This window comes from uncultured Aquabacterium sp. (genome assembly GCF_913773725.1).
GTDB lineage: Bacteria > Pseudomonadota > Gammaproteobacteria > Burkholderiales > Burkholderiaceae_C > Aquabacterium.
In genome coordinates this window covers 1-48,351 of record NZ_CAJYGK010000157.1, presented here as the reverse complement: position 1 = coordinate 48,351, position 48,351 = coordinate 1, and the positions used below count along the sequence as shown (strand labels likewise).

42 protein-coding genes and 2 tRNA genes are annotated in these 48,351 nt (G+C 65.3%); 36 read left to right on the top strand and 8 right to left on the bottom strand.

Annotated elements, in window-relative coordinates:
- Positions 1-128: 128 nt before the first annotated feature.
- The 4 genes from hslV to QZ709_RS19300 form a co-directional block, all read right to left on the bottom strand.
- Positions 129-677: an ATP-dependent protease subunit HslV gene (hslV, locus tag QZ709_RS19315; protein WP_294639173.1), complete on the bottom strand. Its 549-nt coding sequence runs from the start codon at positions 675-677 to the stop codon at positions 129-131.
- Positions 678-788: 111 nt separating this feature from the next.
- Positions 789-2,597, bottom strand: coding sequence for an STAS domain-containing protein (locus tag QZ709_RS19310; protein ID WP_294639172.1), 1,809 nt, complete (start codon positions 2,595-2,597; stop codon positions 789-791).
- Between the two features lie 41 nt (positions 2,598-2,638).
- Entirely contained in the window at positions 2,639-3,232 is a 594-nt protein-coding gene (dksA, locus tag QZ709_RS19305; RefSeq protein ID WP_294639177.1) for an RNA polymerase-binding protein DksA, read from the bottom strand.
- 146 nt (positions 3,233-3,378) lie between these two features.
- Entirely contained in the window at positions 3,379-4,416 is a 1,038-nt protein-coding gene (locus tag QZ709_RS19300) for a GTP-binding protein (protein WP_294639171.1), read from the bottom strand.
- Positions 4,417-4,597: 181 nt separating this feature from the next.
- Between QZ709_RS19300 and QZ709_RS19295 the strand changes: the two genes are divergently transcribed.
- From QZ709_RS19295 to QZ709_RS19270, 6 genes are all read left to right on the top strand, one after another.
- Positions 4,598-5,416 carry a transporter associated domain-containing protein gene (locus tag QZ709_RS19295; RefSeq protein WP_294639176.1) on the top strand — a complete coding sequence of 273 codons (819 nt, stop codon included), beginning with the start codon at positions 4,598-4,600 and terminating at the stop codon, positions 5,414-5,416.
- Positions 5,416-6,990, top strand: a complete 1,575-nt coding sequence (gene lnt, locus QZ709_RS19290; RefSeq protein WP_294639170.1) for an apolipoprotein N-acyltransferase — start codon at positions 5,416-5,418, stop codon at positions 6,988-6,990. Before QZ709_RS19295 ends, lnt begins: the two co-directional genes overlap by 1 nt.
- 111 nt (positions 6,991-7,101) lie before the next feature.
- Positions 7,102-8,022: a glycine--tRNA ligase subunit alpha gene (gene glyQ, locus QZ709_RS19285; RefSeq protein ID WP_294639169.1), complete on the top strand. Its 921-nt coding sequence runs from the start codon at positions 7,102-7,104 to the stop codon at positions 8,020-8,022.
- A gap of 2 nt (positions 8,023-8,024) precedes the next feature.
- Entirely contained in the window at positions 8,025-10,196 is a 2,172-nt protein-coding gene (glyS, locus tag QZ709_RS19280) for a glycine--tRNA ligase subunit beta (RefSeq protein ID WP_294639168.1), read from the top strand.
- A 33-nt stretch (positions 10,197-10,229) separates the two neighbouring features.
- The gene (gene gmhB, locus QZ709_RS19275) at positions 10,230-10,838 is read left to right on the top strand and encodes a D-glycero-beta-D-manno-heptose 1,7-bisphosphate 7-phosphatase (protein WP_294639167.1); all 609 of its coding nucleotides are present in this window, start codon (positions 10,230-10,232) and stop codon (positions 10,836-10,838) included.
- Between the two features lie 14 nt (positions 10,839-10,852).
- Positions 10,853-11,815 (top strand): SprT family zinc-dependent metalloprotease, encoded by a 963-nt coding sequence (locus tag QZ709_RS19270; RefSeq protein WP_294639166.1) that lies wholly within the window; start codon positions 10,853-10,855, stop codon positions 11,813-11,815.
- Positions 11,816-11,844: 29 nt separating this feature from the next.
- On the opposite strand, the gene QZ709_RS19265 is transcribed toward QZ709_RS19270, so the two are convergent.
- Positions 11,845-12,852: an MBL fold metallo-hydrolase gene (locus tag QZ709_RS19265; protein WP_294639165.1), complete on the bottom strand. Its 1,008-nt coding sequence runs from the start codon at positions 12,850-12,852 to the stop codon at positions 11,845-11,847.
- Between the two features lie 238 nt (positions 12,853-13,090).
- Between QZ709_RS19265 and aceK the strand changes: the two genes are divergently transcribed.
- A complete protein-coding gene (aceK, locus tag QZ709_RS19260) occupies positions 13,091-14,977 on the top strand; it encodes a bifunctional isocitrate dehydrogenase kinase/phosphatase (RefSeq protein WP_294639164.1) in 1,887 nt (628 codons plus the stop codon).
- A 92-nt stretch (positions 14,978-15,069) separates the two neighbouring features.
- On the opposite strand, the gene QZ709_RS19255 is transcribed toward aceK, so the two are convergent.
- The gene (locus QZ709_RS19255) at positions 15,070-15,849 is read right to left on the bottom strand and encodes an outer membrane protein assembly factor BamD (protein WP_294639175.1); all 780 of its coding nucleotides are present in this window, start codon (positions 15,847-15,849) and stop codon (positions 15,070-15,072) included.
- A gap of 171 nt (positions 15,850-16,020) precedes the next feature.
- Here QZ709_RS19255 and QZ709_RS19250 point away from each other — a divergent pair, with 171 nt between their 5' ends.
- The 20 genes from QZ709_RS19250 (at position 16,021) to QZ709_RS19155 (ending at position 37,132) form a co-directional block, all read left to right on the top strand.
- Positions 16,021-17,127 carry an RluA family pseudouridine synthase gene (locus QZ709_RS19250; RefSeq protein ID WP_294639163.1) on the top strand — a complete coding sequence of 369 codons (1,107 nt, stop codon included), beginning with the start codon at positions 16,021-16,023 and terminating at the stop codon, positions 17,125-17,127.
- A 355-nt stretch (positions 17,128-17,482) separates the two neighbouring features.
- Positions 17,483-18,232 (top strand): SMC-Scp complex subunit ScpB, encoded by a 750-nt coding sequence (scpB, locus tag QZ709_RS19245; RefSeq protein ID WP_294639162.1) that lies wholly within the window; start codon positions 17,483-17,485, stop codon positions 18,230-18,232.
- Positions 18,233-18,249: 17 nt separating this feature from the next.
- The gene (rluB, locus tag QZ709_RS19240; RefSeq protein WP_294639161.1) at positions 18,250-20,202 is read left to right on the top strand and encodes a 23S rRNA pseudouridine(2605) synthase RluB; all 1,953 of its coding nucleotides are present in this window, start codon (positions 18,250-18,252) and stop codon (positions 20,200-20,202) included.
- 132 nt (positions 20,203-20,334) lie between these two features.
- Complete coding sequence (gene ndk, locus QZ709_RS19235) at positions 20,335-20,760, top strand: nucleoside-diphosphate kinase (protein ID WP_294639160.1); 426 nt, start codon at positions 20,335-20,337, stop codon at positions 20,758-20,760.
- A 30-nt stretch (positions 20,761-20,790) separates the two neighbouring features.
- On the top strand, positions 20,791-21,933 hold the full coding sequence (gene rlmN / locus QZ709_RS19230; protein WP_294639159.1) for a 23S rRNA (adenine(2503)-C(2))-methyltransferase RlmN: 1,143 nt from the start codon (positions 20,791-20,793) through the stop codon (positions 21,931-21,933).
- A gap of 57 nt (positions 21,934-21,990) precedes the next feature.
- Positions 21,991-22,842 (top strand): type IV pilus biogenesis/stability protein PilW, encoded by an 852-nt coding sequence (gene pilW / locus QZ709_RS19225; RefSeq protein WP_294639158.1) that lies wholly within the window; start codon positions 21,991-21,993, stop codon positions 22,840-22,842.
- Complete coding sequence (locus tag QZ709_RS19220) at positions 22,835-23,818, top strand: helix-turn-helix domain-containing protein (RefSeq protein ID WP_294639157.1); 984 nt, start codon at positions 22,835-22,837, stop codon at positions 23,816-23,818. The genes pilW and QZ709_RS19220 overlap by 8 nt, the downstream gene beginning before the upstream one ends.
- On the top strand, positions 23,815-25,089 hold the full coding sequence (gene ispG / locus QZ709_RS19215) for a flavodoxin-dependent (E)-4-hydroxy-3-methylbut-2-enyl-diphosphate synthase (RefSeq protein WP_294639156.1): 1,275 nt from the start codon (positions 23,815-23,817) through the stop codon (positions 25,087-25,089). The genes QZ709_RS19220 and ispG overlap by 4 nt, the downstream gene beginning before the upstream one ends.
- A 33-nt stretch (positions 25,090-25,122) precedes the next feature.
- On the top strand, positions 25,123-26,424 hold the full coding sequence (gene hisS, locus QZ709_RS19210; protein WP_294639155.1) for a histidine--tRNA ligase: 1,302 nt from the start codon (positions 25,123-25,125) through the stop codon (positions 26,422-26,424).
- A 27-nt stretch (positions 26,425-26,451) separates the two neighbouring features.
- Entirely contained in the window at positions 26,452-27,120 is a 669-nt protein-coding gene (locus tag QZ709_RS19205; RefSeq protein WP_294639154.1) for a tetratricopeptide repeat protein, read from the top strand.
- 59 nt (positions 27,121-27,179) lie between these two features.
- The gene (gene bamB / locus QZ709_RS19200; protein WP_294639153.1) at positions 27,180-28,340 is read left to right on the top strand and encodes an outer membrane protein assembly factor BamB; all 1,161 of its coding nucleotides are present in this window, start codon (positions 27,180-27,182) and stop codon (positions 28,338-28,340) included.
- A gap of 16 nt (positions 28,341-28,356) precedes the next feature.
- Positions 28,357-29,694: a ribosome biogenesis GTPase Der gene (gene der / locus QZ709_RS19195; RefSeq protein WP_294639152.1), complete on the top strand. Its 1,338-nt coding sequence runs from the start codon at positions 28,357-28,359 to the stop codon at positions 29,692-29,694.
- Positions 29,695-29,819: 125 nt separating this feature from the next.
- Positions 29,820-30,059 (top strand): RNA chaperone Hfq, encoded by a 240-nt coding sequence (gene hfq, locus QZ709_RS19190; protein WP_294639151.1) that lies wholly within the window; start codon positions 29,820-29,822, stop codon positions 30,057-30,059.
- A 102-nt stretch (positions 30,060-30,161) separates the two neighbouring features.
- Entirely contained in the window at positions 30,162-31,364 is a 1,203-nt protein-coding gene (hflX, locus tag QZ709_RS19185) for a GTPase HflX (protein ID WP_294639150.1), read from the top strand.
- Positions 31,361-32,725, top strand: coding sequence for an FtsH protease activity modulator HflK (gene hflK / locus QZ709_RS19180; RefSeq protein WP_366937193.1), 1,365 nt, complete (start codon positions 31,361-31,363; stop codon positions 32,723-32,725). The genes hflX and hflK overlap by 4 nt, the downstream gene beginning before the upstream one ends.
- Positions 32,726-32,743: 18 nt before the next feature.
- The gene (hflC, locus tag QZ709_RS19175; RefSeq protein WP_294639149.1) at positions 32,744-33,637 is read left to right on the top strand and encodes a protease modulator HflC; all 894 of its coding nucleotides are present in this window, start codon (positions 32,744-32,746) and stop codon (positions 33,635-33,637) included.
- 59 nt (positions 33,638-33,696) lie between these two features.
- Entirely contained in the window at positions 33,697-33,891 is a 195-nt protein-coding gene (locus QZ709_RS19170; RefSeq protein ID WP_294639148.1) for a DUF2065 family protein, read from the top strand.
- Positions 33,892-33,980: 89 nt separating this feature from the next.
- Positions 33,981-35,174 (top strand): ATP phosphoribosyltransferase regulatory subunit, encoded by a 1,194-nt coding sequence (locus QZ709_RS19165; RefSeq protein ID WP_294639147.1) that lies wholly within the window; start codon positions 33,981-33,983, stop codon positions 35,172-35,174.
- 38 nt (positions 35,175-35,212) lie between these two features.
- Positions 35,213-36,568: an adenylosuccinate synthase gene (locus QZ709_RS19160; protein ID WP_294639146.1), complete on the top strand. Its 1,356-nt coding sequence runs from the start codon at positions 35,213-35,215 to the stop codon at positions 36,566-36,568.
- A 42-nt stretch (positions 36,569-36,610) separates the two neighbouring features.
- A complete protein-coding gene (locus tag QZ709_RS19155; protein WP_294639145.1) occupies positions 36,611-37,132 on the top strand; it encodes a phosphoribosyltransferase in 522 nt (173 codons plus the stop codon).
- A 246-nt stretch (positions 37,133-37,378) separates the two neighbouring features.
- Here QZ709_RS19155 and QZ709_RS19150 read toward each other — a convergent pair.
- Together QZ709_RS19150 and QZ709_RS19145 are read right to left on the bottom strand one after the other, a co-directional pair.
- Positions 37,379-37,463: transfer RNA gene (locus tag QZ709_RS19150), tRNA-Leu, on the bottom strand.
- Between the two features lie 398 nt (positions 37,464-37,861).
- A tRNA-Leu gene (locus QZ709_RS19145) sits at positions 37,862-37,946 on the bottom strand.
- An 86-nt stretch (positions 37,947-38,032) separates the two neighbouring features.
- Here QZ709_RS19145 and rnr point away from each other — a divergent pair.
- The 9 genes from rnr (at position 38,033) to rseP (ending at position 48,324) form a co-directional block, all read left to right on the top strand.
- A complete protein-coding gene (rnr, locus tag QZ709_RS19140; RefSeq protein WP_294639144.1) occupies positions 38,033-40,384 on the top strand; it encodes a ribonuclease R in 2,352 nt (783 codons plus the stop codon).
- A 199-nt stretch (positions 40,385-40,583) separates the two neighbouring features.
- On the top strand, positions 40,584-41,327 hold the full coding sequence (gene rpsB, locus QZ709_RS19135; protein ID WP_294639143.1) for a 30S ribosomal protein S2: 744 nt from the start codon (positions 40,584-40,586) through the stop codon (positions 41,325-41,327).
- 105 nt (positions 41,328-41,432) lie between these two features.
- On the top strand, positions 41,433-42,329 hold the full coding sequence (gene tsf / locus QZ709_RS19130; protein WP_294639142.1) for a translation elongation factor Ts: 897 nt from the start codon (positions 41,433-41,435) through the stop codon (positions 42,327-42,329).
- Positions 42,330-42,520: 191 nt separating this feature from the next.
- Positions 42,521-43,231, top strand: a complete 711-nt coding sequence (pyrH, locus tag QZ709_RS19125) for a UMP kinase (protein WP_294639141.1) — start codon at positions 42,521-42,523, stop codon at positions 43,229-43,231.
- A gap of 76 nt (positions 43,232-43,307) precedes the next feature.
- Positions 43,308-43,868 (top strand): ribosome recycling factor, encoded by a 561-nt coding sequence (frr, locus tag QZ709_RS19120; protein WP_294639140.1) that lies wholly within the window; start codon positions 43,308-43,310, stop codon positions 43,866-43,868.
- 106 nt (positions 43,869-43,974) lie between these two features.
- Positions 43,975-44,766 carry a polyprenyl diphosphate synthase gene (gene uppS / locus QZ709_RS19115; protein ID WP_294639139.1) on the top strand — a complete coding sequence of 264 codons (792 nt, stop codon included), beginning with the start codon at positions 43,975-43,977 and terminating at the stop codon, positions 44,764-44,766.
- 2 nt (positions 44,767-44,768) lie between these two features.
- The gene (locus QZ709_RS19110; protein WP_294639138.1) at positions 44,769-45,689 is read left to right on the top strand and encodes a phosphatidate cytidylyltransferase; all 921 of its coding nucleotides are present in this window, start codon (positions 44,769-44,771) and stop codon (positions 45,687-45,689) included.
- Positions 45,682-46,887 carry a 1-deoxy-D-xylulose-5-phosphate reductoisomerase gene (ispC, locus tag QZ709_RS19105; RefSeq protein ID WP_294639137.1) on the top strand — a complete coding sequence of 402 codons (1,206 nt, stop codon included), beginning with the start codon at positions 45,682-45,684 and terminating at the stop codon, positions 46,885-46,887. Before QZ709_RS19110 ends, ispC begins: the two co-directional genes overlap by 8 nt.
- A 42-nt stretch (positions 46,888-46,929) precedes the next feature.
- Complete coding sequence (gene rseP, locus QZ709_RS19100) at positions 46,930-48,324, top strand: RIP metalloprotease RseP (protein WP_294639136.1); 1,395 nt, start codon at positions 46,930-46,932, stop codon at positions 48,322-48,324.
- Positions 48,325-48,351: the final 27 nt, after the last annotated feature.

The following is a 48,351-nucleotide window of genomic DNA, read 5'->3' as shown; positions in this document are numbered from 1 at the left end:
CTCATCGACCTGCTGGCGTCGCCAGCGGTTGCGCAGGGCAATGGCCACGGCCCGTTTGGCCTCGCGTTGGCCGACGATGTGCCGATCGAGCTCGCTGACGATTTCCTGTGGGGTCATGCTCATGGTGTTCAGTCCAGCGTCTCGATGGTGTGGTTCTGGTTGGTGTAGATGCACAGGTCGCCCGCGATCACGAGCGACTGCTTGACCATGTCGGCGGCACTCAGGTCGGCGTGGGCCACCAGCGCGCGCGCCGCGGCCTGCGCGTAAGCGCCACCCGACCCGATGGCGATGATGCCGTGCTCGGGCTCCAGCACGTCCCCATTCCCGGTGATGATGAGGGAGGTGTTCCGGTCTGCCACGGCGAGCATGGCCTCAAGCTTGCGCAACACCCGGTCGGTGCGCCAGTCGCGCGTCAGTTCGACGGCGGCCCGGGCCAGGTGGCCCTGGTGCTTCTCCAGCTTGGCCTCGAAGCGCTCGAACAGGGTGAAGGCATCGGCCGTGGCGCCGGCAAAGCCAGCCAGCACCTGGTCTCGGTACAGTTTGCGCACCTTGCGTGCCGTGGCCTTGACCACGATGTGTCCGAGGGTGACCTGACCATCGCCGCCCATGGCGACCTGCCAGCCCTGCGGGGTCTGGCGGCGAACGCTGACGATGGTGGTGCCGTGATAGGAGTCCATGCTGCTCGACGAAAAACGACGGACCTGTAGAGGTGGGGGCGAGCCGACTGCTTTCAAGAGGTCAGCAGGGGATGTACCCGCCGGAGGGGCTCCAGGACGTCGCGGTGAGCGTCAGGCGCTCAGCAGCTTCACGCGGGCGTGCTCGTTGATGCCCATGGCGCCAAAGAACATGGCGACCAGGCGGTGGGGGTTGAGGAAACTGACCTCTCGCCCCTCGGCCCGCCGGGCCAGGACCCAGTTGAGCAGGTCCCCGGCTGCGATGAAATCCACCCGCAGCAGGTGTTCGCAATCGATGTCAAGGGCGACGCTGGCGCCCAGTTGCTCGTCCAGTCTCTGCAGGGTGGCGCCGATGTCCCCGGCGAGCTGACCTGACAACGTCAACATGGCCACCTGCACGTAATCCGCATCACGGTGCATCACCGATTCGACAAAGCTGGTCGACACCCCGCTCACGCGCGAGAGCGTGCGGGAATGCGGGCTGATCGCGTCGTTGCCTTCCCGGACGGTGCACAGGGCAGGTTCCCACGACGGTGGCGACCGCTCGTAGGTGATGCAGTAGTCGATCGCCGCTTCATCGAATTCGACCGGCCGATTCGACAGACGCAGCAGGGTCAGCCGCAGCATCCAGTAGGCCGGGTCGGCGTCGCGCTGCCCGGTGGCTGCATGGCGGTTCAACACCCCCATCAGGTTGGGCAGGCCGCTCCACACCAGCGCCTGACGCTGTTCACCCCACTGCCGCGCCATCTGCTCCAGCTGGACGGCGCCTTCGGGCGTCACCCGCTGAACCGCCCCCCAGTCCATGGTCAGCGGCTGCGGCATCTGCAGCAACTCCACGCGCAACTGCGCGATGGCGTCCGCGTCAAGCACCGGTGGGGCAACCCAGCCCTCCAGGATGTCGGCGCCGGGCTCGGTGTCCGGGCCATGGTCCACGGCGGGCGGCTGGCGTGTGGGGCGGAAGGCGCTGTCCCCAGAGGTGGTTGCCAGGAACGCGGCCACCTTCTTGGGATATGAAAACCACTGGGGTGCCGAGACGCCGAACTTCTGGGCATAGGACACCGCCAGCTGGTCGAACTTCTGTTGCAGGTCCACCGCGCGGTAGAAGTCAAACAGGACAAGCCAGCACTCCTGGCTGTCATGGCGAGACGCGCCGGGATGCAGCAGGGCCAGCAGGCTTTGCTCGCAGTGATCGAAATCCGCGTTGGCGAAGGCGATGACCGCTTCGTCGAGCTCGGGGTCGTGGACGACCTCGGTCACGTGCACCGCCATGCCGTGCTGGAAGCCGCTGGGCGCCATGGGTGCGGTCAGCGGTGCTGCGAAGGGCGACGTGGCAGGTGGCGCGTCGAACGAAGGCGAGAGCGTGCCCATGATGGGCATCGGGTCGTCGAACGCCACCTTCTGCATCGAGGCCCTGGCAGCGTCCAGGACCGCCTGCGACACCTGGGGCACGTCCTCTTCCAGCGACAAGGGCTGCGTCACCGCCATGGTGAGCCCCGTCGGCGTGGTCACCGTGTCGCCCATGGGCAGCGTGGGCAGGTTGGCCGGCCGGCTGGGAAGGGTGGTGGGCCGCTGCGAGCCGCCGACCATCTGTTGCTCGATCTCGTCGATCTTGGCCTTGACGCCCAGATCGGAGCGCGTGCCCGTGTAGGGGCGCGAGTCGGAATCGATGTTGGAGTTGCCGCTCAGCGCCAGCGCGTTGTCGGGGCTGAGCCCCTCGCGGCGGATCTTGCGCAGCATGTCGAGTTCGCGCTTCCGCACGAAATCGTTTCGGCGCTTGCGCTCGATCATCGCCTTGATTTCACTCTTGGCGTACTGGCTCTCCGCTGCCTCCGCGCTGGGTGTGTCCAGCTCTGTCCAGTCGGTCGTGGGGTTGGCGACGAAGCGCACGACCTTGCGCAGGAAACCGCCAGATTCCTTGCTCATGTTGGTGCGCCTCGCTGTGTTCCGACTGGATTGAGAGTCGATCAGTCCCCGAACATCTTCTGCTTGAGCTCGCGGCGCTGCTGGGCCTCGAGGGACAGCGTGGCGGTGGGGCGAGCCAGCAGGCGGCCGAGGCCGATGGGCTCGCCGGTCTCGTCGCAGAAGCCGTACTCACCCGAGTCGAGGCGGGCCAGTGCCTGAGAGATCTTCTTGAGCAGCTTGCGTTCCCGGTCGCGGGTGCGCAGTTCCAGTGCGTGCTCTTCCTCGATGGTGGCGCGGTCGGCCGGGTCGGGCACGATGGACGTGTCCTCGCGCAGGTGTTCCGTGGTCTCGCCGGCGTTGGACAGCAGGTCCTCCTTCTGGGCTTCCAGTCGGGCGCGGAAGAAGTCCAGCTGCTTGTCGTTCATGTACTCGGCGTCCGGCATGGCCAGCAGTTCGGCTTCCGTCAGATCGCGCCCGGCTTTGGTTTTCCAGGCGTTCGCGAGTTTGGTGTCAACCTTGGTGGCAGTGCTTGTCATGGTCTCGGAGGTGCGGATGGGAGGCGACGAGCGCCCTGGCGCCACGGAAGCGGCTGATGGATGGGCTTCGGCCTTCTGCGCCGAAGCTTGAGCGACACGTTGGCACGTGCCGGGCAGCAGCGGGTCATGCGGCGGTGTGGGTTGATCGTATTGTGCGCCCGTCCGTCCCCTCGCGGGGGAAAGATGGAAGCGCGCGGATTGTAGCCACGCCGGCACGCTGTTTTCTGCGTGTCATCCCCAGTTTGTATCGCCCCGTTGGGGGAGTGTCACGCCAGACACTGGTCCAGCCCGGCCTTGAAGAGGTCCTGGGGCAGGTCGATGCCGATGAAGACCAGCTTGCTGATCTTCTGCTCGCCAGCCGCCCATTTGGGGCCCATGTCGCTGCCCATCAACTGGTGCACGCCCTGGAAGACGACCTTGCGCTCCATGCCCTTGACGTGCAGCACACCCTTGTAGCGCAGCATTTTGGGGCCATAGATCTGCACCATGGAGCCGAGGAAGTCCTCCAGCTTGGTGGCATCAAACGGCTTGGTATTCTTGTAGACGAAGGACTTGACGTCGTCGTCGTGCGCGTGGTGATGGGGGTGATCGCAGTGCTCCCCGTGCTCATGGTCGTGGTGATGATGGTGACCATGACCATGGCCCTCTTCCTTCAGGAAGTCGGGATCGATGTCGAGCTTGGCGTTCAGGTTGAAGCCCTTGAGATCAAAGACCTCGGCAATCGGCACCTCGCCGAAGTGCACGCGTTTCTGCGGTGCACGGGGGTTCATGTGCTTCAGGCGGTGGGCGAGGGCGTCGGCCTCTTCTGCACTCACAAGGTCCGTCTTGCTCATGAAGATCTGATCAGCGAAACCGACCTGGCGGCGCGCCTCCTGCCGCTGGTCCAGTTGCTGGTTGCCGTGCTTGGCATCGACCAGGGTGAGGATCGAGTCGAGCAGGTAGAGCTCGGCGATCTCGTCGTCCATGAAGAATGTCTGCGCCACGGGGCCCGGGTCGGCCACGCCGGTGGTCTCGATCACGACGCGGTCGAAAGCCAGCGTGCCGGCCTTTCTTTGCTTGGCCAGATCGGCAAGGGTTTCGCGCAGGTCTTCCCGAATCGTGCAACAGACGCATCCGTTGCTCATCTGGATGATCTGTTCCTCGGTGTCGGCCACCAGGATGTCGTTGTCGATGTTTTCCTCGCCGAACTCGTTCTCGATGACGGCGATGCGCTGGCCGTGTGATTCGGTCAGAACGCGCTTGAGCAGCGTTGTCTTGCCGCTGCCGAGGAAACCGGTGAGGATGGTGACAGGAATCAGGCTCATGGCACAAGTGTAGCCCTGCCTGCGGAGTCGGCTCCCCGCCCGGCCATGGTGTCCGACGGGGCATGGGGTATTCTTGCGGCATTGCAACCACGACACCAACGCCGTGTCCGACTCTCCCCCCAGTCGACTCTCTCGAGCCGACAAGAGCGCGCAGCCCCCTCGCTCGCGCGACCCTCGCAGCCTGTTTGTCCGTCTGGTCGAGTTTCTGTCTCCGGGCCCGGACTCCACCGCGGAGCTGATCGAGACCCTGGCCGACGCCGAGCAGCGCGAGTTGATCGAGCCCGAATCCCGGGTGATGCTCGAAGGCGTGATCCGGATGGCCACAATGACGGCCGGCGATGTCATGGTGGCCGTGCGCCGCATGGACTTGCTGGACATCGAATCGCCGTACGATGCGCTGCTGGCTCAGGTCATCGACACCGGACACTCGCGTTTTCCGGTCTTCGAGGGGTCCCGTGACAACATCATCGGGATCCTGATGGCGAAGGACCTGCTGAAGCTGCAGCGCGCGCCCGAGTTGAACCTTCGCACCCTGTTGCGCCCGCCAGTGTTCGTGCCTGAATCCAAGGGGCTCAATGAGTTGTTGCGCGATTTCCGCTCTACCCGCAGCCACCTTGCCATCGTCATCGATGAGTTTGGCAAGACCGCGGGTCTGATCACGATCGAAGACGTGCTTGAGGAAATCGTGGGCGAGATCGAGGACGAATTCGACGAGGAAGATGGGCAGGCCAGCATCTTCACGCTGGCCGATGGCAGCCAGCGGGTGGCTGGTGACGCCCCGATCGACTCGGTCAACGAGACGTTTGACGCCGATCTGCCCGTGGACGAATTCGACACCATCGGCGGCCTGGTGGCCCATGAGCTCGGGCGGGTACCGCGGCGCGGTGAGTACGTCGATCTGGGCGGGCTGCGGTTCAGGGTGATGCTGGCCCGCGGTGGTGCGGTTCGCTGGTTCAAGGTCACCCGGGCGCCTGATCAGGCCGAAGCGGCGGCTTCCTGATGGGCGTGCCGGTGTTGCGTGCGCGGGGCGGCGCGGGCTCGACGCCCTGGTTGCCCCTGGGGCGGACCTGGTTGGGCGCACTGGCCGCGGGCGGCTTGCACGCCGTCGCGCTGTCTCCCTGGGTGCATGCCCTTGCAGGTTGGATGCCCGCTGTCTTGCAAACCCTGGCACTTGCTTGTCTGGCGTGGCTGCTGGCGCCCAGGCGTCCCGCCCGACAAGTCGCGTTGCTGACCTGGCTGTATGGCACGGTGTGGCTCGTTGGCGCGACCGGGTGGATGTTCGTGAGCCTGCACCGGTATGGCGGTCTGCCGGCCTGGTTGTCGGCGCTTGCCGTCGGGCTGCTTTGCGCGGCACTCTCGTTGTATCTGGGGGCCGCGGGCTGGCTTTGGGCGCGTGGCCGAACCGGACACAGCCTGGTTGACGCGGCTGCATGGGGCGGTGCCTGGCTGCTGGCTGAATGGGCGCGTGCGGTGGTGTTCACCGGCTTTCCCTGGGGCGCAAGCGGTTATGGCCTGGTCGATACCCCGTTGGCGGGGCTGGCGCCCTGGGTGGGCGTTTACGGTCTGGGCGCCGTCTGGGCGGGGGGCGTGACGGCTGTCGTCTGGTCTTTCGGGCCGGGCGGACGAGGCGGGCTTCGTCTGGCCGGTGTCGCGGTCGCGGCAGGGGGGCTGCTCGTGGCCTGGGCGATGGGCCGGGTGTCGTTCACCGAGCCGGTGGGCGAGCCGCTGTCGGTGACCCTGCTGCAGAGCAATGTGCCGCAGGACGAGAAGTTTGCCGTGGAGCGCCAGGGGGCCATGCTGCACTGGCATGCCCAGCAGCTCGTGTCGGCTCGTACGGCGCTGGTCGTTGCACCCGAGACGGCCATTCCACTGCTGCCGTCGCAGCTGCCCGAGGGCTACTGGCCGTCGCTGGTGGCCAGCTTTCCGAGGGCGGGCACGCGCCAGGCGCTGGTCGGGGTGCCGCTGGGTGATTTCGAGCAGGGCTACACCAATTCGGTGGTCGGCCTGGGGGGCGTGGAGTCGCCCTATCGCTACGACAAGCACCACCTCGTGCCTTTCGGCGAGTTCATCCCTTGGGGCTTTCGCTGGTTCGTGCGCATGATGAACATGCCGCTGGGCGACTTCACCCGCGGCCCTCTGGTGGCACCTTCGTTCGCCGTGAGAGACCAGCGGGTGGCGCCCACCGTGTGTTACGAGGATCTGTTCGGAGAAGAGCTGGCGGCGCGTTTCGGCGTGCCCGCGGAGGCGCCCACCCTGCTGGCCAACGTCAGCAACTTGGCCTGGTTTGGTGAATCGGTGGCCATTCACCAGCACCTTCAAATCGCGCGCATGCGCTCGTTGGAGTTCCAGTTGCCGACGCTGCGGGCCACCAACACCGGCGCCACTGTCGTGATCGACCACCGTGGGCAGGTCACGGCAAGGCTGCCAGCGAACACCCGTGGCGTGCTGGAAGCGCACGTGCAGGGCATGCAGGGGGTGACCCCATTTGCATGGTGGGCCGCCCGGGCTGGCCTGTGGCCCGCGTTTGCGCTGGCCCTGCTGCTCGTACTGAGGCGCGGCCGGCCGCGCCACTAGAATCGGGGCTTTCCGTCTGCCGCAGCCTTCTGCTGCGGGCAGGGCAAGCTCCTCAAACCAAGAACCCGATGCCGTCCGTCTGTCGGTTCAGGCATCCACCAAGGCTAGACCATGCTGACCTTCCAGCAAATGATTCTGCGACTGCAAAGCTACTGGGATGCCCAGGGCTGTGCGCTGCTGCAACCGTATGACATGGAGGTGGGGGCCGGTACCAGCCACACCGCGACCTTTCTGCGCGCGCTGGGCCCGGAACCCTGGAAGGCGGCCTATGTCCAGCCCAGCCGGCGACCGAAAGACGGCCGCTATGGCGACAACCCCAATCGCCTGCAGCACTACTACCAGTACCAGGTGGTGCTCAAGCCGGCCCCTGCCAACATCCTGGAGCTCTATCTCGGCTCGCTGGAAGCCCTCGGCCTGGATCTGAAGAAGAACGACATCCGCTTTGTCGAAGACGACTGGGAGAACCCCACGCTGGGTGCCTGGGGCCTGGGCTGGGAGGTGTGGCTCAACGGCATGGAAGTGACCCAGTTCACCTATTTCCAGCAGGTGGGCGGCATCGACTGCAAGCCGGCGACGGGAGAGATCACCTACGGCCTCGAGCGCCTGGCCATGTACCTGCAGGGCGTCGAAAACGTGTATGACCTGGTGTACGCGCCGGGCCTGAAGTACGGCGATGTGTTCCACCAGAACGAGGTCGAGCAGTCCACGTACAACTTCGAGCACAGCAATGTGGACTTTCTTCTGGGTGCTTTCTCGAACTACGAGACGCAGGCCAAGTACCTGGTCGAGCAGCAACTGGCGCTGCCGGCGTATGAACAGGTCCTGAAAGCCGCCCACACCTTCAACCTGCTGGACGCCCGCGGCGCCATCTCCGTGACTGAGCGGGCGGCCTACATCGGCCGCATTCGCAACCTGGCCCGGAGCGTGGCCGCGTCCTATCTGGACAGCCGAGCCCGACTGGGCTTCCCGATGGCCCCCAAGGCCTGGGCGGACGAAGTGATCGAACAACTGAACAACAAGAAGGCTGCCTGAGCATGAGCACCGCGAATCTTCTGGTCGAACTGTTTGTCGAAGAACTGCCGCCCAAGGCGCTCAAGAAGCTCGGTGAGTCGTTTGCAACCGTGCTGGCAGACAGCCTGAAGGCGCAGGGTCTTGCGCCGACCACGGCTGTGGCCACCCCGTTTGCCTCGCCCCGCCGTCTGGCGGTGCACGTCACCGGTGTGACGGCCAAGGCGGCGGACCAAGCCGTCCAGCTCAAGCTGATGCCGGTGAGCGTGGCGCTGGACACCAGCGGCCAGCCGACGCCCGCTCTGCTGAAGAAGCTGGCGTCGGTGGGGGTGGGCGCCGAAGTGCTGCCGCAGCTCAAGCGCCAGCCGGATGGCAAGGCCGAGGCCCTGTTCCTCGACAGCGTCAAGCCCGGCGTCGACCTGAGCCAGGGCTTGCAGAAGGCGCTGGACGAGTCCCTGGCCAGGCTGCCGATTCCGAAGGTCATGACCTACCAGCTCGAGCAGGGCGAAGGCGAAGGGTTTCTGCCCGGCTGGACCAGCGTGAACTTCGTGCGGCCGGCCCACGGGCTGGTGGCCTTGCATGGCGACCAGGTGGTGCCCGTGGCCGCGCTGGGCCTCAAAGCAGGGCGCGAGACGCAGGGGCATCGCTTCGAGGCCAAGGTGTCACCGGTCGTGCTGCGTGATGCCGACAGCTACGCGGCCCAGCTGGCAGAAGAGGGCGCCGTGATCGCCAGCTTCGCCGAGCGCCGTGCCGACATCGTGGCCCAACTGGCCGCGGCGGCCGGGCGGGCCGGGCACGACCTGAGGCCGATCGAGGATGAGGCCCTGCTGGACGAGGTGACGGCGCTGGTCGAGCGTCCCAACGTGCTGATCGGCCGATTCGAAGAGGCCTTTCTGGCGGTGCCTCAGGAGTGCCTGATTCTCACGATGAAGGCCAACCAGAAATACTTCCCGCTGCTGGATGCCTCTGGCAAGCTCACTCACCAGTTCCTGGTGGTGAGCAACATCCATCCGTCCGATCCCAGCGCCATCATCGAAGGCAACGAGCGCGTGGTGCGCCCCCGCTTGGCCGACGCAAAGTTCTTCTTCGATCAGGATCGCAAGAAGACGCTGGCCTCCCGTGTGCCGGGCCTGGGCAAGGTGGTGTATCACAACAAGCTGGGGACGCAGGGCGACCGGGCTGAGCGCGTGCGCGCCATCGCCCATGCCATCGTCAATCAGCTGCGCCTGGGTACGCTGCCTTTCACGGTGGACGACAAGGACCACTTCGACGTGCTGGACAGCAAGGCCCAGGAGGCCGCGCGGCTGGCCAAGGCCGACCTGTTGACCGACATGGTTGGCGAGTTTCCAGAACTACAAGGCATCATGGGCGGGTACTACGCCCGCCACGAGGGCTTGCGCGACGGCGTGGCCATCGCGATCGAGGACCACTACAAGCCCCGTTTCGCTGGCGACAGCCTTCCCCGTAACCATACCGGCACGGTGGTGGCGCTGGCCGACAAGCTCGAGACGCTGGTGGGCCTGTTCGGCATCGGCCAGCTGCCCACGGGTGACAAGGACCCGTTCGCGCTGCGCCGTCACGCGCTGGGCGTGATCCGCATTCTGGTCGAAAAGAACCTGCCGCTGGACCTGCCCGCGTTGCTGGAGGCCGTGGTGCCGGTGTTCGGCGACCTGGTCACCAACCCCTGTGAGGCGCTGCTCGCCTTCATGGCAGACCGTCTGGCCGTGTCGCTGCGCGAGCAAGGCTACAGCGCGCAGGAAGTCGACGCGGTGCTGGCCCTGCAACCGGTGCGCCTGTCCGAGGTGCCTCGCCGCCTGGCAGCGGTACGCGCCTTCGCGGCGCTGCCAGAGGCAGCCTCCCTGGCCGCAGCCAACAAGCGCGTCGGCAACATCCTGAAGAAGGCCGAGTCGGTCGTGGCGCCGCGCGTCGAGGCGGCCCTGTTGAAGGAGGCGGCAGAGGCAGCGCTGTACGAGGCGCTGCAGGCTGCCGCGCCGAAGGCCGGTGCGGCTTTCGAGCAAGGTGATTACACTGCGTCCTTGCAGGCGCTCGCAGCGCTCAAGGCGCCGGTGGATGCCTTCTTCGATGGTGTGATGGTCAATGCCGACGATCCTGCCTTGAAGGCCAACCGCCTGGGCCTGCTGGCCACGCTGCATGCCGCCATGAACCGGGTCGCCGACCTGTCCAGACTGGCGGCCTGATTGGGCGGGCGCACCGTACACCCGGGAGCGGGCATGAAGCTGGTCATCATCGATCGCGATGGCACGATCAACCACGAGCGGGAAGACTATGTGAAGTCGCCCGAGGAGTGGGTGCCGCTGCCTGGATCGCTGGAGGCCATTGCCCGCCTCAATCATGCAGGGTGGCACGTCGTGGTGGCCACCAACCAGTCTGGCATCGGGCGAGGCCTGTTCGACATGGTGGCACTCAACGCCATGCACGCCAAGATGAACCAGATGCTGGCGCGTGTGGGCGGGCGGGTCGAGGCGGTGTTCTTCTGCCCCCACACGCCGGAAGACCAGTGCACCTGCCGCAAGCCCATGCCGGGGCTGTTCCAGATGATCGGCCAGCGTTTTGGGCGCGACCTGGTTGGCGTGCCCATGGTGGGAGATCTGCCGCGCGATGTGCTGGCGGCCCAGTCCGTGGGATGTGAGCCGCACCTTGTTCGTACCGGGCAGGCTGCCACCATGCCGGAGGGGGAGTTGCACGAGTTGCGGCGTCGGGTGCCTGACCTCACCATTCACCCGGATTTGTCCGCGTTTGCCGATTTCCTGATCCTCCGGGATCGGCAGGCAAACGGCGAGGACAGCCCGGTCGCCACGCACATGGGGGAGATCCATTGAAGCAGGACGCGCCGATGCAGTTGGGACTGTGGGGTGAGGGTGCCGAAGAGGTGTCGTCGGCATCCCCGTCTTCCTCCGCGTCGGAGAGTGTCGTGCAGGGCGCGGCGGGCACGCTGCAGCACGGCGTGGAAGTGTCCCGGGGCGGGATGCCTCCTCATGCACAAGGCCTGGACGCCACGTCAGTCGGCGATGCCGCAGGTGTGCACGCGAGCGGGCTGCCGTTGTACCGGCATCCCCGCGCCGAACGCGAAATCCGCCTGGGTAAAGCCGTGGTGGCCTACGAGGTGAAGCGAGTGCGGCGGCGCAGCATCGGCATGGTGGTCGGTGTCGACGGGCTCAGCGTGCGTGCGCCAAGGTGGGTGTCCTGGGGGGACATCGAATCGGCACTGCGTGCCAAGGAGCGCTGGATCTGTACCAAGCTCGTGGAGCAGCGTGAGCGGGCACGACGCCAGATGTCGGCCCGCATCGACTGGCAGGAGGGCGCAGAGGTGCCCTTTCTCGGGGAGTCGGTCGTCATCGTGCTGGATCCGGGGCGCACCGGTGCTCATCTGATGCCGGCCCCGCGCGACGCCACGCTGCCCGGTGTCACGCGGCGGGCCCTGCACCTTGGGCTGCCGCAGGACGCGGCGCCCGAGCAGATCCGTGATGCGACCGAAGCCTGGTTGCAACGGGAGGCGAGGGCGATCTTCTCCGGACGGGTGGCTCACTACGCCGACCGTCTTGGGGTCGCGGTCACCAAGATCAGCCTGTCATCGGCCCGGACCCGGTGGGGGAGCGCCAGTGCCGACGGCTCCATCCGCCTGCATTGGCGGCTCGTCCATTTCGGACTGTCGATCATCGACTATGTTGTGGCGCATGAACTGGCGCATCTGCGCGAGATGAACCACAGCCCGCGCTTCTGGGCCGTGGTGCGCTCCATCATGCCGGACTACGATGGCCCCCGGGACCAGCTCCGGCACGTAGCGATCCCGGACTGACGCGGTTCAGGCAGGACCGCTGGGATGCGTCAGTGTGTGCCGTAGCGCCACACGCCCGAGGCATCCTGCTCACGTCGCAATACACCCTGGTGCCAGAGGTGGTTCAGGTGGGCCACGGCCTCGCCCATGGCGAAGGTGGTCTGGTGCAGGTCCAGCTGGCGATGAAAGAGCACGGGCAGCATCTCCGCTGCCGTCGAGGGTTTTGCGCGGCAGGCGGCTTCCACTTCGGCCAGCCGCTCGGCATGGTGAGCGTGCAGCTGGTCGATGCGCGCGTGAATGCCGCGGAAAGGCAGCCCGTGTGACGGCAGGGCCAGCGTGTCCGCAGGCAGGTCGCGCATGCGCTCGATGGAGGCCAGGAACAGCCCCAGCGCATCGCCCTCTGGTTCAAGGTCGGTCACGCTGACGTTGGTGGAGATCGTGGGCAGCAGCATGTCGCCGGAAATCAGCAGGCCGTCCTGCTCGCAGAACAGCGCGATGTGCTCGGGGCTGTGGCCATACCCGGCGATACAGCGCCAGTCGCGCGTCCCGATCCGCAAGGTCATGCCGTCCATCAGCCGACGATAGGCCAGAGGCATCTCGGGCACCAGCGACGAAAAGTAGTCACCCCTTGCACGCACCTTGGCCAGGTCTTCCGGACTGCTCAACCCATGCGCCTGGAAATGAGCGGCAGCGCGCTCACCGCCAAAGCCGGTGGTCGATTGCAGGGCCAGTCGGGCGCCCTGGTAGTCGGACTGACTCATCCACAGGCGGGCCGGCGCGCCCTGAGCGCTGTCGCGCTCGATGAGCCACTGCGCGTTGCCGACATGGTCTGGGTGCATGTGGGTCACCAGCATGCGGCCCAGTGGCCGGGCTGCCAGGGGAGCGCGCCACAGCGTCTGCCAGGCGCTGCGGATGGTCTCGGTCGCGACCCCCGCATCGACCACCATCCAGGTGGGGGTGCTGTCCAGTTCGTCCTCCAGCACCCACAGATTGATGTGGTTCAGCGCAAAAGGCATCGGCATGCGCACCCAATGCAGTCCGGCGAAGAGGGACAGCATGTCGCCCGTTGCGGGTGTCTGTCGGTCCCAGGGGTAGGTGAGGGGGCTCGAGGCGGGGGCGTTCATGGGGCAGGTGGCAGCGTCCACAGGGATGGTTGCTGCATTGTGCCCGTTGCCGCCTCGGGGCGCGTTGGCGGGTGGGATCGGCGTGCTGACCCTTGCATAATGCCGTGGTGTCCGGTTGACCGTCGGTGTCGGCCGGGCTTGGCCCACCTCATCACACTCAGCCTGGCCCACGATGTTTCCGCAACAACTCACCGACTCCCGGGTTTTCGAGATCGCCAAAGCCTTGCTCGACGGCTTTGATCGCCACTACAAGATCTTCAGCGAGACCAGCGCCCAGTCCAAGCGTCGCTTCGAGCAGGCCGACTGGCATGGGCAGCAACTGGCCCAGCGCGCCCGGATCGAGTTCTACGACATGCGGGTGGACGAGGCCATCGAGCGGCTGGAGCGTGACTTCAGCGCCAGCAAGCTGCCGATGGAGGTGTGGCACCAGGTCAAGCTGTTCTACATCGGCCTGTTGACCGGGCACCACCAGCCCGAGCTGGCAGAGACCTTCTTCAACTCGGTCACCATCCAGATCCTGCATCGCAAGTACTACCGCAACGACTTCATCTTCGTGCGGCCTGCGGTGTCGACGGAGTACATCGACGACGAGGAAGGCAAGCCCACTTTCCGGGCCTTCTACCCGACGAAGGACAGCCTGCGGGAGACCCTGAAGGCCGTGGTCGAGAGCTATGAGCTCGCCGTGCCGTTCGACGACCTCGACCGTGACGTCGGCCTGGTGTATGAGGCCCTCATGGAGCAGGTCGGCAACGTGCGTCTGCGCACGAACTTCCAGATCCAGGTCCTGTCGTCGCTGTTCTTCCGCAACAAGGGGGCCTACATCGTCGGCAAGGTGGTCAATGGTTTCCGTAGCCTGCCGTTTGCCATTCCCATCCTGCACAACTCCAAGAAGCGGCTCTACATCGACGCGGCCCTGTTCGGCGAGGACGATCTGCTGGCCCTGTTCAGTTTCGCGCGGGCCTACTTCATGGTCGACATGAGGGTGCCCTCGGCCTACGTGCAGTTTCTCCGTTCGCTGATGCCCCGCAAGCCGCGTGGTGAGATCTACAGTGCCATCGGCCTGCAGAAGCACGGCAAGAACCTGTTCTACCGCGATTTCCTGTTCCACCTGCGGCATTCGACCGACAAATTCCGCATCGCCCCCGGTATCAAGGGCATGGTGATGTTGGTGTTCGATCTGCCGTCCTATCCCTTCGTCTTCAAGGTCATCAAGGACTATTTCCCGCCACAGAAAGAGACCACGCGCGAGGGCATCATGGGCAAGTACCAGCTCGTGAAGCAGCACGATCGCGTGGGCCGCATGGCGGACTCGCTCGAGTTCACCAAAGTGGCTTTCCCGCGCAACCGCTTCGAGGACGAGCTCATCGAGGAACTGCGCAAGTTCGCGCCCAGCGTGATCGAGGAAGAGGGCGACTCGCTGGTGATCAAGCACCTCTACATCGAGCGTCGCATGGTGCCGCTCAACATCTACCTGCAGGATGCATCGCCCTCGTCGATGGAGCACGCGGTCATCGAGTACGGCAATGCGATCAAGGATCTGGTGGCCGCCAACATCTTCCCCGGAGACATGCTGTGGAAGAACTTCGGTGTGACGCGCAACGGCAAGGTCGTTTTCTACGACTACGACGAGATCGAATACATCACCGACTGCAACTTCCGCAAGGTGCCGGCACCCCGTACCGAGGAAGACGAAATGTCTGGCGAGATCTGGTACTCGGTGGGGCCCCACGACGTGTTTCCGGAAACATTCGGCCCCTTCCTGCTGGGTGATCCGCGCGTGCGCCAGATCTTCATGCAGCATCACGCTGATCTGTTGGATCCGGCGTACTGGCAGGAGCGCAAGGAGCGCATCCAGGCGGGGTACGTGCACGACGTCTTCCCGTATGACCGGTCACGCCGGTTCATCCACAAGATCCAGGGCGCCGCCGCTGCGCAGCGTCCTGAAGACGACATGATCCCTGCCGAAGAAGCCGTGGACGTGCGACCCGAAGGGCCGGAAGTGCACGACCAGGGGGTGTTGAGCGGCTTTGCCACTGGCGGCGTGCACGCGGGGGACTGACTGGCCGCCGGCCCTCGCGCTCTCGGGCGCAGAGGGCTCAATGAGAACGGGCCCCGAAGGGCCCGTTCTGCTGGATCAGCGTGGGGAAGTGCTCACCACAGTTGCCACCACGGCTTCTTGGGGGCCTTGGTCGCCTCTTCGGTCTTGAGGTACGCGCTCTCGGGGAAGTTCTGCCGCAGCACGCGCACGGCATCATCACGCAGCGGAGCCAGGCCAAGGGCGTCATAGCTACGGGCCATGATGGACAGCGCCTCTTCCACCGCGGGAGACTGGCGGTACTCGCGTACGGTGACCTGGGCGCGGTTGGCTGCCGCCAGGTATGCGCCTCGACGGAAGTAATAGCGCGCAATGTGCACTTCGCCGGCCGCCATCGAATTCACGATGTGGTTCATCCGCAGGCGGGCATCCGGTGCGTACTTCGAAGTGGGAAAGCGATCGATCAGTGTGCGGAACGACTCGTATGCGTCGCGCGATGCCTGTTGATCCCGCTCGGAGATGTCCTGGTTCGCCAGGCGACCGAACAGCCCCAGGTTGTCGTTGAAATTGACGAGACCTTGCAGGTAGTAGGCATAGTCCAGCGCCGGGCTGGTGGGGTGCAGCCGGATGAAGCGTTCGAGCTTGGCGAGGGCCTGGGCACGCTCGCCGGTGCGGTAGTACGAATAAGCCAGGTCGATCTGGGCCTGCTGGGCGAGCAGGGTGCCTGACGCACGCGCTTCGACCTTCTCCAGCTTCTTGATGGCCGTTTCGAAGTTGCCGTCGGAGGTGTCTTCCTTGGCGTCTGCGTACAATTTGTCCGGACTGATGTTGGCGAACTCGTCCTTCGGGGTCGACTCACAGGCCGTCAGTGCGGCCGCCATGGCCAGCACCACGATGCCCGCGCGGCGGGTGGTGAGGGATCGCCAGGTGGGGAAGGTCAGCAATGTCACGTTCTCGGTGTGCGGCCTGGCCGCGGTCAGTCTCGCCTTGCAGCGCCAGAGGCCGCAGTATAGAAGCCCTCGCCCGCATTTCCGTCTCGCTCCTGTTTCTCATCGCAACTTTGATTCATGGCCCGTACTCGCGCTTCCACCTCCGGCACGGCCGCGTCCCGGCTCGTCAGCCCGGCTTCCCAGGCGGGTGGAGCCGCTCTGTCGCTCGCGCATTCCGTCCCCGACTCCCTGGATGAAGTCGAACTCGACGAGGTGGAGGACGTTGCAGCCGAGGGAGCCACGGTTGAAGGCGAGGCACGCAGTTGGGTGGTGCCCGCCGGGGCGCACGGACAACGGCTGGATGCCTTTCTCGCCAGCGAGGTGACCGCCTATTCGCGCAGTCACCTGAAGTCACTGGTGGAGGCAGGGTGTGTGCAGGTTGCGGGCCAGGCGGTCACGACGGCCTCCCGCAAGGTTCTGGCGGGTCAGCGGGTGGAAGCCCTCCTGCGCCCGACGGCACAGAGTCAGGCCTTCCGGCCGGAGGCCATGGACTTGCCCATCGTCTTCGAGGACGCCCACCTGCTGGTGGTCGACAAGCCGGCCGGTCTCGTGGTGCACCCAGCTGCGGGGAACTGGTCCGGCACGCTGATGAACGGTCTGCTGGCTCACCACGCGGGGGCCAGCGAGTTGCCGCGCGCCGGTATCGTGCATCGCCTTGACAAGGACACCAGCGGCTTGATGGTGGTGGGAAAGACACTGCAGGCGGTGACGGCGCTGAGCCGGGCGATCGCGGCACGCGAGGTCAGTCGGCAGTATCTCGCCCTCGTCCATGGTGAAGTCGATTCGAGTTTCTCGGTGAACTCATCCATCGGCCGCGATCCGGTGACCCGTGTGCGTATGGCCGTGGTGCCATCAGGCAAGCCGGCGCGGACCGACGTACAGCGCTTGCTGGTCGGTGTCTGGCAGGGCCCTCAGGGATTGCCTCGAACGTACAGTGCGGTGCGCTGCACGTTGCACACCGGCCGCACTCACCAGATCCGGGTTCACCTCAGCAGCCGTCGACATCCCCTGGTGGCAGATGCCCTGTATGGCGGCGCGCCGGCGCTCGGCATGACGCGTCAGGCCTTGCATGCAACCCGGCTGGCTTTCGACCACCCTGTGACCGGCGAGCCGATGGTGTTCGAGGCCCCTCTGCCCGAGGACATGGCGGACGCGTGGGCCCTTCTGGCGGCGTCCGCCGCATGAGCGTGTGCCCGCTGCTTGACAGTGCTGCGGGAATACGGCATGTGCGCCAAAGCCAACTAGTGCATAATGCGACGATAGAAGAGCGGGTGAATGCCTTGTGGTGCACGGTCTCGGTGTGATCCGTGGATGCCTTGGCTCCGCTTTTCGGATTCCGTCTGGCATGCCTCGCGGAAGAGATGCGCCCCGCCGACGGCACCACGGATGCCAGCCCGGCCGGGCCCTGTCACCGAGCGGTTTCAATACCCCTTCGCGCCTGCCGGAGCGCATCCGGTTACGGCTTGGCTGTTCGCCGGCCCTGTCAAGGTCTGCATGAGCATCGCGGCGCTGCGGCCCGCGAAACAGATTGACTGACGAGATGGAAGTCCTCAATCCGCAGGAGTCCCTGCGTATCCTGGAAGCGGCATTGCTGTGCGCGCACCAGCCCATGTCACTGCGCGAGATGCGCCAGCTGTTCGATGACACCGTGTCCGCCGACACGGTGCGGTCGATGCTGGCCGAGATCTCGGCGCAGTGGGAGGGGCGTGGCGTGATGCTGTGCGAGGTTGCTTCGGGGTGGCGCTTCCAGACGCGCTCCGACGTCCAGGCCTACCTGGATCGGCTCAACCCTGAAAAGCCGCCTCGTTACTCGCGCGCCACGCTGGAAACGCTGGCCATCATTGCCTACAAGCAGCCCGTGACCCGGGGTGACATCGAGGACATCCGAGGTGTCACCGTCAGCTCGCAGATCGTGCGCCAGCTCGAGGAGCGCGGCTGGGTCGAGGTGATCGGTCACCGTGACGCGCCCGGGCGTCCGGGCCTGTACGCCACCACCCGGCAGTTTCTGGATGACATGGGCTTGTCGTCGCTGGCTCAATTGCCCACGCTGGAAGGGCTGCCGGTGGCTCAAGGCTTGTTGCCAGGCATGGAGGATGCCATGGACGACACCGTGGTCGACCCTGCTCACGCCGGGTCTGTCGAATCCGAGGACCAGCCCTCTCTGCTCGAGTCGGTGGAGTCTCCATCGGGTGTCGCCGTGACGGCCGACGCCCCCGCCGTGATACCCGCCGATCAGGACGCCAGTGCGACCGATGGCGCCCCCCTTTCTTTCCCCCCTTCGCACCCATGACCACCGAGTCTTCTCCCATGTCAGAACCCCAAGAACAGCCGCTGGCCGCCGAGGAAGCGGTCAAGCCCAAGCGCACGCGGCGCGCCAAGACGGAGGCCTCGCAGGTCGAAGCCGATGTGGTACCCGCGGTGACGGAGGCGGATGCCGCCGCACCGAAGCGGGCGCCCCGTCGCCGCAAGGTGGCCACCGAGGAGGGGAGCGTCGCAGCTGCCGAGCCGGCGACCGTGGCGATGCAGCCTGCGGACGCAGGGGCGTCGGCAGAAGAGGCCCCTGTCAAGCCGAAGCGTGCGCCGCGTCGCAAGCCGGTCGCTGTGGCAGAAGGGGGCGAGGAGGCTCAGCCGGCCGAGTCCGTCGCGGAGCCCGTTCGGGAGGTGGCCGCCCATGGCGTGATCGAGTTGGGGCCGGATGCCGAGGGCCCCGCTGCGGAAGGCGGTGAGCCGGGTGATCTGGCGGACGCTCCTCGTGCTGATGGGCGTGGTCGGGATGGCCGGGGCCGTCGTGACCGCGACCGGCGCCGTAACGAGCGGCCCTCGGCGGCTGCCGAGGCAGGCGACACCGTTGCGCAGACCGATGCGTCCGGTACGGACGCCGAGCAGCGGCCGTCTCGCCGTGCGGCCATCGCCGAGGAACAGGCCTCCGAGGTCTTCGCCGAACTGCTGTCGGGTGATTTCGACAAGGTGCGTGAAGAGGAGGCCGAGGACGCGGCAACCGACGACAACAGCCCTTACAAGCGTGTGCTGCGTCCCGAGCCCGACGCGCCCAAGCTGCAGAAGGTGTTGGCGCAGGCTGGCGTCGGCTCGCGCCGGGACATCGAACAGATGATCGAGGACGGCCGTATCGAGGTGAACGATCAGGTCGCCCACATCGGCCAGCGCGTGTCCCACGGTGACCGCATCAAGGTGGCTGGTCGTCCGATCAAGGTGCGTATTGCCCCGCAGCCGGCGCGCATTCTGGCGTACCACAAGCCGGTGGGCGAGGTCGTCACGCACGACGATCCGCAAGGGCGGCCCACGGTGTTCCGTCGCCTGCCCAAGCTCCACAACGGCAAGTGGATGTCGGTCGGGCGCCTGGACCTGAACACCGAGGGTTTGCTGCTGTTCACCAACTCCGGTGAGCTGGCGAACCAGTTGATGCACCCGCGCTTCGGCGTGGAGCGAGAGTACGCCGTGCGCGTGCTGGGCACCCTGGATGACGCCTCGCGTCAACGCCTGCTGGACGGTGTGGAGATCGACGGCCAGGCCGCGTCCTTCATTTCGATCAGCAATGGATTGGGTGAGGGCGTGAACCAGTGGTACCGCGTGGTCATCGCCGAGGGCCGCAACCGCGAGGTCCGCAAGCTGTTCGATGCCGTGGGTCTGACGGTGAACCGCCTCATCCGTGTTCGTTATGGCGCCATCGTTCTGCCGCGCGGCTTGAAGCGTGGCGTGTGGGTCGAGCTCAACGAGTCGGACGTCCGGGCCGTCAAGTCCCTGGCAGGCATGGACCGCGACCGTCAGGAGCAGGGGCGTGGCGGCAAGGGGCAGCAAGGCCAGAACAAGGGGCAGCAGGGTTTCAAGGGCAAGCAGCAGGGCGGTCGCCCACAAGGCGGACAGGGCCAAGGGCCTCGTCCCCAGGGTGGGTCCCAGGGCCAGCAGACCTCGCGCCCGCCTCGGCAGGATCGTGAGCCGGCGCCCCGTCGTGATCACGATGACGACTTCGACCACATCGGCCCCATCCCCAATCCCCTGGAGCAGACCTTCGATCGCCGTTTCGTCAAGAGCGGCTCCAAGCGGATCACGTCCGGCTTCGGACGTCCGGACCAGGACTTCGATCGCCAGCCGGCCGGCAAGCAGAAGGGGCCGCGTCAGCCTGATCCGATGCAGACCTCGGTCGGCTACATCGGAGCCGACGCCTTCTTCGGCAGCAAGTCGGGTGGCGGCCGCCGCGGTGGCGGTGGCGGTGGCGGCGGCGGCGGCCGCGGGCGTCGCTGATCGGCGCCGCGCGCCTCCGCACAAACCCCGTTGACTGCGCGGGGAATCACATGAGCGGCACGGGGTTTATGACACCGTGCCGCAGTACAATGCCAGGTTTTGTCAAGACCATTGAGCACATTGGAGAATCAAATGGCCATCGAACGCACCCTCTCGATCATCAAGCCCGACGCCGTTGCCAAGAACGTGATCGGCCAAATCGTCGCCCGTTTTGAAGGCGCTGGCCTGAAGGTCGTGGCGGCCAAGCTGGTGCAACTGTCGCGCGCCGAAGCCGAACAGTTCTACGCCGTGCACGCTGCACGTCCTTTCTTCAAGGATCTGGTCGACTTCATGGTTTCCGGCCCCGTGTTCGTGCAGGTGCTGGAAGGTGAAGGCGCCATCGCCAAGAACCGCGACCTGATGGGCGCCACCGATCCGAAGAAGGCCGCTCCGGGCACCATCCGCGCCGATTTCGCCGACAGCATCGATGCCAACGCCGTGCACGGTTCGGACGCTCCCGAGACCGCTGCAGTCGAAGTGGCTTTCTTCTTCCCCGGCATGAACGTCTACAGCCGCTGATCGGCTGCTGACGTCCCAAGAGGTCTGTACATGGACGCCGTCAACCTGCTCGATTTCGACCTGGATGGGTTGGCTGCGTTCTGCGAAAAACTGGGTGAAAAGCGCTTCCGCGCAACCCAGCTTTTTCGCTGGATCCATCAGAAAGGCGCGACCGACTTCGACCAGATGTCGGATCTCGCCAAGTCGCTGCGCAGCAAGCTGCGGGGCATCGCGACCCTGAAGCGCCTGCCAATCATCAGCGAACACGTTTCGTCGGATGGCACGATCAAGTGGCTGTTCGATGTGGGCGGCGGCAACGCCGTCGAAAGTGTCTACATTCCGGAAGACGACCGGGCCACGCTCTGCATTTCGTCGCAGGCGGGCTGCGCTGTCGGCTGCCGTTTCTGCTCCACGGGGCATCAGGGCTTCAGCCGCAACCTCAGCACCGGCGAGATCATCGCTCAGCTGTGGCACGCCGAGCACGCCTTGCGTCAGCGTCTGGGCACCTCAGAGCGCATCATCAGCAATGTCGTGATGATGGGCATGGGCGAGCCGCTGCAGAACTACAACGCACTGGTTCCCGCGCTGCGCACCATGCTGGATGACCACGGCTACGGCCTGTCGCGCCGCCGCGTCACGGTCTCCACATCGGGCGTGGTGCCCATGATCGAACGCCTGCGTCAGGACTGTCCTGTCGCGCTGGCGGTTTCGCTGCACGCTCCCAACGATGCTTTGCGTGACGAGCTGGTTCCGCTCAACCGCAAGTACCCCATCGCCGAGTTGCTCGCGGCCTGCAACAGCTACCTCGAGTCAGCGCCCCGCGACTTCATCACCTTTGAATACTGCATGCTCGACGGAGTCAATGACAGCGACGAGCACGCACGCCAACTGATCGCGCTCGTGAAGGGGCGCATCAACTGCAAGTTCAACCTGATTCCTTTCAACCCCTTCCCGGCGTCGGGCCTCAAGCGTTCTGACGCGGCTCGGGTGCAGGCCTTCGCGCGCCTGCTGGCGGACGCTGGCATCGTCACGACGGTACGAAAGACCCGGGGCGATGACATCGACGCCGCCTGCGGCCAGTTGGCTGGCGAAGTGCAGGACCGCACGCGCGCACACACGCGCATGCTCCGTCAGCCGGTGGCGGTCCGGGTCGCCCCTCCCGTGTCGGGCGAGCGGCAGCGTTCGGGCCACTGAGCGAGGCCAGCCGGCCTTGCGCCTACACTGTCAGCCCCCTGTCCAGGAGATCGCTGAATGAGGAAAGTGTCTGTGTCCGGGCTTGGACTGCGCTGTTTCAAGCGTGTGGTCCTGACGGCTCTGCTCGCACAGTTGGGCGCTTGCGCCACGGGCGGAGCGCCGACCCCATCCCGGCCTGCTGCGCCTTCTGCGGCCACACGCGGTGACATCGTCACGGCTTCCGACGAGTCGGAAGCCCGTCGCCGTGCCCGCATTCGTCTTGAATTGGCGACGGCTTATTTCGGGCAAGGGCAGTTTGCAACGGCGCTGGATGAGGTCAAGCAGGCGCTGTCGATCGATTCCTCTCTGCCGGCTGCCTATGAAATGCGGGCTTTGATCTACGCGGCAATGGGCGACCAGCCACGCGCCGAGCAGGGCTTCCGTGAAGCGCTCGCCATCGATCAGCGCAACGGCAGTGTGTTGCACAACTACGGCTGGTACCTGTGTCAGCAAAGACAGTACGCCGCTGCGGACGCCCTGTTCGAACGGGCGGCGAGCCTGCCTCAGACCGTGGCGACCAGCAAGACCTTGCTGGCGCGCGGCGTCTGTCAGGTCGCGGCGGGCCTGTACCCGGAAGCCGAGAAGACCCTGTCACGCTCTTTCGAGCTGGACTCGTCCAACCCGGCAACGGCGTTCAACCTGGCTGCGGTGCTTTATCGCCGTGGCGAACTGGAGCGGGCGCGCTTTTACATTCGCCGGGTGAACGCCGCGCCCGAGCAGGTGACGGCAGAGTCGCTGTGGCTGGCTGCGCGCATCGAGCACAGGCTGGGCAACCCCGGCGGGCGGGACGAACTCGCGGCCCAGTTGCGCAGCCGCTTCCCCTCGTCTCGCGAGACGACCGCTTTAGAACTCGGACGATTCGATGACTGAGCAACTGTCACCCACAGCAGGCCCGTCGGCACATGAGCCCAACGCCGCGGCAGCCGGCGCGAAGCTCCGGTCGGCACGCGAAGCACAGGACATGAGCCTGGAGTACCTCGCCACCACACTGAAGGTCACGCCGGCCAAGCTGGAAGCCCTGGAGCGCGGAGACCTGTCGTGCCTGCCGGACGCCAATTTTGCGCGGGCGCTGGCCAAGGCAGTCTGCCGTCAGCTGCAGATCGATCCTCAATCTGTGCTGGCTGATCTGCCATCCAGCCGCACCATGCCGCTCGGCCCCGAACGCGAGCCACTGAATGCACCGTTCAAGGAACGTCGCAGCTCGGGGACCCTGTTTGATCGTGCCGGATCGGGCGGCGCCTGGAAGGCCTTGCTGTCCCCGCGCTGGCTGGCGCCCGCGGTCTTGCTGGCCGGGGCACTGATCGTGTATCTGCTGCCGGAAGACCTGAGCCTTCCCGACTGGTGGTCGGCGGGCAGCAGTCAGCCTGCTGCCGTGGCTTCTGCGGCGTCCGGCCCGCCTGGCCAGGGAGCCTCCGAGCCGGTGTTCGCTCCGGTCACGGCCGGTTCCGAGCCGGCCGTGGCAGGCAGCGATCCCGTTCCCGCCCCCCTGACCGCAGAGGCCATCGTGGCCCCGAGCGATGCGGCGCCGGTCGCGGCATCGGCCTCTGGCAGCGAGCCGGCTTTGCGTGCAGCGCCGGACTCGCCCCCGGTTCCATTGCCCCCGGAGGGGCCCGCCCTCGTCGGTCTGCGTGCCGCAGCGGACGCCTGGATCGAAGTCCGAGACGCCAGCGGCCGCAAGGTGTATTCCGGTTTGCTGAAGGCAGGGCAGTCGGCGTCCGTGGATGGGCAGCCCCCGATGCGTCTGCGCATCGGCAACGCGCCCCACGTCCAGCTCACACACAAAGGCCAGCCCGTCGATCTGACCGCTTACATGCGCAACAACGTTGCCCGCCTCGAATTGCCATGAGCCTTGCCAATTGTTCTCTGATTGACGTTGCCTATCCGGCACCCCGACGTTCTCGCCAGGCCCGTGTGGTGTGGGGCGCGCGCGTGGTGACCATCGGCGGGGATGCGCCCGTGCGCGTTCAGTCCATGACCAATACCGATACGGTCGATGTGATCGGTACGGCCATCCAGGTCAAGGAACTGGCCCAGGCCGGCTCCGAGATGGTCCGCATCACGGTCAACACGCCGGAAGCGGCGCAGGCCGTGCCGCACCTGCGTGAACAGCTCGATCGCATGGGCGTCGATGTGCCGCTGGTGGGCGATTTCCATTACAACGGCCACCGTTTGCTGACCGAGTTTCCGGCATGTGCGGAGGCACTGTCCAAGTACCGGATCAACCCTGGCAATGTGGGCAAGGGTGACAAGAAGGACCGCCAGTTCGCGCAGATGATCGAGGCGGCGATGCGTTACGACAAGGTCGTCCGTATCGGTGTGAACTGGGGCAGCCTGGATCAGGAGTTGCTCGCTGCACTGATGGACGAGAACGCGCGGAGCGCGGAGCCCTGGTCCGCACAACAGGTCATGTACCAGGCCCTGGTCAACTCGGCGCTGCAGTCGGCTCAGGCTGCGCGTGACCTGGGCATGAAGCCCGAGCAGATCATCTTGTCGTGCAAGGTCAGTGGTGTTCAGGACCTGATCAGCGTGTACCGCGGGCTGGCTGCCCGTTGCGATTACCCGCTGCACCTGGGGCTGACCGAGGCGGGCATGGGCACCAAGGGCACGGTCGCTTCGGCTGCCGCCCTGTCCATCCTGTTGCAGGAAGGCATTGGCGACACCATCCGCGTTTCGCTCACGCCCCAGCCCGGCGAAGCGCGCACGCAAGAGGTCGTGGTCGCGCTCGAGATCCTTCAGGCGCTGGGCCTGCGCACCTTCGTGCCCAGTGTCACTGCCTGTCCCGGTTGCGGGCGAACCACCAGCACGGTATTCCAGGAACTGGCCAAGCAGATCGACGACTTCCTGAGGGCGCAGATGCCGGTGTGGCGTTCTCGCTACCCCGGTGTCGAAAACCTCAAGGTCGCGGTCATGGGGTGCATCGTCAACGGTCCGGGCGAAAGCAAGCATGCCGACATCGGCATCAGCCTGCCGGGTACCGGCGAGGCCCCCGCCGCACCGGTGTTCATCGATGGCGAGAAGGCGCTGACCTTGCGAGGCGACCGCATTGCGGACGAGTTCATGGCACTGGTTCAGACCTACATCGAACGCCGTTTCGGTCAGGATCGCCCTGCGGCCTGACCTTCTCTCTTTCTCAAGCACAAGAACAATTCCATGGCCGAGATCCTGAAAGCCATCAAAGGCATGAACGACATCCTGCCGCCCGAATCGGCGCGGTGGGAATGGCTGGAGGACGTCGTGCGACAGCTCATGCGTCGCTATGGCTTCCAGAACATGCGCACGCCCATTGTCGAACCCACGGCGCTGTTCGTTCGGGGACTGGGTGAGGTGACCGACATCGTCGAGAAGGAGATGTACTCTTTCGAGGACAGCCTCAACGGTGACCGACTGACTCTCCGTCCCGAGGGCACGGCAGGCGCCGTGCGCGCCATCAACGAGCACAGCTTTCTGTACGAAGGCGGCAAGCGGCTCTACTACATCGGCCCGATGTTCCGGCACGAGCGTCCGCAGAAGGGTCGCTACCGTCAGTTCCACCAGGTCGGTGCCGAGGTGCTCGGTTTTGCCGGTCCGGATGTCGATGCAGAACTCATTCTCATGACGGCAGCGCTGTGGCGAGACCTCGGGCTCCAGGTAGGCGCTGACGTCAAGCTGCAGCTCAACAGCCTGGGGCAGCCCGAGGAGCGCAGGGCCCACCGTGAGGCCCTCATCCACCACTTCGAGGCCGATGCCGACTTGCTTGACGAGGACGGCAAGCGACGCCTCCACAGCAACCCGCTGCGCATCCTCGACACCAAGAACCCCGCGATGCAGCCGGTGGTCGAGACTGCACCCCGCCTGCTCGATTTCCTGGGCGAAGCGTCTCTGGCGCACTTCCAGGCCGTGAAGGCAGCGTTGGAGGCCGCCGGTGTGCCATACGAAGTCAATACACGCTTGGTGCGTGGGATGGACTACTACAACCTGACGGTGTTCGAGTGGGTCACGGATCGCCTGGGGGCTCAGGGCACCGTGTGCGGCGGCGGTCGTTATGACGGGCTCGTCGAGCAACTGGGCGGCAAGCCTGCTCCTGCAGTGGGCTGGGGGCTTGGCATGGAGCGCCTGCTGCTGCTGCTGGAAGAGGTCGGCGTGCCGGCCCCCGAGACCTCGGCAGACGCCTTTGCCATCGTGCTGGCGGGCACGCCTCAGCCCCTGGTGCTCGCGGCCCTGGAATCGCTGCGCGCAGAAGGGATCTCTGTGGTGCTCAACCCGGCGGGCAAGGACGGTCCGGCCAGCCCGAAGTCACAGTTCAAGAAGGCCGATGCCAGCGGTGCGCGTCACGCGCTGGTGTTCGGCCCGGATGAGGTCGCCAAAGGCGTGGTGGCGGTCAAGCCGCTTCGAGACGGCGGCGAACAGACTCAGCAGCCTCTCAGTGACGTGAAGTCCTGGGCTCCGTCGCTGCGAGCCGGTCGCCCCTCATAATCCCTGGATTGCTACACCATACACATCATGGCGACTTTTGACCTTGAGCAACAGGAGCAGCTCGACCAGTTCAAGCACTTCTGGAAGAAGTACGGCAACCTGATCACCTGGACCCTGGTGCTGGTTCTGGGCGCTTATGCGGCCTGGACGGGGTATCTGTACTGGCAACAGAAGCGCAGCGTGGCCGCCAGCGGCCTTTATGAAGAAATGGACCGTGCTGCAGAAGCGCGCCAGACGGACAAGGTCGTTCAGGCCTTCGCCGACCTGAAGTCCGGTTACGCCGGCACGGCGTTCGCCGAGCAGGGGGCGCTGCTGGCGGCCAAGGTGGCTGCCGATGCTCAGAAGCTCGACGAGTCGAAGGCCGCCCTGCAGTGGCTTGTCGACCATGGAAAGAACGAGAGCCTGGTCGCTGTCGCGCGCCTGCGCCTGGCGGGCCTTCAACTGGATGCGAAGTCCTACGACGACGCCCTCAAGACGCTCGACGCCAAGCTGCCGCCCGAGTTTGCCGCACTGGCCGATGACCGGCGTGGCGACATCCTGCTCGCGCAGGGCAAGAAGGATGAAGCGGCCAAGGCGTTCAAGGCCGCTTGGACGGCCATGGACGAGGGCGTCGAGTACCGCCGTTTCATCGAAGGCAAGCTCACCTCGTTGGGGCAGGCCCCCAGCGCACCTCAGGGTGCCGCCTCGGCGCCGTAAGGCGTTGCCTCGTCGTTCTTCCAGCCCGGGACCGGGTGCTCTGCTTATCTTCTCAATCCATGCGCAACCTCACAGCCCAGCAGGTTTCCCAGCCTGGCAGCGCCCTCCGGGCAGCGGCTCTGGCTCTGTCCCTCGCGGCCCTTGCCTTGTCGCTCGGCGGCTGCGGCAGCAGCAAACCTCAACCTGCACCGCTTGAACGCTTTCAGCCGGTGTCCCGGCTTGCCGTGACCTGGTCCCAGCGTGTGGCCGAAGCCGGTGTGCCTACCAGCCTGGCCGTCGCGACCAACACGGTGACCGTCAGCGGGGTGGGGGGCGAAGTGGCCCAGTTCGCGCTGGACAGCGGGAAGCCGATCTGGCGCGCCGACCTCCGCGAGTCTCTGTCTGCCGGGGCGGGAAGCGATGGGCGCTTTGCCGCCGTCGTCACCGCCCAGAACGATCTGGTGGTGCTCGATCGCGGCGCGCCGGTGTGGCGAGAGCGCCAGCCGGGTCGCGTGATCACGGCGCCTCTGGTTGCGGGGGAACGGGTGTTCGTGCAAGGCGTCGATCGCGCCGTGCGTGCTTACGATGTGCGAGACGGACGGTGGCTGTGGCAGTACCAGCGCCCGGGGGGCGAACCGCTGGCGCTCTCGTCGCAGAGCGTGCTGACGCCGTTCCGGGACACCCTGCTGGTGGGGCAGGGCGCCCGGCTGGTCGGGCTTGATCCGCTGCGCGGCACCGTTCGCTTCGATGCCAGCGTCGGGACGCCCCGAGGCACCAACGAAGTAGAGCGTCTGGCCGACCTGGTCGGGCCAGCTGCTCGCGCCGATGACGAGGTCTGCGTGCGCGCTTTCCAGTTCGCGGTCGCGTGCTTCGAACTCAACCGTGGCAGCCTGCGCTGGAGCCGTCCTCAAAGCGGCACTCAGGCTGTCGCGGCCAGCGACGCCGTCGTGGTCGGGGCGGACAGCACCGATCGACTCACCGCCTGGAAGGCCGAGAACGGCGACCTGCTGTGGCGCGTGGACCGTTTCACCCACCGCGGGCTGAGTGCGCCTGTTGTCTGGGGCGACAAGCTTGCTGTGGTCGACCAGGAGGGCTATCTGCACCTGCTCGCACTGGCCGACGGTCGCAACCTGGCCCGATTCGAACTGGATAGCGCCCTTGCGGCCGCTCCGGTCGTGGTCGACCAGCAACTGCTCGTTCTTACCCGCAAGGGCACGCTGTCCATGCTGCGTGCCAACTGATTTTTTCCGAGTACACATGAAACCTGTCATTGCGCTGGTCGGACGACCCAACGTCGGCAAATCGACGTTGTTCAATCGACTGACCAAGAGCCGCGATGCCATCGTGGCCGACTTCGCGGGCCTGACCCGTGACCGCCACTACGGCGAGGGCCGCATCGGCTCGCGCGCCTTCATTGCCATCGACACGGGGGGCTTCGAGCCCGACTGCACGGACGGCATCTTCAAGGAGATGGCCAAGCAGACCCGACAGGCCGTGGCCGAGGCCGATGCCGTGATCTTCGTGGTCGACGCCCGCAACGGGCTTTCCGCGCAGGACCACGACATCGCGCGCTACCTGCGTACCGCCAACAAGAAGGTGCTGCTGGCAGCCAACAAGGCCGAGGGCATGCAGTCCGGCCCTCAACTGGCCGAGTTCTACGAACTGGGCATCGGCGAGCCCATTCCCGTGTCTGCGGCGCATGGGCAAGGCATCCGCAGCCTGCTCGACATGGCGCTGGATGACTTCTTCGCCAATGTGGACGAAGAGGACACCGAGGATGAAGGCGACAAGCCCATCCGATTGGCCGTGGCCGGTCGTCCCAACGTCGGCAAGTCGACCCTGATCAACACCTGGCTGGGTGAGGAGCGCCTGGTCGCGTTCGACATGCCCGGTACCACCCGCGATGCGATCAGCGTGCCGTTCGAGCGCAACGGCCAGAGGTTCGAGCTCATCGATACCGCCGGTCTGCGCCGGAAGGGGCGGGTCTTTGAAGCCATCGAAAAGTTCTCGGTGGTCAAGACCTTGCAGGCCATCTCCGACGCCAACGTTGTGCTCCTGCTCGTCGATGCCACCCAGGGCGTGACGGAGCAGGACGCCCACATCGCCGGCTTCGTTCTCGAGTCGGGCCGTGCCGTGGTCATCGCCGTCAACAAATGGGATGCTGTCGACAGCTACCAGCGGGAGATGCTGCAGCGCTCGATCGAAACCCGGCTGAGCTTTCTCAAATTTGCGCCGGTGTTGCACATCTCGGCCATCAAGCGGCAAGGCCTCGGCCCGCTGTGGAAGGCCATTTCGGACGCCTGGGCTTCGGCCACCCGCAAGATGTCGACCCCGGTGCTGACCCGGTTGCTGGCCGAGGCCGTGCAGTTCCAGCAACCGAAGCGCGCAGGCGCTTTCCGGCCCAAGCTGCGCTACGCCCACCAGGGTGGTCAGAATCCGCCGGTCATCGTCATTCACGGTAACTCGCTGGAGCACGTCAGCGAATCGTACAAGCGCTTCCTGGAGGGGCGTTTCCGCGAACACTTCAAGCTCACCGGCACGCCGTTGCGCATCGAAATGAAGTCGTCCCACAACCCGTTTGACGACAAGGACTGAAGTCCTGTCGCTTGTCGTTCGGGGCGGCAGAGCTTTTCAAGGCTTCACAAGACCCTGAACGCTGATCGGTCGGGGACTGTGTTAAGGTCCTCTTTCCGAAACTTTTCTTTAACACGGAGCATATCGTGAGCAACAAAGGGCAACTCCTACAAGACCCATTTCTGAACCTGCTGCGCCGCGAGCACGTGCCGGTTTCCATCTACCTCGTCAACGGCATCAAGCTGCAAGGCCACATCGAATCGTTCGACCAGTATGTTGTGCTGTTGCGCAACACCGTGACCCAGATGGTCTACAAGCACGCGATTTCCACCGTGGTGCCCGGCCGCGCTGTCAACTTTCACGCCAACGAGTCGGCGGAAGGCTGATTCAGCCTGACGTCCCGTTTCCATCCCCCGGTCGATCCCCATCCTGACGCCTTGACCACCGACTCCCCGTCTGTGCGCCTCGCCCATGAGGACCCCAGGGTCGTGCTGGTGGGGGTCGACTTCGGCCCCGGCTCGTCGTTTGACCCCACCCTCGACGAACTGGCGCTGCTGGCCGAATCGGCCGGTGACAAACCCGTTGCCAAAGTCACGGCCCGGCGCCGTGCACCGGACGCCGCTCTGTTCGTCGGCTCCGGCAAGGCCGACGAAATCAAATCGCTCGTGACGCTGTACCAGGCGCACGGGGTCATCTTCGACCAGGCCCTGTCCCCGGCCCAGCAACGCAACCTGGAGCGCCATCTCGGCGTCGAGGTGCTGGATCGCACCGGCCTCATCCTCGAGATCTTCGGCGCGCGCGCCCGCAGCCACGAAGGCAAGCTGCAAGTCGAGCTGGCGCGCCTCGAATATCTCTCTACCCGGCTGGTGCGGCGTTGGTCCCACCTGGAGCGGCAGCGCGGTGGGGTCGGGCACCGTGGGGGGCCGGGCGAAACGCAGATCGAACTCGATCGTCGGATGATCGACCAGCGCATCAAGTCGCTCAAGGAGCGGCTGATAAAGGTGAAGAAGCAGCGCAACACACAGCGTCGCTCGCGGGAGCGTGCTGGAACGTTCCGTGTGTCGCTGGTCGGCTACACCAACGCGGGGAAATCGACCCTGTTCAATGCGCTGACCAAAGCTGGCACATATGCCGCCAATCAGCTGTTTGCCACATTGGACACCACGACCCGGCAGTTGTTCCTGGCCGAGGCACAGCGGAGTGTGACCCTGTCCGACACGGTCGGCTTCATCCGCGATCTGCCTCACACACTGGTGGAGTCCTTCGAGGCGACCTTGCAGGAAGCGGCCGAGGCCGATCTGCTGCTGCATGTGGTGGACGCCGCGAGCCCGGTGCTGCTGGAGCAGATCGACGAGGTGCTCCGTGTACTCGACAGCATTGGTGCCGGCGAGCTGCCACAGGTGCTCGTGTTCAACAAGTGCGACAGCCTCCCGCCGCACCAGCAGCCCCACCACGATCGCGATGTCTACGAATTGCCCTCGGGTCGCCGGTGCCACCGGGTCTTCGTCAGTGCATTGAACGGGCAGGGCCTTGATACGCTGCGCTCGGTGCTGGCGGAGGCGGCCGTGGTCGGGCTGGGCGAGCAACTGCATGCCCCGTCCGATGCCGACCCGCGCTTCGACAGGCACAATCCCATCGATGCAGACGGTCCCCCGCCTGCGTACCCTGGTTTTCCGACCGACAGAACATGAACATGCAAACGCTGGATGCAGGCCGCGAGCCTGCGCGCTCGAACCGCTGGACGTGGGCTGCCGTGCCCCTGGCGGCCCGATTGGCTGCGGGTGTTGCACACCGCGCCGGCTGGCTGACATGGCAGATGGTGCGTCAGGCGCTGCCTGGTGGCGCTGCGCCGACGGTCATGAACAACCAGCGGAATGACGGTCCGCCGGATCTGGACGAGTTGTGGCGTGATTTCAACCGCAAGCTCAGCGGCATGTTCGCAGGCAAGGGCGGTGGTGACAACAACGGCCCGGGTGGCAGCATCAGTCCGGACCCGAAGGGCACGGGCATCGGTGTGGGCCTGATCATCGGGGTCACCGCATTGATCTGGCTGGGCAGCGGCTTTTTCATTGTTCAGGAAGGCCAGCAGGCCGTCGTGATGTCTTTCGGCCGCTTCAGCCACACCGTCGATGCCGGCTTCCAGTGGCGCGCCCCCTATCCGTTCCAGAGCCACGAGGTGGTGAACGTCACCCAGTTGCGCTCCATCGACGTTGGCAGCAACTCGGTCATGCAGGCCACGGGCCTGCGTGACTCGTCGATGTTGACGCGCGACGAGAACATCGTCGACATCCGCTTCACGGTGCAATACCGTTTGCAGGATGCCAGACAGTACCTGTTCGAGAACCGCAACTCGGACGAAGCGGTGCTGCAGGCCGCCGAGTCCGCCGTGCGCGAGATCGTCGGCAACAGCAACATGGACTCGGTGCTGTACGAGCAACGCGACGCGATCGCGGCCGAACTGGTGAAGTCGATCCAGGCGCAGGTCAACAAGTTGAAGGCCGGCGTGCTGATCGCCAACGTCAACGTCCAGAGCGTTCAGGCACCCGAGCAGGTTCAGGCTGCGTTCGACGACGCCTTCAAGGCCGGCGCCGACCGTGAGCGCCTCAAGAATGAGGGGCAGGCCTACGCCAACGATGTGATTCCCAAGGCGCAGGGTACGGCTGCCCGTCTGCGCGAAGAGGCCGCCGGCTATGCAGCCCGCGTGGTGGCGCAGGCCGAAGGTGATGCGCAGCGCTTCAAGTCTGTGTATGCCGAGTACCAGAAGTCGCCGGTCGTGATGCGGGACCGCCTCTACATCGACACCATGCAGCAGGTCTACAGCAACGTCACGAAGGTGATGGTGGACAGTCGCCAGGGCTCCAATCTGCTGTATCTCCCCATCGACAAGCTGATGCAACTCTCTGGCCCGGGTGGCGCCAACGGCGCGGTTGCGCCAGCCGCCGGCGCGGCCTCCGGTCCAGAAAGCAGTACGCCTACCTTGCCTGCCTCTGGCGGTGCCGCGGATGCCCGGTCGCGCGACGGCCTGCGCAGCCGTGACCGTGACGTGCGCTGAAGCATCGAGGAAAGAGACATGAACCGAATCGGTATCTCCCTGGTCAGCGTGCTGCTGGCCATCGTCATCGCCGCCTCCACTCTGTTCGTCGTGGACCAGCGTCAGTTCGCCGTGGTCTATGCCCTGGGTGAAATCAAGGAAGTCATCAGCGAGCCGGGCTTGAAGTTCAAGCTGCCCGCCCCGCTGCAGAACGTCGTCTTCCTCGACCGTCGCGTGCAGACGCTCGACAGTCCGGAGTCGCGGCCCATCTTCACCGCCGAGAAAAAGAGCCTCGTCATCGACTGGCTCGTGAAGTGGCGCATCACCGAGCCGCGACAGTTCATTCGCAACAACGGCGTGGACATCCGCAATGCCGAAAACCGCCTGTCGCCGATCGTTCAGGCCGCCCTCAACGAGGAAGTCACCAAGCGCACGGTCGGCGCCGTGCTCTCGACCGAGCGCGAGAAGGTGATGCAGGGCGTGATCCAGCGCCTGGCGGACGACGCCAAGGCGTTCGGCATCGAGATCGTCGACGTTCGCATCAAGCGCGTGGACTTCTCTGCCAACATCACGGATTCGGTCTACCGCCGCATGGAGTCCGAGCGCAAGCGGGTCGCCAACGAACTGCGTTCGACAGGTGGCGCAGAAGGCGAGAAGATCCGAGCCGACGCCGATCGCCAGCGTGAAATCATCGTGGCTGAAGCCTACCGTGATGCCCAGAAGATCAAGGGCGAAGGCGACGCAAAGGCGTCGGCGTTGTATGCCGAGGCTTTCGGCCGCGACCCGCAGTTCGCCCAGTTCTATCGCAGCCTGGAGGCCTATCGCGCCACGTTCCGCACCAAGGGCGACGTGATGGTTCTCGATCCGAGCAGCGACTTCTTCAAGGCCATGCGAGGAAGCAATGCCGGTGGTGCCTCGGCGCCCCGCAAGTGAGACCATGAGGCGGCATGACCGTCTCGTTCGCGCTGCCGCCTGGCAAGGAGCGGCTGTGAATGGCTGAAGCGCTGTGGATCGCGCTGGCACTTGTCTTCGTCGTGGAAGGGCTGCTGCCGGCGCTCAACCCTGCAGCCTGGCGGCGCATGTTCGAGCAGTTGCTGCAGCTGGATGACGAGCAGATTCGTCGTTTCGGGCTGGGCAGCATGGTCTTGGGCCTGCTGCTTCTCTGGCTGATTCAGGCGTTGTCCTGAACGTCCTGATGCGGGCGGCGGGGCAGGGCGCTGTCAAAGTGTCCCGAACCCCCGGTAGAATCTCGTTTTTAACCCCCGCACGTTTTCTTATGTCGTCTGCTTGGCTGTTGCCAGAGCACATCGCTGACGTTTTGCCCGCGCAGGCCCGTCGCGTGGAAGAACTGCGTCGCATCTGGCTGGACGTGGCCCGCAGTTACGGCTACGAGCTGGTGATGCCGCCATTGCTCGAACACCTGGACTCGCTGCTGTCCGGCACGGGGCGGGCGCTGGACCTGCGCACGTTCAAACTGGTCGATCAGCTGTCCGGCCGCACGCTGGGCATTCGTGCCGACGCGACCCCTCAGGTCGCCCGCATCGACGCCCACCTGCTGAATCGCGACAGCATCACCCGGCTGTGTTACTGCGGCCCGGTGTTGCACACCCGTCCCGCCAGTCCTCAGGCTGGCAGAGAACCCCTTCAGCTGGGTTGCGAGATTTACGGTCATGCCGGGCTCGAGGCGGAGCTTGAAGCAACGGAACTGGCGCTGGAAGGGCTCCGCGGCTCAGGTCTGACCGACCTGGTCATGGACCTGGCCGATGTCCGGTTGGTCGACGGCGTGCTCGCTGGCCTGGGCGTGCCCGCGCTCGACGAAGCGACCCGCACCGCGCTGGTCACCGCGCTGACTGCCAAGGACGTGGCCGCGCTGCGTGAACTGGCGCAGCAAGGCACCCTGGCCGCTTCGTCGGATGCGGCCCGTGTTCTGGTCGGCCTCACGACCCTCTACGGTGGCGACGAGGTCCTGGACCACGCGCGCGAACTCTTGCCCGCCCATCCTCTCGTCGACAGTGCCTTGCGCGATCTGAGCTGGTTGGCAGGACACCTGCGACAAAGCCAGCCTGACGTGCAGATTGGTTTTGACCTGTCCGACCTGTCCGGCTATGCCTATTACAGCGGGACGCGCTTCGCCGTATATGGCATCGGGTTGGCCGATGCTGTTGTGCGAGGTGGTCGGTACGACGAGGTGGGGGCTGTGTTCGGCCGTCGCCGCCCGGCGGTCGGCTTCAGCCTTGATCTGAAGGTGCTGGCCGAGCTGTTGACGGCCCGGCATCCGCAGGCAGCCCGCTCGGCTGTTCGGGCTCCGTGGGGGGAAGACCCCGCCTTGCGCCAGGCTGTGCGCACCCTCCGAGGGCAGGGCCACACCGTGGTGTGCGTGCTGCCCGGACATGAACATGACGTCCAAGAATTCGATTGCGACCGTGAGCTCGCACTGATCGACGGACGCTGGACGGTGCGCGCCCTCTGAGCGCCCGTCCTTTCCCTTTAGCGAAACAGGAATCTGCCATGCAAAGCACTTCTGCGTCGGCCCGCGCCGGCAACACCACCGCCCGCAACGTCGTGGTGGTCGGCACCCAATGGGGTGACGAAGGCAAGGGCAAGGTCGTCGACTGGCTGACCGATCACGCTGCCGCCGTTGTCCGCTTCCAGGGTGGCCACAATGCCGGCCACACGCTCGTCATCAATGGCAAGAAGACCGCCCTGCAACTGATCCCCTCCGGCATCATGCGTGATGGTGTGGCCTGCTACATCGGCAACGGTGTGGTGGTGGACCCGACCCATCTGCTGTCTGAAATCAAGCGTCTGGAAGATGCCGGCCTGAACGTGCGCTCACGCCTGTTCATCAGCGAATCCTGCCCGTTGATCCTGCCGTTCCACGTCGAAGTCGACAAGGCCCGCGAGGCGCTGCGCGAAACCAGCGGCAGCGGCAAGATCGGCACCACCGGCAAGGGCATCGGCCCGGCCTATGAAGACAAGGTGGCGCGTCGTGCCTTGCGTGTGCAGGACCTGAAGCACCCGGACCGTTTCGCCAAGAAGCTCGGCGAACTGCTGGAGTTGCACAACTTCGCTCTCGAAGGCTACCTCAAGGCTGGCAGGCTGGAATTCCAGCCGATCTTCGACCAGGCAATGGCCGCCGCTCAGGAAATCCTGCCGATGTTGGCTGACGTGGGCGTGCGCATCCATGCGCACAATCTCGACGGCGGCTGCGTGCTGTTCGAGGGTGCCCAGGGCACACTGCTCGACATCGACCACGGCACGTATCCGTACGTGACCTCCTCGAACTGCGTGGCAGGCAATGCCGCAGCGGGTTCGGGCGTGGGGCCGGACAAGCTCCACTACATCCTGGGCATCACCAAGGCGTACACCACCCGCGTGGGTAGCGGTCCGTTCCCGACCGAACTCGACTGGGATACACCGGGCACCGTCGGGCATCACCTGTCGACCGTGGGCCAGGAGCGTGGCACCGTCACCGGCCGCGCCCGTCGCTGCGGCTGGCTCGATGCCGCAGCGCTGAAGCGCTCGGTGCTCATCAACGGCATTTCCGGCATCTGTCTGACCAAGCTGGATGTGCTCGACGGCCTCAGCGAAATCAAGGTCTGCACCGGTTACATGCTGCGTGGCGAGCGCATCGACATCCTTCCTCTTGACGCCGACGACATCGTGGCGTGCGAGCCGATCTACGAAACCTTCCCCGGCTGGGAGGGCTCGACCTTCGGTATCACCGAGTGGGACAAGTTGCCCGCCAACGCCCGCGCCTACCTGGAGCGCGTGCAGGGTTTCATCGGCGCCCCCATCGACATGGTGTCGACCGGCCCGGATCGCGACCACACCATCCTGCTCCGTCATCCCTACAAGGGCTGATCGGCCAGCTGTTTTTCTTTGACCGACAACCATAGGTTCACCATGCTCACCGACGACGGCAAACACCTTTATGTGTCCTGGGAGGAGTACCACCAGCTGATCGAGCGTCTTGCGCTCAAGGTGCACGCTTCCGGCTGGGAGTTCGACCAGATCCTGTGCCTGGCTCGTGGCGGAATGCGTCCCGGCGATGTCCTGTCTCGTGTGTTCGACAAGCCTTTGGGCATCATGTCGACCAGCTCGTACCGTGACGAAGGCGGTACGCTGCAGGGTCGGCTGGACATGGCCAAGTACATCACCATGCCGAAGGGTGAGTTGGCCGGACGGGTGCTGCTGGTGGACGACCTGGCGGATTCCGGTGTGACGCTCAAAGCGGTGGTGGAGCGCCTGCGCAGCATGCCAGCCATCACGGAATTGCGGTCGGCCGTGATCTGGGTGAAGGGAGTGTCGTGCTACACGCCGGATTACTTCGTGGAGACCTTGCCCACCAGCCCGTGGATCCATCAGCCGTTTGAAGAGTACGACAACCTGCGCCCGCAGGCGCTGCTCAAGCGCTATGAAGTTTGATCCGAGCGGCGTCTGACTGGCGCTGCTTTGGACAGGAGGAGAAGAGGGCGGCCGAGAGGCCGCCTTTTTCATGGCGAGTGGGCGCTCTTCCCAAGTGCACCCGCCGGCGGCGTGAGCGCCGTGGGGCCTCCTTCGGGCGCGTGAGACGTGGCAGGGACCAAAAGGCGATGCCGACACCATCACTCTTTCTGGGCGTGCACCAATGAGAAAAGCCGGCTGATCTTTCGATCAACCGGCTTGCTCATTTGGTGCCCAGGAGAGGACTCGAACCTCCACGGAGTTACCCGCTAGTACCTGAAACTAGTGCGTCTACCAATTCCGCCACCTGGGCAGGTACTGTTTGATGCTTTGTTTTGCGTTTCAGCGTTGCGCTGCATCAAGACCATTAATGTAGCACGATTTTTGTTCTTTTGTCGAGCTTGCTGAGTGGCGTGGCAAAAAAGCGGCGAAATCGCTGCTGGCGACGAAGAGTGTTGTTCCGTCGCCGCATTCGAGAACCACGTTGCCATCCGTGCGCCTCGGTGAACCACCGTTCCGTGGTGTACGCTGAGTCAGGAATCAACATGCAGCACGCGGTACCTGGCCTTCCGGCCTCTCTTCCAGTCCATTCTTGGCGAATGGGCGAGCGGCCTGCGGGTGGCCGTGGGGTGCGGGGTTGCCGCCATGTTGGCCACAATCGCGACGGGAATGAAAAAAGCCGGCTGATCTTTGATCAGCCGGCTTCCTCAATGGTGCCCAGGAGAGGACTCGAACCTCCACGGAGTTACCCGCTAGTACCTGAAACTAGTGCGTCTACCAATTCCGCCACCTGGGCAGGTACTCTTTATCGCTTCTTTCTGCCGTTCAAAAAACGTTGCAGTGATCAGCGAAGAATTGAATTCTAGCATCAAAATGAGAGACATGACAACACCCTCCACACTTTCTTCGAACCTCATGAGCGAAATCGTTGGCACCGTCCAGGGCCACCGTGACGGCCACGGGTTCGTCCACCCCGATGAGGGCGACACCACTGTCTGGCTTTCGCCACAGGAAATGCGTGCTGTCCTGCATCGGGATCGGGTGAGGGTGCGGATTGTGCGTTTCGATCGCAAGGGGAGGCCGGAAGGGCAGGTGCTGGACATTCTCGAGCGGCGCAAGACACCGATCATCGGTCGGCTGCTGCACGAAGGCGGTGTCTGGCTGGTTGCGCCCGAGGACAGGCGTTTCGGCCGCGACATCCTCATCCCGGCCAAGGCCACGGGCCACGCTGAGCCGGGTCAGGTTGTGGCCGTGGAGCTCACCGAGCCTCCGTCCCTGAACGCCCAGCCGGTGGGGCGCGTAACCGAGGTGTTGGGGGGCATCGACGATCCGGGCATGGAAATCGAGATTGCCGTGCGCAAGTACGAGGTACCGCACCGGTTCGGCGACGACGTGCTGGCCCAGGCCGCCAAGCTGCCAGAGAAGGTTCGTCCCGCCGACAAGCGCGGACGGATCGACATCAGCGACGTTCCGCTGGTGACGATCGACGGGGAAGACGCGCGTGACTTCGACGACGCCGTGTACTGCGAGCCTGCCCGTATTGGTCGGGGCAAGGTGCCCAACGGGTGGCGCCTCATCGTGGCCATTGCCGACGTGAGCCACTATGTGAAGCCCGGCGAGCCGCTGGACCGTGAAGCGTATGAGCGGGCGACCTCCGTCTATTTCCCTCGTCGGGTCATCCCGATGCTTCCGGAGAAGCTCTCCAACGGGCTGTGCTCATTGAATCCCGAGGTCGAGCGCCTGTCCATGGTGTGCGACATGCTGGTGACGGCGGAGGGTGAGATCCACGCCTATCAGTTCTTCCCGGCGGTCATTCGCTCGCATGCCCGGCTGACCTACACAGAGGTCGCGGCCATCCTCGGCAACACGCGGGGGCCGGAGGCGTTGCGTCGCGCGGAGCTGGTGCCTCAGTTGCTTCACCTTCACGAGGTTTATCGCGTGCTGCTGAAGGCGCGTGGCACCCGCGGTGCCGTGGACTTCGAGACGACCGAAACGCAGATCGTGTGTGACGAGAACGGTCGGATTGCCAAGATCGTGCCGCGCACGCGCACCGAGGCCCACCGGCTGATCGAAGAGGCCATGCTGGCGGCCAACGTGTGTTCTGCAGACTTCATCCTGCGTGCAAAGCACCCGTCGTTGTACCGGGTGCACGAGGGCCCGACGCCCGAAAAGCGCACCATCCTCAAGAACTACCTCAAGGCGCTTGGATTGGGGCTCAGTCTGGGCGAGGAGCCGCGCCCGGGCGACTTCCAGGCGATTGCCGAGGCCACCAAGGACCGCCCTGACGCAACGCAGATTCACACCATGCTGCTGAGATCGATGCAGCAGGCGATCTACACGCCCGTCAACAGCGGTCACTTCGGGTTGGCCTACGAGGCCTACACGCACTTCACCAGCCCGATCCGACGTTACCCGGATCTGTTGGTTCACCGGGTGATCAAGGCCCTGCTGGGCCGAGACCGCTACGGCTTGAAGCTGCCGCCGGTGCAGTCGTCCACAGGCAACTTCAAGCGCAAGGGCGGGCAGGGCGCTGTCACCCGAGGTCTGCCGGTGGCGCCAGTGAAGGGCGCGCGGATCAAGCTGCCGCCCGAGGAAGCGATGGCCTGGGAGACGGCCGGCATCCACTGCAGCGCCAATGAGCGCCGGGCCGACGAGGCCTCGCGTGATGTGGAGGCCTGGCTGAAGTGCATGTTCATGCGCGAGCGGCTGGGCGAAGAATACGGGGGCACGGTCAGTGCGGCGACCAGTTTCGGGCTTTTCGTGCAGCTCGATGGGTTGTATGTCGAGGGGCTGGTCCACATCACGGAGCTGGGCGGCGAGTACTACCGGTTCGATGAGGCCCGCCAGGAATTGCGCGGTGAGCGTTCCGGTGTGCGGTACGGCGTCGGGGCGCGCGTTCGGGTGCAGGTCAGCCGCGTCGACCTGGATGCCCGCAAGATCGACTTCCGCCTGGTGCGCGAGGACGCCGGGCAGTCCGGCCGTCCAGGAGCAGGGGGCGCGGCAGGCGGCAGAAACAGCCGCAAACCGCGGACTTCGGAAGCGGCCTGGGCCGGGGAGCGCAGCGCACAAGATGAACTGGCCGACATCCAGGAGATGGATCGGCAGGCTCGGCGAGGCGCCAAGGCGGCACGGGGTGCGGCTGCCGAGCGTGCAGGGACGGCGGCCGGGGCCCGAGGAGGCAAGGCAGCGGGCAAGAAGACGCCTGCCCGCAAAGGCTCGCGCAGCCGGCGCTGAGCCGCGGGTGGCCGGCGCTCACGTGGCAGTCGGTCACCCGTCGGAAACATGCTAGAATGCGAGAGTTTGCCCGGAATGGTCCGGGTGAATACTGTTGAAACCGCGAAGCCGTCAATCCAAGGTGTCGCTTGCATCCTGTCGCGTCTGCGCGGGTGCTCGATCGCTGGCGGCTTCTAGATCCAACCTCTGGAGCACTCACATGTCCGTGTCCATGCGCGAAATGCTGGAAGCCGGTGTCCACTTCGGTCACCAAACCCGCTTCTGGAACCCCAAGATGGCCCCCTTCATCTTCGGCCATCGCAACAAGATCCACATCATCAACCTCGAGAAGACCCAGCCGGCTCTCGAGGAAGCCCTGAAGTTCATCAAGCAGCTGTCGGCTCGCCGCGGCACCGTGATGATGATCGGCACCAAGCGTCAGGCTCGCGACATCGTGGCTGAAGAAGCTGCGCGCGCTGGCGTGCCGTTCGTGAACCAGCGCTGGCTGGGCGGCATGCTGACCAACTTCAAGACGGTCAAGGGCTCGCTGAAGAAGCTGAAGGACATGCAGGTTCAGGTCGAAGCCGGCCTGGACAACCTGAAGAAGAAGGAAGGCCTGCTGTTCCAACGTGAACTGGCCAAGCTTGAAAAGGACATCGGCGGCATTCAGGACATGAACGCTCTGCCCGACGCCCTGTTCGTGATCGACGTCGGCTACCACAAGATCGCCATCGCAGAAGCCAAGAAACTGGGTATTCCCGTGATCGGCGTGGTCGACACCAACCACTCGCCCGAAGGCATCGACTACGTCATCCCGGGTAACGACGACTCGTCCAAGGCTGTGGCCCTGTATGCCCGCGCCGTGGCCGACGCCATCCTGGAAGGCAAGGCCAATGCCGTGAACGACGTCGTGGCCGCAGCCGCTGGCGACGACGAGTTCGTGGAAGTCAACGAAGCAGCCTGAGTCCTTCCGACTCGGCAAGAAGGGGCTGTTGTTCAGCCCCTTTTTTTCAACAGATTCTGATGTGACGCGGCCGTGACGCCGCGTTCCAACCCAACGGAGAACGATATGCCCGCAATCACCGCCAGCATGGTTGCCGACCTGCGCGCCAAGACCGACGCCCCGATGATGGAGTGCAAGAAGGCCCTGACCGAAGCCGATGGCGACATGGCCAAGGCTGAAGAGATCCTGCGCGTCAAGCTCGGCAGCAAGGCTTCGAAGGCCGCTTCGCGCGTGACCGCCGAAGGCGTGGTGTCGTCGGCTGTGGACGGCACGACCGCTGCCCTGGTCGAGATCAACTGCGAAACCGACTTCGTGTCCAAGAACGACTCGTTCCTGGCTTTCGCCAAGTCGGTGGCCGAGCTGGTTGCCAAGCACAACCCGGCCGACGTGGCCGCCGTGGGCGAGCTGCCTCTGTCGCAAGACGGCTTCGGTCCGACCGTGGAAGAAGTGCGCAAGGGCCTGATCGGCAAGATCGGCGAGAACATGTCGATCCGCCGCTTCAAGCGCTACGCGGGTGGCAGCAAGCTGGCTTCCTACCTGCACGGCGCCCGCATCGGCGTGCTGGTCGAGTTCGACGGTGACGATGTGGCTGCCAAGGACGTGGCCATGCACATCGCTGCCATGAAGCCGGTGTCGCTGTCGTCGGCCGACGTGCCGGCCGCCCTGATCGAGACCGAGCGCAGCGTGGCCACGGCCAAGGCCGCCGAGTCCGGCAAGCCCGCTGACATCGCTGCCAAGATGATTGAAGGCGCCATCCAGAAGTACCTGAAGGAAGTGTCGCTGTTCAACCAGGTCTTCGTGAAGGCTGCTGACGGCAAGCAGACCGTCGAGGCTTACCTGAAGTCGACCAACACGACCGTCAAGGGCTTTACCATGTACGTGGTGGGCGAAGGCATCGAGAAGAAGCAAGACGACTTCGCTGCCGAGGTTGCAGCCACGATGGCCGCAGCCAAGGGCCAGTAAGCCCGGCGCAAGACACAGGGGGCTTCGGCCCCCTTGTGCTATCTCTTACGCTCTTTGCACCAGACGAATCAAGGTTCGCTCGAGCGGTTCCCCGGGAACCTTCTTGCGCGGACACTTTCCAAGCCTTCGGGCTTGACCGGCCTGCCCGCGTGGGAGTCGGGCCGACCCAGAATACACACAAGGACGACTGCATGGCCGCCTACAAGCGCATCCTCCTGAAACTTTCCGGTGAAGCCCTGATGGGCGACGACGCCTACGGCATCAACCGAGCCACCATCGTCCGGATGGTCAAGGAAATCCAGGAGGTGACGGCGCTGGGCACGCAGGTGGCGGTCGTCATCGGCGGGGGCAACATCTTCCGCGGCGTCGCGGGTGGGTCGGTCGGCATGGACCGCGCGACAGCCGATTACATGGGCATGCTCGCCACGGTGATGAACTCGCTGGCCCTGGCCGACACCATGCGTCAGGAAGGCATGACCGCCCGCGTCATGTCGGCCATCAGCATCGACCAGGTGGTGGAGCCTTATGTCCGTCCCAAGGCGTTGCAATACCTCGAAGAGGGCAAGGTCGTGGTCTTCGGCGGCGGCACCGGTAATCCGTTCTTCACCACCGACACGGCGGCCGCATTGCGCGGCGCCGAGATCGGCGCCGAGGTGATGCTCAAGGCCACCAAGGTGGACGGCGTCTACACGGCCGACCCGAAGAAGGATCCGACGGCAACCCGATACAGCAAGATCACCTTCGACGAGGCGCTGATCAAGAACCTGCAGGTGCTGGACGCCACGGCGTTCGCGCTGTGCCGTGATCAGAACCTGCCGCTCAAGGTGTTCTCGATCTTCAAGCCGGGCGCGCTCAAGCGAGTCGTGCTCGGCGAGGACGAAGGCACGCTGGTTCACGTCTGACCCGGCTGTCCTCCAGTCCCCCCACTCACGCGTTTGTCAGTCTTCAGGCAGTCGCACATTCGCACGGAGTCTCTCCATGAGCATCGCAGACATCAAGAAAAACGCCGAGCAGAAGATGGCCAAGTCCATCGAGGCTTTCAAGAACGAGCTGGCCAAGATCCGGACGGGCCGCGCCCACCCGGGCATCCTGGACCAGGTGCAGGTCGAGTACTACGGTTCGATGGTGCCCATCAGCCAGGTCGCCAACGTGGCGCTCATGGATGCCCGCACGATCAGTGTGCAGCCCTGGGAAAAGGGCATGGGCGCCAAGATCGAGAAGGCCATCCGTGAGTCGGACCTCGGGCTGAACCCGTCCTCGCAGGGCGATCTGATCCGCGTGCCGATGCCCCCGCTGACCGAGGAGCGCCGCAAGGAGTTGACCAAGGTCGTCAAGGGTGCTGGCGAAGACGCCAAGGTTGCGGTGCGCAACCTGCGTCGTGACGCCAACGAGCAAGCCAAGCGCCTGCTGAAGGACAAGGAAATCACCGAGGATGAAGATCGTCGTTCCCAGGACGACATCCAGAAGCTGACCGACAAGGTCATTGCCGAGGTGGACAAGCTGGTGCAGGCCAAAGAGGCAGAGATCATGGCCGTCTGAGGCCGTGGCTTTGTCATAATCCCTGCGTACTGCGAGGCGGCCTGTCCGCCTCGCGGTCTTTCTGCAAGCGCCATTGATCCGGGCGCTCACACACACACCTTTGCTCATGGACCAATCGTCGGCCGCCTCTGTTCCACGCCACGTTGCCATCGTCATGGATGGCAACGGGCGCTGGGCCCGCAAACGCATGATGCCCCGCGGTGTGGGGCACAAGGCGGGTGTCGATGCCCTTGTGAAAGTGGTTCAGGCTGCAGCCGACCGGGGCATCGGCTACCTCACGGTGTTCGCGTTCTCGTCCGAGAACTGGAAGCGGCCCGAGGAAGAGGTCTCGGGCCTGATGAGCCTGTTGCTGGTGGCGCTCTCGAAGCACCTGACGCGGCTCAAGTCCGACGGGGTCCGGATCCGGGTGGCCGGTGACCTCGATTCGGTGTCGCCTCGGATCCGCGACGCGCTGCGTGGCGCCGAGAAGGACACCGAGGACAACAGCCGCCTCGTCCTCACGGTCGCCTTCAACTATGGCGGTCGCTGGGACATTGTTCAGGCGTGCCGTGCCGCCATGGCCTCTGGCGTGCCGCCGGAAGCGCTGGACGAGGCCACCCTGGCCCGGTTCATGACGATGGCGTATGCCCCGGACCCCGACCTGTTCATTCGCACGGGCGGTGAGGTGCGCTTGTCCAATTTCCTGCTTTGGCAGAGCGCCTATGCCGAGTTCTTCTTCACCGACTGCCTGTGGCCGGACTTCGACGCCGCCGAGCTGGACCGGGCCGTTGCGGCTTATGCCCGCCGTGAGCGCCGTTTCGGCGATGTCGGCACGTCGGGTCAAGGGGAGGGCGCGTTGGGTGGAGCTGCGGATGGCCTCGCCTGCGACGGGCCTGGTGTCCTGACGGGGGAGCAGTGAGCATGCTGCGTCAGCGCGTCATCACCGCGGTCATTCTGGTGGCCATCCTGTTGCCGACCCTGGTGGTCGAGGCCGTGTGGCCGTTCTCCCTGCTCTCGCTCGCTTTCATCTCGGCGGCGGGGTGGGAGTGGTCTCGCCTGAATGGGGCGCCGGGCGCCCGTGCCTGGCTCATGGCCGCTGCGGTGGCGGGGGGCTCGATCTACGCAGCCCACGGCTTCGGCCTGCCGGTCTGGCAGCAGCCCGAGGTCCTGAGCGCGTCTCAGCCCCATGTCCATGACGTTGGGCATCCGCTGGCCGGCTTCTACACGCCGACCTGGGTGTGGCTGGTGGCGCTGCCTGTCTGGGTGGTGGGCGGCGGGCTGGCTTTGCGCCATGGCCCCCGCTACTGGGGGCAATGGCCAGAGTGGCCGCGTCGCGTGTTGGGTCTGGTGCTGCTGATCGGAGCCTGGCTGGCCCTGGTCGACATCAAGGCCCAAGGCGGTAACTTCATGCTGTCCGTGTTCTGTCTGGTCTGGGCTGCCGACATTGGCGCCTATTTCGGGGGGCGAGCATTCGGGCGTCGCAAGCTGGCTCCCGCCATCAGCCCGGGCAAGAGCTGGGAGGGGGTTTGGTCCGGGATGGCCGCAGTGCTGCTGCTGGCCGTGTTGTGGATTGCGATTGACCGCCATGTGGGGGTGGACTCGCCCAGCCTTTACAGTCGCCTGCTGCTCGGGATCGGGCCTGTGGGGATGGTCCTGGCGCTCGCGTTTCTCGCCGCCATGAGCGTGGTGGGCGATCTGTTCGAGTCGATGATCAAGCGCCAGGCGGGTGCCAAAGACAGCAGCCAACTGCTGCCTGGACATGGTGGTGTGCTCGACCGCGTGGACGCGCTCCTTCCCGTGTTGCCCCTGTCTCTCGCCCTGATGTCGCTCTGTCATGCTTGATCGTCGTCATCCTGCACCGCAGCGGGTCACCGTTCTGGGTGCCACTGGTTCCATCGGCACGAACACGCTCGACGTGATGGCGCGCCATCCTCAGCGCTTCGAGGTGTTCGCGCTGACCGGAGCGCAACGCGTCGAGGAACTGGCGGCCTTGTGTGCCCGTTGGCAACCGCGCTTTGCCGTCATGCCGGACGAAGGCGCGGCCGCACGTCTGCGCGCGCTGGGGCGTGAGCAGGGGTGGCGTACCGAAGTGCTATCCGGTGAAAGGGCCCTGGTGGACGTGGCGGCTCACCCCGCAGTTGACGTCGTGATGGGCGCCATCGTCGGTGCTGCGGGGCTGGCACCATGCCTGGCTGCCGCACGCGCGGGCAAGCGCTTGCTGCTGGCCAACAAAGAGGCGCTGGTCGTCGGGGGCGCTTTGTTCATGGAGGCGGTCCGCGAGGGCGGGGCCACACTGCTGCCCATCGACAGCGAGCATTCGGCGATCTTTCAGTGTCTTCCGGACGATCCGTCCTCCTGGCCTGCACGGATCGACCACATCGTGCTGACGGCCTCGGGTGGGCCGTTCCGAGAGCGGGCCCCTGGCACCTTCGCGGAGATCACGCCAGAGCAGGCCTGTGCCCACCCCAACTGGGTCATGGGGCGCAAGATCTCGGTCGACTCTGCGACGATGATGAACAAGGCGCTGGAGGTCATCGAGGCCCGCTGGCTCTTCGGGCTGGCGCCCGAGCAGATCCGGGTTGTGCTGCATCCTCAGAGCATCATCCATTCGATGGTGGTCTGTCGGGACCGGTCCGTTCTGGCCCAGCTCGGCACGCCGGACATGCGTGTGCCCATCGCCTACGGGCTGTCCTGGCCCGAACGGATCGAGTCGGGAGCAGACTTGCTGGATTTCCTGTCCCTCAAAGCGCTGACGTTCGAAGAGGCTGATGCCGCTCGCTACCCGGGTCTGCAACTCGCCTGGCAGACCCTCAACGGGCCGGCCGGCAGCACGTGTGTGCTGAATGCAGCCAACGAGATGGCCGTCGATGCCTTCCTGAAACGGCGGATCCGGTTCGACCAGATTCACCGGGTCAACACCGAAGCCCTTGAATCGGTCGGAATCGATTCGGGTGCGGCTGACTCGGTGGAGGGGTTGCTGTCGCTGGATGCCCTGGCCCGACGCAAGGCCGGTGACATCATTGCTGCCCTGTCGCCATGAGGCGGCGGGGAAAGCCTGTCGGATGACCCAGAAGGTGTTGCCATGCTGACGACGACCCTGTACTTCCTGTTGACGATCGGTGTGCTGGTGGTCATCCACGAGTACGGACACTATCGTGCGGCACGCGCCTGCGATGTCAAGGTGCTTCGCTTTTCTGTCGGCTTTGGCCGCGTGCTGTGGAGACGCCAGCGCGGCGAGACCGAATTCGTGGTGTCGGCGCTCCCGCTGGGGGGGTACGTCCGCATGCTGGACGAGCGGGAAGCGCCGGTGTTGCCCTCCGAACGGAGTCGGGCCTTCAACCGCAAGCCGTTGAAGCAACGTGCCTTCATCGTGGCGGCGGGGCCGCTGGCCAACCTCGTGCTGGCGGTGCTGCTGTATGCCGCCGTCAACTGGACGGGTGTTCAGGAACTGCGCCCCTGGTTGTCCGCACCTGTGCCTGGGAGCCTCGCTGCGCAAGCCGGACTGCAGTCCGGAGACGAGGTTGTGGCACTTCGTCCCGCTTCCGCGCGGGACGGGGATGCCGAGTGGCAGTCCATCCGGTCTTTGAGCGAGTTGCAATGGCTGTTCACCCGCGCGACCCTGCGCGGCGAGGACGTGGCCCTGCAGGTCCGCTCGCGACAGCGGGAGGATGAGGAGGGCCGCGGCGCAAGGACACTGATGCTGCCCCTGTCCGCCATTCCTGCTGCAGAGGTCGATGGCAAGTTGCTGGACCGCGTGGGCCTCAGTGGTCCGTATGCCGAACCGTTGGTCGATGAGGTTGTGGCGCAAGGGCCAGCCGACCGCGCCGGCCTGCGCAAGGGCGACCGGGTGCTCCGCATCAACGGCGTCGCGCCGCGTGATGCGGCCGAGCTGAGACGCCTGATCCGGACCAGTCTCCAGGGCGGACATGCGCAGCCGATCTTGCTGGACGTCGACCGAGGCGGGCGAACCCTGAGCCTGGAAGTGCAGCCGGTGCTCAAGGAAGTGCAGGGGAAGCAGGTGGCGCGCATCGAGGCGGCACTGGGCAGCATGCCGGCCGTGGTCGAAGTGCGCTACGGCGCCATCGAAGGCTTCGGCATGGCGCTCGAAAAGACGTGGGACACGGCGGTGCTCAGCTTGCGCATGCTAGGCAAGATGCTGATCGGCGAGGCCTCGATCAAGAACCTGAGCGGCCCCTTGACCATCGCCGACTATGCTGGCAAGTCGGCCACCCTCGGTTGGGTGCACTACCTCGGTTTTCTGGCGCTGGTGAGCGTGAGCCTGGGCGTGCTGAACCTGTTGCCGCTGCCCGTCCTCGATGGCGGGCACCTCATGTATTATCTTTTTGAAGGCGTCACGGGGCGTCCGGTCTCGGACCTGTGGCTGGAGCGCCTCCAACGTGGTGGCGTGGCCATCATGCTGGCGATGATGTCGCTGGCGCTTTACAACGACCTGGCCCGCCTGATCGGCGCGCACTGAGTTTCACTGCATGCACATCCCCTCCAT

Bases quoted from the DNA above. Each gene is read 5' to 3' on its own strand.
- QZ709_RS19160 (WP_294639146.1), top strand. From the start codon at position 35,213: ATGCAAAGCACTTCTGCGTCGGCCCGCGCCGGCAACACCACCGCCCGC.
- pilW (WP_294639158.1), top strand. From the start codon at position 21,991: ATGAGGAAAGTGTCTGTGTCCGGGCTTGGACTGCGCTGTTTCAAGCGT.
- QZ709_RS19170 (WP_294639148.1), top strand. From the start codon at position 33,697: ATGGCTGAAGCGCTGTGGATCGCGCTGGCACTTGTCTTCGTCGTGGAA.
- rseP (WP_294639136.1), top strand. From the start codon at position 46,930: ATGCTGACGACGACCCTGTACTTCCTGTTGACGATCGGTGTGCTGGTG.
- bamB (WP_294639153.1), top strand. From the start codon at position 27,180: ATGCGCAACCTCACAGCCCAGCAGGTTTCCCAGCCTGGCAGCGCCCTC.
- QZ709_RS19250 (WP_294639163.1), top strand. From the start codon at position 16,021: ATGGCCCGTACTCGCGCTTCCACCTCCGGCACGGCCGCGTCCCGGCTC.
- gmhB (WP_294639167.1), top strand. From the start codon at position 10,230: ATGAAGCTGGTCATCATCGATCGCGATGGCACGATCAACCACGAGCGG.
- QZ709_RS19165 (WP_294639147.1), top strand. From the start codon at position 33,981: ATGTCGTCTGCTTGGCTGTTGCCAGAGCACATCGCTGACGTTTTGCCC.
- frr (WP_294639140.1), top strand. From the start codon at position 43,308: ATGAGCATCGCAGACATCAAGAAAAACGCCGAGCAGAAGATGGCCAAG.
- hflK (WP_366937193.1), top strand. From the start codon at position 31,361: ATGAACATGCAAACGCTGGATGCAGGCCGCGAGCCTGCGCGCTCGAAC.
- QZ709_RS19110 (WP_294639138.1), top strand. From the start codon at position 44,769: ATGCTGCGTCAGCGCGTCATCACCGCGGTCATTCTGGTGGCCATCCTG.
- aceK (WP_294639164.1), top strand. From the start codon at position 13,091: ATGTTTCCGCAACAACTCACCGACTCCCGGGTTTTCGAGATCGCCAAA.
- rlmN (WP_294639159.1), top strand. From the start codon at position 20,791: ATGGACGCCGTCAACCTGCTCGATTTCGACCTGGATGGGTTGGCTGCG.
- rluB (WP_294639161.1), top strand. From the start codon at position 18,250: ATGTCAGAACCCCAAGAACAGCCGCTGGCCGCCGAGGAAGCGGTCAAG.
- ndk (WP_294639160.1), top strand. From the start codon at position 20,335: ATGGCCATCGAACGCACCCTCTCGATCATCAAGCCCGACGCCGTTGCC.
- rpsB (WP_294639143.1), top strand. From the start codon at position 40,584: ATGTCCGTGTCCATGCGCGAAATGCTGGAAGCCGGTGTCCACTTCGGT.
- hflC (WP_294639149.1), top strand. From the start codon at position 32,744: ATGAACCGAATCGGTATCTCCCTGGTCAGCGTGCTGCTGGCCATCGTC.
- QZ709_RS19155 (WP_294639145.1), top strand. From the start codon at position 36,611: ATGCTCACCGACGACGGCAAACACCTTTATGTGTCCTGGGAGGAGTAC.
- QZ709_RS19205 (WP_294639154.1), top strand. From the start codon at position 26,452: ATGGCGACTTTTGACCTTGAGCAACAGGAGCAGCTCGACCAGTTCAAG.
- QZ709_RS19300 (WP_294639171.1), bottom strand. From the start codon at position 4,416: ATGAGCCTGATTCCTGTCACCATCCTCACCGGTTTCCTCGGCAGCGGC.
- ispG (WP_294639156.1), top strand. From the start codon at position 23,815: ATGAGCCTTGCCAATTGTTCTCTGATTGACGTTGCCTATCCGGCACCC.
- QZ709_RS19270 (WP_294639166.1), top strand. From the start codon at position 10,853: ATGCAGTTGGGACTGTGGGGTGAGGGTGCCGAAGAGGTGTCGTCGGCA.
- glyQ (WP_294639169.1), top strand. From the start codon at position 7,102: ATGCTGACCTTCCAGCAAATGATTCTGCGACTGCAAAGCTACTGGGAT.
- glyS (WP_294639168.1), top strand. From the start codon at position 8,025: ATGAGCACCGCGAATCTTCTGGTCGAACTGTTTGTCGAAGAACTGCCG.
- lnt (WP_294639170.1), top strand. From the start codon at position 5,416: ATGGGCGTGCCGGTGTTGCGTGCGCGGGGCGGCGCGGGCTCGACGCCC.
- der (WP_294639152.1), top strand. From the start codon at position 28,357: ATGAAACCTGTCATTGCGCTGGTCGGACGACCCAACGTCGGCAAATCG.
- QZ709_RS19265 (WP_294639165.1), bottom strand. From the start codon at position 12,852: ATGCTGTCCCTCTTCGCCGGACTGCATTGGGTGCGCATGCCGATGCCT.
- hisS (WP_294639155.1), top strand. From the start codon at position 25,123: ATGGCCGAGATCCTGAAAGCCATCAAAGGCATGAACGACATCCTGCCG.
- scpB (WP_294639162.1), top strand. From the start codon at position 17,483: ATGGAAGTCCTCAATCCGCAGGAGTCCCTGCGTATCCTGGAAGCGGCA.
- hslV (WP_294639173.1), bottom strand. From the start codon at position 677: ATGGACTCCTATCACGGCACCACCATCGTCAGCGTTCGCCGCCAGACC.
- tsf (WP_294639142.1), top strand. From the start codon at position 41,433: ATGCCCGCAATCACCGCCAGCATGGTTGCCGACCTGCGCGCCAAGACC.
- QZ709_RS19220 (WP_294639157.1), top strand. From the start codon at position 22,835: ATGACTGAGCAACTGTCACCCACAGCAGGCCCGTCGGCACATGAGCCC.
- rnr (WP_294639144.1), top strand. From the start codon at position 38,033: ATGACAACACCCTCCACACTTTCTTCGAACCTCATGAGCGAAATCGTT.
- pyrH (WP_294639141.1), top strand. From the start codon at position 42,521: ATGGCCGCCTACAAGCGCATCCTCCTGAAACTTTCCGGTGAAGCCCTG.
- uppS (WP_294639139.1), top strand. From the start codon at position 43,975: ATGGACCAATCGTCGGCCGCCTCTGTTCCACGCCACGTTGCCATCGTC.
- QZ709_RS19310 (WP_294639172.1), bottom strand. From the start codon at position 2,597: ATGAGCAAGGAATCTGGCGGTTTCCTGCGCAAGGTCGTGCGCTTCGTC.
- ispC (WP_294639137.1), top strand. From the start codon at position 45,682: ATGCTTGATCGTCGTCATCCTGCACCGCAGCGGGTCACCGTTCTGGGT.